At 38.3% G+C, this 52,506-nt stretch carries 41 protein-coding genes and 8 pseudogenes; 27 read left to right on the top strand and 22 right to left on the bottom strand.

Annotation, left to right across the window (positions count from 1 at the left end; genetic code table 11):
- The first annotated feature begins 474 nt into the window (after positions 1-474).
- On the top strand, positions 475-2,325 hold the full coding sequence (locus VB797_RS14175; RefSeq protein ID WP_323238329.1) for a vWA domain-containing protein: 1,851 nt from the start codon (positions 475-477) through the stop codon (positions 2,323-2,325).
- A gap of 146 nt (positions 2,326-2,471) precedes the next feature.
- Here the strand turns inward: VB797_RS14175 and VB797_RS14170 are convergent, their stop codons facing one another.
- Complete coding sequence (locus tag VB797_RS14170) at positions 2,472-3,161, bottom strand: DUF6745 domain-containing protein (RefSeq protein WP_323238328.1); 690 nt, start codon at positions 3,159-3,161, stop codon at positions 2,472-2,474.
- 8 nt (positions 3,162-3,169) lie between these two features.
- Positions 3,170-3,502, bottom strand: coding sequence for a hypothetical protein (locus tag VB797_RS14165; RefSeq protein ID WP_323238327.1), 333 nt, complete (start codon positions 3,500-3,502; stop codon positions 3,170-3,172).
- A gap of 367 nt (positions 3,503-3,869) precedes the next feature.
- Between VB797_RS14165 and VB797_RS14160 the strand changes: the two genes are divergently transcribed.
- The gene (locus tag VB797_RS14160) at positions 3,870-4,418 is read left to right on the top strand and encodes a manganese efflux pump MntP family protein (RefSeq protein ID WP_323238326.1); all 549 of its coding nucleotides are present in this window, start codon (positions 3,870-3,872) and stop codon (positions 4,416-4,418) included.
- Between the two features lie 149 nt (positions 4,419-4,567).
- On the opposite strand, the gene VB797_RS14155 is transcribed toward VB797_RS14160, so the two are convergent.
- Positions 4,568-6,499 carry a heavy metal translocating P-type ATPase gene (locus VB797_RS14155; RefSeq protein ID WP_323238325.1) on the bottom strand — a complete coding sequence of 644 codons (1,932 nt, stop codon included), beginning with the start codon at positions 6,497-6,499 and terminating at the stop codon, positions 4,568-4,570.
- Positions 6,500-6,611: 112 nt separating this feature from the next.
- On the bottom strand, positions 6,612-7,010 hold the full coding sequence (locus tag VB797_RS14150; protein WP_323238324.1) for a metalloregulator ArsR/SmtB family transcription factor: 399 nt from the start codon (positions 7,008-7,010) through the stop codon (positions 6,612-6,614).
- 163 nt (positions 7,011-7,173) lie between these two features.
- On the opposite strand from VB797_RS14150, the gene VB797_RS14145 reads away from it, so the two are divergent.
- From VB797_RS14145 to VB797_RS14135, 3 genes are all read left to right on the top strand, one after another.
- Complete coding sequence (locus tag VB797_RS14145) at positions 7,174-7,851, top strand: response regulator transcription factor (protein ID WP_323238323.1); 678 nt, start codon at positions 7,174-7,176, stop codon at positions 7,849-7,851.
- 105 nt (positions 7,852-7,956) lie between these two features.
- A complete protein-coding gene (locus tag VB797_RS14140; protein ID WP_323238322.1) occupies positions 7,957-9,234 on the top strand; it encodes a HAMP domain-containing sensor histidine kinase in 1,278 nt (425 codons plus the stop codon).
- Between the two features lie 138 nt (positions 9,235-9,372).
- Positions 9,373-10,236, top strand: a complete 864-nt coding sequence (locus tag VB797_RS14135) for a polysaccharide deacetylase family protein (RefSeq protein ID WP_323238321.1) — start codon at positions 9,373-9,375, stop codon at positions 10,234-10,236.
- A 13-nt stretch (positions 10,237-10,249) separates the two neighbouring features.
- Here the strand turns inward: VB797_RS14135 and VB797_RS14130 are convergent, their stop codons facing one another.
- Entirely contained in the window at positions 10,250-10,528 is a 279-nt protein-coding gene (locus VB797_RS14130; protein WP_323238320.1) for a peptidase, read from the bottom strand.
- A gap of 176 nt (positions 10,529-10,704) precedes the next feature.
- Between VB797_RS14130 and VB797_RS14125 the strand changes: the two genes are divergently transcribed.
- From VB797_RS14125 to VB797_RS14095, 7 genes and pseudogenes are all read left to right on the top strand, one after another.
- Positions 10,705-11,163, top strand: a complete 459-nt coding sequence (locus VB797_RS14125) for a DUF4363 domain-containing protein (protein WP_323238319.1) — start codon at positions 10,705-10,707, stop codon at positions 11,161-11,163.
- Between the two features lie 618 nt (positions 11,164-11,781).
- Positions 11,782-14,037, top strand: coding sequence for a heavy metal translocating P-type ATPase (locus VB797_RS14120; RefSeq protein ID WP_323238318.1), 2,256 nt, complete (start codon positions 11,782-11,784; stop codon positions 14,035-14,037).
- Positions 14,038-14,125: 88 nt separating this feature from the next.
- Positions 14,126-14,647 carry a cupredoxin domain-containing protein gene (locus tag VB797_RS14115; protein WP_323238317.1) on the top strand — a complete coding sequence of 174 codons (522 nt, stop codon included), beginning with the start codon at positions 14,126-14,128 and terminating at the stop codon, positions 14,645-14,647.
- Positions 14,648-14,786: 139 nt separating this feature from the next.
- Positions 14,787-15,275, top strand: a pseudogene (nifH, locus tag VB797_RS14110) (nitrogenase reductase); the annotation flags it as partial.
- A 135-nt stretch (positions 15,276-15,410) separates the two neighbouring features.
- Positions 15,411-15,659 (top strand): annotated as a pseudogene (locus VB797_RS14105) (nitrogenase); the annotation flags it as partial.
- Between the two features lie 92 nt (positions 15,660-15,751).
- Positions 15,752-17,149: a site-specific integrase gene (locus VB797_RS14100; protein ID WP_323238316.1), complete on the top strand. Its 1,398-nt coding sequence runs from the start codon at positions 15,752-15,754 to the stop codon at positions 17,147-17,149.
- A 254-nt stretch (positions 17,150-17,403) separates the two neighbouring features.
- Positions 17,404-18,081, top strand: a pseudogene (locus tag VB797_RS14095) (nitrogenase component 1); the annotation flags it as partial.
- Between the two features lie 326 nt (positions 18,082-18,407).
- Here VB797_RS14095 and VB797_RS14090 read toward each other — a convergent pair.
- On the bottom strand, positions 18,408-19,811 hold the full coding sequence (locus VB797_RS14090) for a site-specific integrase (RefSeq protein WP_323238315.1): 1,404 nt from the start codon (positions 19,809-19,811) through the stop codon (positions 18,408-18,410).
- Positions 19,812-19,947: 136 nt separating this feature from the next.
- On the opposite strand from VB797_RS14090, the pseudogene VB797_RS14085 reads away from it, so the two are divergent.
- Positions 19,948-20,495, top strand: a pseudogene (locus VB797_RS14085) (nitrogenase component 1); the annotation flags it as partial.
- Between the two features lie 1,012 nt (positions 20,496-21,507).
- Here VB797_RS14085 and VB797_RS14080 read toward each other — a convergent pair.
- Together VB797_RS14080 and VB797_RS14075 are read right to left on the bottom strand one after the other, a co-directional pair.
- Positions 21,508-21,780, bottom strand: a complete 273-nt coding sequence (locus tag VB797_RS14080; RefSeq protein WP_323238314.1) for a hypothetical protein — start codon at positions 21,778-21,780, stop codon at positions 21,508-21,510.
- A 126-nt stretch (positions 21,781-21,906) separates the two neighbouring features.
- The gene (locus tag VB797_RS14075; RefSeq protein ID WP_323238313.1) at positions 21,907-22,362 is read right to left on the bottom strand and encodes a hypothetical protein; all 456 of its coding nucleotides are present in this window, start codon (positions 22,360-22,362) and stop codon (positions 21,907-21,909) included.
- Between the two features lie 357 nt (positions 22,363-22,719).
- Here VB797_RS14075 and fusA point away from each other — a divergent pair, with 357 nt between their 5' ends.
- The 3 genes from fusA to VB797_RS14060 all read left to right on the top strand — a co-directional run bounded on the left by fusA (position 22,720) and on the right by VB797_RS14060 (position 26,468).
- Positions 22,720-24,810, top strand: coding sequence for an elongation factor G (gene fusA / locus VB797_RS14070; RefSeq protein WP_323238312.1), 2,091 nt, complete (start codon positions 22,720-22,722; stop codon positions 24,808-24,810).
- 406 nt (positions 24,811-25,216) lie between these two features.
- A complete protein-coding gene (locus VB797_RS14065; protein ID WP_323238311.1) occupies positions 25,217-25,684 on the top strand; it encodes a helix-turn-helix domain-containing protein in 468 nt (155 codons plus the stop codon).
- A gap of 154 nt (positions 25,685-25,838) precedes the next feature.
- Positions 25,839-26,468 carry a 2-phosphoglycerate kinase gene (locus tag VB797_RS14060; protein ID WP_323238310.1) on the top strand — a complete coding sequence of 210 codons (630 nt, stop codon included), beginning with the start codon at positions 25,839-25,841 and terminating at the stop codon, positions 26,466-26,468.
- On the opposite strand, the gene VB797_RS14055 is transcribed toward VB797_RS14060, so the two are convergent.
- Both VB797_RS14055 and VB797_RS14050 read right to left on the bottom strand, forming a co-directional pair.
- Positions 26,450-26,977 carry a dihydrofolate reductase family protein gene (locus tag VB797_RS14055; RefSeq protein WP_323238309.1) on the bottom strand — a complete coding sequence of 176 codons (528 nt, stop codon included), beginning with the start codon at positions 26,975-26,977 and terminating at the stop codon, positions 26,450-26,452. The genes VB797_RS14060 and VB797_RS14055 overlap by 19 nt on opposite strands.
- Positions 26,978-27,025: 48 nt before the next feature.
- Positions 27,026-27,604, bottom strand: coding sequence for a hypothetical protein (locus tag VB797_RS14050; RefSeq protein WP_323238308.1), 579 nt, complete (start codon positions 27,602-27,604; stop codon positions 27,026-27,028).
- A gap of 113 nt (positions 27,605-27,717) precedes the next feature.
- Here VB797_RS14050 and VB797_RS14045 point away from each other — a divergent pair, with 113 nt between their 5' ends.
- Both VB797_RS14045 and VB797_RS14040 read left to right on the top strand, forming a co-directional pair.
- On the top strand, positions 27,718-28,320 hold the full coding sequence (locus VB797_RS14045) for a hypothetical protein (RefSeq protein ID WP_323238307.1): 603 nt from the start codon (positions 27,718-27,720) through the stop codon (positions 28,318-28,320).
- A gap of 63 nt (positions 28,321-28,383) precedes the next feature.
- Positions 28,384-29,136, top strand: a complete 753-nt coding sequence (locus tag VB797_RS14040) for a superoxide dismutase (RefSeq protein WP_323238306.1) — start codon at positions 28,384-28,386, stop codon at positions 29,134-29,136.
- Positions 29,137-29,323: 187 nt separating this feature from the next.
- On the opposite strand, the gene VB797_RS14035 is transcribed toward VB797_RS14040, so the two are convergent.
- The 5 genes and pseudogenes from VB797_RS14035 to VB797_RS14015 all read right to left on the bottom strand — a co-directional run bounded on the left by VB797_RS14035 (position 29,324) and on the right by VB797_RS14015 (position 34,192).
- Positions 29,324-29,803, bottom strand: a complete 480-nt coding sequence (locus VB797_RS14035; RefSeq protein WP_323238305.1) for a hypothetical protein — start codon at positions 29,801-29,803, stop codon at positions 29,324-29,326.
- Positions 29,804-29,880: 77 nt separating this feature from the next.
- The gene (gene blaOXA / locus VB797_RS14030) at positions 29,881-30,822 is read right to left on the bottom strand and encodes a class D beta-lactamase (protein WP_323238304.1); all 942 of its coding nucleotides are present in this window, start codon (positions 30,820-30,822) and stop codon (positions 29,881-29,883) included.
- 10 nt (positions 30,823-30,832) lie between these two features.
- Positions 30,833-31,643: pseudogene (locus VB797_RS14025) on the bottom strand (dienelactone hydrolase family protein).
- A 261-nt stretch (positions 31,644-31,904) separates the two neighbouring features.
- Complete coding sequence (locus VB797_RS14020) at positions 31,905-32,300, bottom strand: DUF2780 domain-containing protein (RefSeq protein ID WP_323238303.1); 396 nt, start codon at positions 32,298-32,300, stop codon at positions 31,905-31,907.
- A 617-nt stretch (positions 32,301-32,917) separates the two neighbouring features.
- Complete coding sequence (locus tag VB797_RS14015; protein ID WP_323238302.1) at positions 32,918-34,192, bottom strand: site-specific integrase; 1,275 nt, start codon at positions 34,190-34,192, stop codon at positions 32,918-32,920.
- Positions 34,193-34,372: 180 nt separating this feature from the next.
- Between VB797_RS14015 and VB797_RS34970 the strand changes: the two are divergent.
- The 7 genes and pseudogenes from VB797_RS34970 to VB797_RS13980 all read left to right on the top strand — a co-directional run.
- A pseudogene (locus tag VB797_RS34970) lies at positions 34,373-34,537 on the top strand (nitrogenase molybdenum-iron protein alpha chain); the annotation flags it as partial.
- A gap of 112 nt (positions 34,538-34,649) precedes the next feature.
- The gene (nifK, locus tag VB797_RS14005) at positions 34,650-35,942 is read left to right on the top strand and encodes a nitrogenase molybdenum-iron protein subunit beta (protein WP_323238300.1); all 1,293 of its coding nucleotides are present in this window, start codon (positions 34,650-34,652) and stop codon (positions 35,940-35,942) included.
- Between the two features lie 482 nt (positions 35,943-36,424).
- On the top strand, positions 36,425-36,868 hold the full coding sequence (locus VB797_RS14000) for a hypothetical protein (RefSeq protein WP_323238299.1): 444 nt from the start codon (positions 36,425-36,427) through the stop codon (positions 36,866-36,868).
- A pseudogene (locus VB797_RS13995) lies at positions 36,841-38,589 on the top strand (DEAD/DEAH box helicase); the annotation flags it as partial. The gene VB797_RS14000 and the pseudogene VB797_RS13995, both read left to right, overlap by 28 nt.
- 299 nt (positions 38,590-38,888) lie before the next feature.
- Entirely contained in the window at positions 38,889-39,677 is a 789-nt protein-coding gene (locus VB797_RS13990; RefSeq protein ID WP_323238298.1) for a ParA family protein, read from the top strand.
- Between the two features lie 14 nt (positions 39,678-39,691).
- A complete protein-coding gene (locus VB797_RS13985) occupies positions 39,692-40,804 on the top strand; it encodes a ParB/RepB/Spo0J family partition protein (protein WP_323238297.1) in 1,113 nt (370 codons plus the stop codon).
- Positions 40,805-41,007: 203 nt separating this feature from the next.
- A complete protein-coding gene (locus tag VB797_RS13980; RefSeq protein ID WP_323238296.1) occupies positions 41,008-41,223 on the top strand; it encodes a CHAT domain-containing protein in 216 nt (71 codons plus the stop codon).
- Between the two features lie 100 nt (positions 41,224-41,323).
- On the opposite strand, the gene VB797_RS13975 is transcribed toward VB797_RS13980, so the two are convergent.
- From VB797_RS13975 to VB797_RS13945, 7 genes and pseudogenes are all read right to left on the bottom strand, one after another.
- Positions 41,324-41,752, bottom strand: a complete 429-nt coding sequence (locus tag VB797_RS13975) for a type II toxin-antitoxin system VapC family toxin (protein WP_323238295.1) — start codon at positions 41,750-41,752, stop codon at positions 41,324-41,326.
- Positions 41,749-42,057, bottom strand: coding sequence for a type II toxin-antitoxin system HicB family antitoxin (locus VB797_RS13970; protein WP_323238294.1), 309 nt, complete (start codon positions 42,055-42,057; stop codon positions 41,749-41,751). Before VB797_RS13970 ends, VB797_RS13975 begins: the two co-directional genes overlap by 4 nt.
- 405 nt (positions 42,058-42,462) lie before the next feature.
- On the bottom strand, positions 42,463-42,882 hold the full coding sequence (locus VB797_RS13965) for a type II toxin-antitoxin system VapC family toxin (RefSeq protein WP_323238293.1): 420 nt from the start codon (positions 42,880-42,882) through the stop codon (positions 42,463-42,465).
- Positions 42,883-42,893: 11 nt separating this feature from the next.
- Positions 42,894-43,181, bottom strand: coding sequence for a helix-turn-helix domain-containing protein (locus tag VB797_RS13960; RefSeq protein ID WP_323238292.1), 288 nt, complete (start codon positions 43,179-43,181; stop codon positions 42,894-42,896).
- 875 nt (positions 43,182-44,056) lie between these two features.
- On the bottom strand, positions 44,057-44,404 hold the full coding sequence (locus tag VB797_RS13955; protein ID WP_323238291.1) for a CHAT domain-containing protein: 348 nt from the start codon (positions 44,402-44,404) through the stop codon (positions 44,057-44,059).
- A gap of 24 nt (positions 44,405-44,428) precedes the next feature.
- A complete protein-coding gene (locus tag VB797_RS13950) occupies positions 44,429-44,845 on the bottom strand; it encodes a tetratricopeptide repeat protein (RefSeq protein WP_323238347.1) in 417 nt (138 codons plus the stop codon).
- A gap of 96 nt (positions 44,846-44,941) precedes the next feature.
- Positions 44,942-45,232: pseudogene (locus VB797_RS13945) on the bottom strand (helicase-related protein); the annotation flags it as partial.
- Between the two features lie 204 nt (positions 45,233-45,436).
- Here VB797_RS13945 and VB797_RS13940 point away from each other — a divergent pair.
- Both VB797_RS13940 and VB797_RS13935 read left to right on the top strand, forming a co-directional pair.
- Complete coding sequence (locus VB797_RS13940) at positions 45,437-48,853, top strand: caspase family protein (protein ID WP_323238290.1); 3,417 nt, start codon at positions 45,437-45,439, stop codon at positions 48,851-48,853.
- A 396-nt stretch (positions 48,854-49,249) separates the two neighbouring features.
- Positions 49,250-52,506: caspase family protein (locus VB797_RS13935; protein ID WP_323238289.1), on the top strand; the 3,257-nt coding region annotated here is incomplete at its 3' end.

Here is a 52,506-nt window from a genome sequence, read left to right as displayed (position 1 = left end):
GCCTAGTCACACACCCTACAAGAAAAAATGTGCCAGTTGCGTAACTCCTAAAAGTATCTCTTTTTGAACAAAAATAATTTTTATAGATAGTTTTTTGATAAAATATTTAGATAATGCTTAATCAATTTATTTTGCCTTATTATATTATAAATTAAATCTTATAGCATAAATTCATTCAATGTAAAAATCATGTCATAACTATGGAAATTTTACTGTCAGACCCCCGTACTTTAATTGTTATATTTCCGATTATTTTAGGATGGGTATTGGTATATATATTACTTAAAGAAATAGATAAAGATATTTATTGAGTTGTAAATAATTTAAATATTAACAAATAATTTAGGTCTTACTGTTATGTAAGAGAACTTAGCACTTTTTACGTATAAACACTGATAAACGATAGATAGATTCTATGAAAACTTTGGGTACCCTAAATAGGAGATTTATTAATAGTTAAAATAAGTTACCGTCATGATAAACATAAGTTACGAATTTGACCCAGCTATCCTACCCGCAGGAAACTCACTAAACGTTAACCTGTTGCTGCGCTTTCGTGCTACTGAAGCATCTGAATCTCCCCGACGTAACCTCAATCTTTCCTTGGTAATTGACCGTTCGGGTTCTATGGCAGGTTCCCCCTTACATCATGCACTTAAAGCTGCTGAATCTGTAGTAGATCAACTCGAAAAAAATGATGTTCTTTCAGTAGTTGTTTACGACGATCGCGTGGATACCGTCATCGCACCCCAGCCCGTAAATGATAAGTCTGCATTAAAAAAAGCGATCGGCAGAGTTAGAGCCGGAGGTATTACTAATTTATCTGGTGGATGGCTCAAAGGTTGCGAATATGTCAAAAATCAACTCGATACCCAAAAAATTAACCGCGTTCTTCTCCTGACCGATGGTCATGCAAATATGGGTATTCAAGACCCCAAAATACTGACGACAACAGCAGGACAAAAGGCTGAAGAAGGTATCAATACAACTACATTAGGTTTTGGTCAAGGTTTTAATGAAGATTTATTAATTGGAATGGCAAGAGCTGCTAATGGCAACTTTTATTTTATTCAAAGTATTGACGAAGCAAGTGAAGTTTTTAGCATTGAGTTAGATAGTCTCAGAGCAGTTGTAGGTCAAAATCTTACAGTCACATTAGAGTTAGCTGATGGTGTAAATCTGGTTGATACCTTAAGTCTTGCTAAAGTCGATCGCAATAATAGCGGTCAAACTGTGATTAGCTTGGGGGAACTTTACGAAGGTGAAGACAAGCTTTTAGGCTTGAGTCTCGATATTGCTTCTGCTCCAATAGGTGACTTACCCATAATGAAGCTGCATTACACTGCTGATGTGGTGCAAAATGACGTGATTCAAAGCGTTTCAGGTACATTAGACGCGATCGCGAAAGTTGGTACGGTGGAGGAATCGGCTTTTGCTTCTTCAAGTGATGTCATGCTTGACTTGAGCCGCTTAACTATTGCTAAAGTCAAAGAAACTGCTCTCGATTTAGCAGAGCATGGTAAACATACCCAAGCCGAACAAGCTCTGCGATCGCTCGTCGAAAACTTGCGAAATAAAGGCTTAAACGAGAATTTTGAAATTGCTGAAGAGATAGACCAACTCGAATATTTTGCCCAGCAGATTGCTCAAAAAGCTTTAGGAAATGCCGGACGTAAAGAATTGCGAGACCAGACTTATCAAGCAATGACCCGCAACCGTAGCGATTTAGTTGGTCGTGGTGTAACTGCTGGTGCCGAAGTATACGCCATGCCCACAGTCACTGAAGCCGGTTCTGGTGTTGAACTATACTGCGTCCGCGAAGCAGGTAAACTGCGAGTAAAAGTCAAATCAGATGGTTATGATTCAACTAAAAATATTCAATTTCCCCGCTCAATTCGTGCTGAAGGAGCGAGCTATATTGTTGAAGGATTAGAACTTTCATCTAATGGTAGTTTCTACCGCATCCGTGGTAAAATAAACCGCTTTGCTAAACCCGGTGAAGCCGATAATTTTGTTGCTCCCACCAGATCGAAGTCAGTTAGTAATGGTAAAGCCTCCAAAGCACCTGATACCGCTGCTGACCTTCCGACCACCGACAGTGCAAATAATGGAGTTCTCGTTCAGTGCATTCAAGACGGTAAAAAGTTACGTGCTAGGGTGGTTTCTGATGGATATGAACCCGATTGGAATATGCGTTTTCCTCGCTCAGTTCGTGAAGAAGGAATGCTTTACGTTGTTGACGAAATAAAAACAGCCCCTGATGGCAAATCTTACATCGCTTGTGGTGAAATCAAGCGTTTTGTGCAACCTGTGACCACCAATTGATTTTGTAGAGACGTAGCACTGCTACGTCTCCAACAGTATGAAATCGTCAAAGCAATTTCTCTCGATCTCTTTCCTTTGCGCTCTCCGTGTCTAGTAAGGTTTTTTTTTATCAGTAATCTTTTGCCGGGAAAAGAGTAATTAATAAATCAAGCTTCAATCAAAGGATGATAATCATCCGGATTATTAAACCCAGCCACCCAAGCAGCTGCTTGATGACAACTCCGCATATAAGGAGGAACCCGCAATACATGAGTATGTCCTGTAGATGGACAAATCACCTTCAAAATCATCAGAGCTTCATCATCTTCAAAAGGAATGTAGACAAGTTGACGTTCTCCCCCCGCATCTTGATCGCGATCGCGTATCAATCCTCCTACTTGCTGCAAAAATGTCTCGTACCCCAAACGCTCAATTAGTACGCGACGCAATTCGATATTTTCTACATTCAGAATATCCTGTCCCGTGATAGAATCCGACTCAAAGGCAATACGGTCATTCACCCGCACACCCCGAAAGCGCAACACAAACCCATGTCCCGCTCCCAAACCCCTAATCCCGCTTTCAGCTAATTCAATCCAGTGGGTAACATGAAGACCTTGAGGAAGATTAGTTAAGTTCGCACAATCACTGATATCAAGAGTCTCACAGGTCAGGTTTTCCGGTAAATTGTAAAGCTGCGACGCACCGCTTAAATCTAAATGACCATTAACCCGCATACCATCCCAAGCACGATGTTCGAGGATCAGTTTTCGAGCGCGTTCGGGAGCTACGGGTTCGTTACTTTCACTCGCTAACTGCTTGACCGATCTTCTCGGTACGCGCCCATTTGACATCATAGTTCGCATTAATCTTCTACCTCCACATAAGCGTCGGGACGATATTCGCGTTGCTTCCAAACCCGGTAAACACCTTGAGGCAATTCGATCGCTCGATGCTCTTCATGAATTAATCTAGCAGCTTCTTTCACTTCCAAAAAAAGCTCGTTACCGCGTACCCATAGCTGGACGGCATCTTGTTGCTGAATACGATGGCTGTGTCCCGTGACTTCACCGCTCGCCAAAGTAACACCTGTACGTTTTTGGACTCCCGATGGTAAAATTGCGATCGCACTCAGCAGAACGTCGCCATGTCTGTAAATAGTACCCTGGGATTGAGAGTTTCTGCTGCTACTGTGCATATATAGTTAGATTTAAAACGATTATTTTAGCTTTTAAATATATTGTAGTACATATATATTTAAAAAAGAATAGGGAGCAGAGGGAGAACAGAATTTTGTGTCCAAGAAATCAGAACTTTGCTTGGGCAGACCTACTTGGTATTTTTTAATAATTAGGGCTGACTATATAAAAATTACTAATATATATTAAAAGCGATTATTATTCGTTCAGTTAAATTGCCGAAACATGATGCAGTTAAAAAATAACTAAGATGACACAAATATGAAAAATATGTGAATATAAAATGATAAAACTATGATAATCAATCATATTTAAAACAGGTTATAGTTAAATATCTAGTTGTTTATTTTTTATTTTTAATAAATTATGGAAACGGTTTTAATGGGATTAGGCTTGGCTGCTGATGCTTGTGCTGTTTCTCTTAGTAGTGGGATGGCGATTAAACATATTAAAATCAATAAAGCTTTAAAAATAGCCTTGTTTTTTGGTATTTTCCAAGGATTAATGCTTTTTAGTGGCTGGTTAATTGGACTTAGTTTTAGAGAAGTGCTGTCGCAAATAGACCATTGGATTGCTTTTGGTCTGTTGTCTTTTTTGGGTGGCAAACTCATTTATGAATCGATGCAGGTCGAAAAGGATAAAACTTTTAATCCTCTTGATTCTTACCATCTTTTAGGATTAGCTATTGCTACTAGTATTGATGCATTGGCTGTAGGTATTAGCTTATCGGTGTTAAAAACTTCAATTCTATCAGCAGCGGGTTTAGTCGGTTTAATTACATTTGGCATTTGCTTTATTTCGGTTTATGTTGGGCATAGTTTTGGTGATTTCTTTAAGAATAGAATTGAAGTAATTGGTGGTTTAGTCTTAATTTTGTTAGGAATTAAAATTCTATTTGAGCATCTGGGTCAATAGTTTTTCCCAACATTTCCTTTTTATAATCCAATAAATTACTCCCTTCCTGCGAGAAGATTACCAAGAAAAAAACCTTGCGCGGAGGAAAGAAGTAAAGAGAGATAAGTAATTTTACAGAGGTATAGGAGTAATCTAAATTTTTGAACTTTTTAATCTGCTCTCAAAACCCTACCTGCATTCAAAATTGCCAGCAGCGCTACACCAACATCTGCAAACACAGCTTCCCACAAGCTTGCTACACCAAAGATACCCAACACAATAAATAAACCCTTAATGATCATTGCCAAAATGATATTTTGCCAAACAATTTTATGAGTTTTTTTACTCACCTGAATTGCTTCAGCTACCTTAGAAAGACCATCTGTCATCAGCACCACATCGGCTGTCTCAATTGCTGCATCTGAACCCAAGGCTCCCATTGCTATACCTACATCAGCCCTCGCAATTACGGGTGCGTCGTTAATTCCGTCTCCAACAAATACAACTTTCTTGTTTCCAGATTGACGCAGGTACTTTTCGATTGCTTCAACTTTCTCTTCGGGTAATAACTCTGCAAAATAATAATCTATATGCAGTTGTTGAGCAATATTTTGAGCGATCGCCATATTATCTCCCGTCAGCATCACGATTTGCTTGACACCAATTTGTTTTAACTTGTGAATCGCTTCTACTGCATCATCTTTTAAGCGATCGGCAATAATAATTCTGCCTGCATAAACCCCATCCACCGCAACATGAACTACCGTACCCTCAGCCGAGCATACATCATGTGCAATATTCTCTCGATGCAGCAAACGGTCATTACCTGCGATCGCGATTTGATTACCAATTTTTCCTCGGACTCCATGTCCGGGAATTTCCTGATAATCTGTTATATCTGATGTATCAACATCACCGAATGCGGATACAATTGATTTCGCGATCGGATGGTTAGATTGAGATTCTAGTTTTGCCGCAATTGTCAGTAAATCTGTCTTACTAAAGCCGTTTTTAGGAACAATTTGATTTACCTGAAAAACCCCTTGAGTCAAAGTTCCAGTTTTATCAAATACAACGGTTTCAACGGCGGTAAGAGTATCGAGAAATGTCGATCCTTTAACTAGTATACCTCTTTTCGCAGCACCACCAACTCCGCCGAAATAACCCAAAGGAATACTTATAACTAATCCACAGGGGCAAGAAATTACCAGCAAAACCAAGGCACGATAAACCCACTGTGCGGAAGTTGCACCAGGTATAAATAATGGCGGTAATATAGCTACTGCTAAAGATAAGAAAACTACTACAGGGGTGTAATACTTAGCAAAGCGGGTAATAAATTTTTCCGTAGGAGCTTTTTTACTGCTGGCATTTTCTACTAAATGCAGAATTTTAGAAATTGAAGATTCTGCAAATAACTTGGTGACTTTTACGGTTAAAACTCCTGATTTATTTATTGTTCCTGCTAACACAGTTTTCCCGATTTCAACGGTTCGCGGTACGGATTCACCCGTTAAAGCAGAGGTGTCTATTTGAGATGTACCATCAATAATTTCACCGTCCAAAGGAATTTTCTCACCCGGTTTGACTACAATTACATCCCCAACTTGGACGCTTTCGGGGGAAACTTGTTTAACTTCACCATTAATTTTCAAATTAGCTGAGTCTGGACGTATTTCTAATAGCGATTTGATCGATCTGCGAGAGCGACTTACTGAAAAGTCCTGAAATAACTCCCCGACTTGGAAAAACAGCATCACCGCTACAGCTTCAGGAATTTGGTGAATCGCAATCGCTCCTAATGTGGCGATCGTCATCAAGAAGTTTTCGTCAAATATTTTACCACGCAAGATATTACGTCCGGCTGTAGTTAACACCCTCCAACCACTCACCAGATAAGCTGGGATGAAAACTAAATACTCACCGATAGAAAAAGGAGTGTTGTGCAAAGGTTCATAGAAAATTAATCCCAACACAAATAAAATCATCGACACCGCAACAGGGGTAATTTCGCGCTTCAGGCTGAATTCACCATGACTATGACCGTGATTATGCTCATCATGTTCATTATCCGAAGCACAACAACCAGAATGTGATGCCATTATTTATTACCTCAATATATATGAACTATTCTACAACTGAATAACTATTCATATATTATTGAAGATTAAGTTATTTGTTCAAGGTTTACCGAATAATTTTAATCAACTCCAGCTAAACTTGCGGTTCATCGATGTGGGTAGCGACTTCGTGGTAGATATTAATAACGTGATTATCCGCCAAACTATAATAAACATTGCGTCCTTCACGACGATATTTAACCAAACGCATAGTACGCAAAATTCTGAGTTGATGGGAAACTGCGGATTCACTCATCTTTACAGATGCGGCTAAATCGCAAACACATAACTCCTGTTTTGCTAAAGCCGAAAGTAGACGTAATCGGTGTGGATCTGCAAGGGTTCCAAAAAAATCAGCCATCCGCTGGGCTTTTTCTGTGGGTATAATTTCTGGCTGAACCTGACGGACGCTATCTAGGTGAACTTCACGAGAATCGCAGCTAGGTGAATCAAGATTTAATAAAGGCTGCTTCGATTTAGTTGGTTTAGGCATATCTACGACAAAAAAACTCTATTTTTCGCTATTTAGCGATTTAGAAAGAAATAGTGATACTGATAATCATTATAGCCAAGTTTGAACAAATGTTCATTCATCAGGTGTATTGGGGAGACTTGAATTATAGTTTAAAAGGTTTAGAAAATCTCAATAAAAATCAGTGAAGATTCTATTAGTAGAGGATGACGATCGCATTGCGGAAGCACTAGCAGAAGCGCTCAGGGATAAGAATTACGTTGTTGATGTTGCTTACGATGGTCAACAAGGGTGGGATTTTGCTGAAGCTTTTGCTTATGAATTAGTGGTGCTAGATTTGATGTTACCCAAGGTGGACGGTGTAACGCTGTGTCGTCAACTGCGGCAAAAAAGTTATTCTATGCCGATTTTGATGTTAACCGCAAAAGATACCAGTACTGATAAAGTTATTGGATTAGATGCGGGAGCCGATGATTATGTAGTAAAACCTTTTGATTTGCAAGAATTAATGGCTCGCATTCGTGCTTTACTTAGACGAGTAAATACAATATTGCCTCCTATATTAGAATGGGAAAATTTGCGTCTAAATCCTAATAATTGTGAGGTGACTTATCAGGAAAAAAATCTACACTTAACACCTACAGAATATCGAATTTTAGAATTATTTTTACGTCATAGTCATCGGACATTTAACCGCAACCAAATTTTGGAAGTGTTATGGTCTTTTGAAGAACCACCAGGAGAAGAAACGGTGAAAGTTCATATTAGAAGTTTGCGACAAAAGTTAAAATTAGCTGGAGCATCTGCTGATTTTATTGAAACAGTTTATGGGTTAGGATATCATTTGAAACAAAGTATTTAAGAGAATTGGGAATTGGGAATTGGGAATGGGGAATTGGGAATGGGGAATTGGTAATGGGAAGTTTAGTAAAAATTTTTTTTAATTATCTCGGCATTATTATAATGTATGTTTCAAGCTTTACGGAGAAGGTTATTATTTTCTTGTTTAAGTGTAATCTTGGGCATTTTTAGTATATCGACTTTCGCAGTTTATCGATTTATTGCCTATAACTTATATTACCAGTTAGACCAGCAAATGTTAAATTTAGCTGATGCAGCGGCTCATAGTTTAGAACAAATTAAAACAAATAATAAATTAATTAATAGTAAGACTCCTCGCATTTTAGATAATGATGGTGATTTAGATATTCCTTGGCAGGATTTACGTGAAAATCGTCAGGGTGTAGAATGGTTTGATACCAAAGGTTTACTATTAGGTCAAGCTGGTAGTCATGTTCCGATTACACCTTTACGACTTGATTATCACACTCAACAATATGGAAAACTTCGCAGTATCACCGTGACAATTTATGCGGATCAAAGTAAGAAAAAGGTTCAAGGATATATTCGGGTAAGCAAATCAATTCAAGATTTAGAAGCAGAATTGAATCGATTACTTTGGGGATTAAGTTGCGGTGGGATAATCGCTTTGATTCTTGGTGGTATAGGTAGCTGGTACTTAACAAAACAATCTTTAAAACCAGTTGAACAAAGCTTTGAAAAATTAAAACAATTTACCGCAGATGCTTCTCATGAGTTACGTAGTCCCTTAACTGCAATTAAAACCTCAGTTGATGTCATGATCAGTCATCCAAAAAGAATTCACCCTGCGGATGTTAAAAAACTTCACTCAATTGCATCTGGGACGAATCAAATGACTCGTTTAGTTGAAGATTTGCTTTTACTAGCTCGAACAGATCGATTACCAACAAATACTGATGAGTGGGTATTAATTCCCCTAGATGAATTGTTGGAAGATTTAGTCGAATTATTGCGATCGCAAGCTGAAATCAAGGGAATCAACCTGAAAGCGGAAATTAACTCAGAAGTATTTGTTAAGGGTGATGTCGCTGGATTAAAACGCTTGTTTTCTAACTTATTAGAAAATGCTTTGCAATATACATCTCCTGGTGGAAGTGTAAGTGTTTCTTTGCTAAACTACGAGAACTTTGTTGTTGTAGATATTCAAGATACAGGAATTGGTATTACTCCTGAAGATATTCCCTTAATTTTCAACCGTTTTTGGAGAGCAGATAAAGCTAGAAGTAGACGTTCGGGTGGTTTGGGTTTAGGATTAGCTATTGCTCAAACAATTGCAAGTAACCACGGAGGAGAAATTACTGTAAGCAGTCAACTTGGTATTGGGAGTTCTTTTCAGGTCACTCTACCAACTGTTACTGATTAACTTAAAGGAACAATATTCTCTTTCCGACTTCTTTACCTTGTGAGACTATAGTTTACGTAGCTAATTTTAATTATATTTTTTGGTAATTTATCCAGCTAAATCGACAACACAAACTATATTTATTACTAAGGATTAGATATGAGAAACAATGTCTCTTTCTTGCGGAAGCCAAGATTCTGGTTTTTCTTAATGATTGTATCCGCAGTTGTTGTATCATCAATATCATTTGCATCTGCGAATGACAAGAATTTTGCACAACAAGAAAATGCTAAAACGAATGCACAAGAATCTGTAGAAAAACTAAAGCTGGCAATGTTAGATAGTTGGGAAGCACAAGCACAAGCACAAGGTTTAGTTTATAGTATTCCAAAGCAGTTCCAAGGTGCAGTTTTTAAAGCAGGTAAACTAGATAAAAACAAGAAAGTTATTGCTTTAACTTTTGATGATGGACCTTGGAATAAAAATACAGATAAAATTTTAGATATTCTCAAACAAAATAATATTAAAGCAACATTCTTTATGCTAGGGAATTCATTGAAGAATTTCCCCGCACCAGGAAAGCGAGTTGTAGCAGAAGGACACGCAATTGGCAATCATACCTGGCATCATTATTATCATAAAATGAACCAAAAAGTTGCGGGTCAGGAAATCGAAACTACCGCAGACCTAATCTATAAAGTAACTGGTATAAAGACTAATATATTTAGACCACCAGGAGGAATAATGACCAATGGTGTAGTTGATTATGCGAAAAAGCATAACTATACAGTTATTATGTGGTCGGATGACTCAACTGACTACAGTCATCTTTCTGTTCCAGGAATCATAAATCGGGTAATGAAGCAAGCAAAACCTGGTGGTATCGTATTGATGCATGATGGAGGTGGAAGTCGTTTACGAACTGTAGCAGCTTTACCACAGATTATTAGTAAACTTAAAGCCCAAGGATATAGTTTTGTAACGGTACCAGCACTTTTACAAATGCAAGCAGATCAAAAATAGTACTTGTTTTGATTTAATCGGTTCTCTGCTTCTTTTTATCAAACAAACCCGACATACTTAAACCCGTCACCAACAGTCCGATTAATCCCAATCCATTTAAAATCGGGTAAATTCCCTGGAGATGAAAAATTTCTCCCGTATGAAGACTCAGCAGAAAACCGCGAGTTAATCCGATATTTATACCCCATTCACCAACCATCGTCACAATCATTCCAGTTATAACAGTTAAAGCTACAGGTAAGGATATAATCAGAGCGATCGCACGGTGATATTTACGAAAAGCACGTTTCATGATAGCTATCTAATAAAAATAAGTTTGTCAATTAAATATTTCACATATAAACCGAAATTAATCTCAAAAAAATTGCTCGTAATACAAATACCTAAATCCGATATTACAACGATAGAGGTAAAGAATTCGGAAAGAAGACAATATTGGATTAGCTCTTTCCGAGTTTTTTACTTTCAATGTCCTATGATTTTGATGTAGATATTTTGAGTTTATTTATGTTTAACCCTAAAATTGCGTTTATTGTGACTGCAATTAGCTTTCTGACTTTAGCTGGATGCAGCAATGGTGAACAATCTGCTGTTGAAACGTCACCCGATGTCAGTCCTGCATCTCAAACAGCTACTACATCTACCGAGCAAACAGGTCAAGGTTTACTCAACGTTGTTAACAACACTAAAAGCGCTGTAGAAGCTGGTGATTTTGCCAAAGCTAAGACCGAGTTTGATAAATTTGAGGATTCCTGGAAACCCGTTGAAGATGGAATCAAAGCTAAGTCTCCAGAAAACTACAAAGCGATCGAAGAAAGCATGGATAAAATTGAGGGACAACTCAAAGCTTCTAAACCCAGTAAAGAAGAGGTTTTGCCAGAATTACAGTCGCTTGAAAAAACTATTACATCTGTTGAAAAACTATAATATCTAATCATTAAATGATTGGTAAATAATTTGTAAATATTGGCTGGATTTTATTTGTTGAATCCAGCTATTTTTTTATTGGAATATAAGCGATTGCTCTTATTTATTACTAACTTTAAAAAAAAGAATTTATTCGTTGCGATCGCTATTTAATTAATTCATAAAAAATCAAGGCATTTAAAAAGTTGAATGTTCCTCTGAAAAATTTTAAATAACTAGCAACTCTTAAAATATTAATTATATTTAAAATAAATCACTTTCTTCTCTATAAAAGCGTAAACGCACATAAATATGAAATCAGGATGAAATAGTCTTAAATCTAAAGATAGAAATTTTTTTTAACTCTGAAGAAAGATGTAAATGCTATTGATAACTTTTACAATATATTCTTATAATCAATATTTATTTATATTTATTTTTATGATTAATAAAATCCTACCGTCGCTGGTACTTAAATATTTGTAACGTTACTTGATATGTAATCTACTTTTAATTTCAAAAAATATATTTTTACTTTACTACTTGACTCTCTAGTCCACTAGAGGGTTTAGCATACGATCTATAAGAGTAAATTACTTGCAATAAAAATGTACGAAAAGCGATTCCGCTTTACTAATTATGGATACCACTACCCTTAAACTAAGAGGCATGAGTTGTGCTTCCTGTGCTAACAGCATCGAAGAAGCTATTAGTTCGGTTCCTGGAGTTAGCGAATGTAATGTTAATTTCGGTGCCGAACAAGCTACTGTTAAATACAATCCCCAAAAAACTGATATAAAGCAGATTCAAGATGCAGTTGATGCGGCTGGATACAGTGCTACTCCCCTACAAGAACAGGAAATGATTACTGGGGAAGATGACGAGGATAAAGCTGCTCGTAAAGCCGAATCCCGCGATTTGATTCGTAAGTTAATAGTGGGAGGGGTCATTAGTGCTTTGCTAATTATTGGCTCATTACCAATGATGACCGGGTTGAATTTACCCTTCATCCCAGCATGGTTGCATAACCCCTGGTTGCAGTTAGCACTAACCGCACCCGTACAGTTTTGGTGCGGTTACGGGTTCTATGTTGGGGCTTGGAAAGCGTTGAAGCGTCACGGAGCCACAATGGATACCCTGATTTGCTTGGGTACTTCGGCGGCGTTTTTCTATTCGCTGTTTGCAAGCGTATTTCCCGATTTCTTTATCAATCAAGGGTTGATGCCGGAGGTATATTATGAAACTGCTGCCGTTGTAATTACCTTGATTCTGTTAGGACAGCTTTTCGAGAATCGCGCTAAAGGACAAACTAGTGACGCAATTCGCAAGTTAATTGGTTTACAGGCTAGGGATGCTCGTGTGATTCGCAACGGTAAGGAAGTAGATGTTCCGATTCAAGATGTTGAGCTTGATGACATAATTTTAGTACGTCCGGGTGAGAAAATACCTGTAGATGGAGAAGTCGTAGAAGGTACTTCCACTATTGATGAAGCAATGGTGACGGGGGAAAGCGTAGCCGTCAAAAAGCAGCCCGGTGATGAGGTAATCGGCGCGACAATTAATAAAACTGGTAGCTTTAAGTTTAAGGCGACAAGAGTAGGAAAAGATACCGTACTGTCGCAAATTGTGCAGTTAGTTAGACAAGCGCAAGGAAGTAAAGCTCCGATTCAAAGATTAGCAGACCAGGTGACGGGGTGGTTTGTCCCGGTGGTAATTGCGATCGCCATTTTTACTTTTGTCATTTGGTTTAATTTCATGGGTAATATTAGCCTTGCTTTAATTACCACTGTGGGGGTTTTGATTATCGCTTGTCCCTGTGCTTTGGGTTTAGCAACTCCGACATCGGTAATGGTGGGTACGGGTAAAGGTGCTGAAAATGGTATTTTGATTAAAGGCGCGGAAAGTTTGGAACTCGCTCATAAAATCCAGACGATTGTTTTGGATAAAACGGGGACGTTGACAGAAGGGAAACCCACCGTTACCAACTTTGTGACAGTACGTGGAACTGCGAATCAAAATGAGTTGAAGTTGATTAGATTAGCAGCCGCACTTGAGCGCAATTCCGAACATCCTTTAGCGGAAGCTGTAGTTAGATATGCTGAGGCTCAAGGTGTTGAATTGACGGAGCCTCATAATTTTGAAGCAGTTGCTGGAAGTGGTGTTCAAGGATATGTTTCGGATAGATTTGTGCAAGTTGGTACAAAACGCTGGCTATCGGAAGAAGGAATTAATACCGATATGTTTGCCGAGCAGAAACAGAGTTGGGAATCCCTGGGACAAACTGTAATTTGGATTGCAGTGGATGGGGAAGTTGAAGGTTTGATGGGAATTGCGGATACTCTTAAAGCTACCTCCACTGAAGCAGTAAGAGTCATGCGTAAGTTAGGTTTAGAAGTAGTAATGTTGACCGGAGATAACCGTCCCACAGCAGAAGCGATCGCTAGTGAAGTTGGTATTGACCGGGTATTTGCGGAAGTTCGACCAGATCAAAAAGCGGCAGTTATCAAGTCTTTGCAAAAAGAAGGTAAAATTGTGGCAATGGTGGGAGATGGGATAAACGATGCTCCAGCCTTAGCACAAGCAGATGTGGGAATGGCAATTGGTACCGGAACAGATGTGGCGATCGCAGCAAGTGACATCACTTTAATTTCGGGAGATTTGCGATCGATTATCACGGCAATTAAGTTGAGTCGTGCGACTATGAATAATATTCGTCAGAATTTGTTTTTTGCATTTTTCTACAACGTTTTGGGTATTCCCATCGCTGCGGGAATTTTGTTTCCCATATTTGGCTGGTTATTAAACCCGATTATTGCGGGGGGTGCGATGGCTTTTAGTTCGGTTTCGGTGGTGACGAATGCTTTACGGTTACGTAATTTTAAGTTGAAGGGATGAGGGGGAGAGGTGTTTTTTTAACGCAAAGGTGCGCGGAGGTTAGCGCAAAGGTTCGCTGAGGTTAATTCATGTAGGAGGTAATTTATTTATGTTTAACAAGAAGAAGATTTTCACAAGTCTTGCTGGGGTGGGATTTTTTCTATCCGTTGCTTCAGGGACGGCTTTGGCTCAAAAATCTGTCGAAATGCCTGTTTCTCAAGAAAACGCCCAATTTCAACGCATTGAGCAACCTTTGGGGTTAAAAATTGCGGTTACTTTGGGTGGTATCGGTTTGATTGGGTTGGAGTTATGGTGGTTTCTTTTAAGTAAATCTAAAGCGGTTCAGGCTAATAGAAATAAGGATATACAGGAAATTACCATTACTGTAGATGGAGGTTACGAACCGAGTCAAGTTGTTGTGGAAGCAGGACAAAGGGTGAGACTCAACTTTTTGCGTCGAGATGCTAATAGTTGTTTGGAAAAAGTGTTAGTTCCAGATTTTCACATTGCTCAAGATTTAATTCTTAATCAAGTGACTGCGGTGGAATTTACTCCCGATAAACCGGGGGAATATCCGTTTACCTGCGGGATGAATATGTATCGGGGAATGATATTAGCGCGATCAAGTTGAAGAAAACGTTAAATATCTCCCATACATCCTTCAAGATTGGCATTACGCAAAATAGTGTCTATACAATTACTCGTGAGTTATATAAGCCTTCCCTAAAAAAAATGCTCCATTAAACTTTTAGTGGTACATAGCGGAAAGTGGCGGTTTCGCTATGCCTATTCGTGAAGGTAAAGCGCAAGAAATCTACATCGTTACCTCTGGTGAGATGATGGCAATGTATGCTGCTAACAACATCGCTCGTGGTGTTCTTAAGTACGCTCATTCCGGTGGTGTACGTTTGGGTGGCTTGATTTGTAACAGCCGTAACGTTGATAGAGAAACCGATCTTATCGAAACCTTGGCTGCACGTTTGAACACTCAAATGATTCACTTCGTACCTCGCGACAACATTGTACAGCACGCTGAATTGCGTCGTATGACTGTTAACGAGTACGCACCTGACAGCAAGCAAGCTAAAGAGTACGCTACCTTAGCTGAAAAAATCATCAACAACAAAAATCTTACCATTCCTACACCTTTGGAAATGGACGAATTAGAAGCACTTCTTGTTGAATTCGGTATCTTAGATGACGATACCAAGCACGCAGACATCATTGGTAAAAAAGCAGAAGAAGTTCCTGCTACCTAATAGTAAATGATGTAGAGCGCGGCAAAGGTAAAGGTAGAACTAGTGTTTTACCCTTTACCTTCTACAAAAGGCTTTAATCTATTACGAGTCCTGAAATCCCCAGTAGTTACCAGTAGTAAAAAAGGCAGAAAGTTTATGTCACCCGCAGACAAAAAGAACACCGTCGAAGAAAGAAAACAGCTAGTTGAGGAAGTCTTAGAAGCTTATCCTGAGAAAGCGAAGAAAAGACGTGCTAAGCACCTTAACGTTCATGAAGAAGGCAAGAGTGATTGTGGTGTTAAATCCAACGTCAAGTCTCTTCCTGGGGTAATGACCTCTCGTGGATGTTCATATGCAGGTTCCAAGGGTGTGGTCTGGGGTCCGATTAAAAATATGGTTTATCTTTAAAGTAAATATACCCTAAACTGTTTATAGAGAGCAATCTTTACTAGCTGAGATGTTCGCTATAAGCAGTTATTTTTTAGGGCATATTTAGGATGAGACAGGTGCATCAAGAGGATTTATTTAATGATTTTGAAGTTCCAGCAAGTACCGATGGAAGCTACATGGGTACGCAAAATCAAGTCAAAGCAACACGGGAATATATGGAAAAAAAGATTGAAGAACTGCTTACAGATATAAATACAAGACTAAAAGCTAGTAAAAGTAAAGTAAGTATTAAGAAAGTCGGAAACACCCTTCAGTTAAGAGCGACTCTTCCCTTAAAACCTGGAGATATTGAGAAATCGGGCAGAAATCGCAAGCAATACTTTATATCTTTAGGTATTCCCGCAAATTTGCATGGTTTAAAAACCGCTGAAGAAGAAGCAAACGAATTAGGTAAACTGATTGCAAGGAAATGTTTTGAATGGAATGAGAAGTATCTAGGTCAAAAAGGCGATCGCAAACAAGTAAAGACTTTCAAGCAGATACTAGAAACATTAGAGGATGAGTATTTTAGTACTAGAAAGAGAACAATTAAAAGCGAACACAGTTTTTGGCATTTATATAAACGATACAAACAGTATTTTGAGTTAGATTTACCAGTTACGAGTGAAGGTATTATTACAATTATTAAAAATATCACTTCTCCTAGTTCTCGTGACCAAGCAATTCGAGTTGCTAGAGTTTTTTGCAAAATTCATCGAATAGAAGTAGATTTTACAAATTTAAAGTTACCTGTAGTTCCCAATGATAGATATATACCTTCAGATATCGAAATTATAGAAGCTTTTAAAAAATACCAAATCAAAGGTAAAAATACAAAAGTCAGAAAAGATTATAGAAACTCTTGGCAATTACATCGGTTAGTATTTGGATTAATTGCGACATATGGTTTAAGACCTCGTGAGGTATTTAATCAACCAGATTTAGAATGGTATTTAAGTGATGATAATACTGATAATACCTGGAAGGTTCATAAATCAAACAAAACAGGTTATAGGGAAGTTTTGCCTTTTATCCCAGCATGGGTAGAATTATTTGAATTGAAGAATACAGAAGCTATTCATTTACTAAAATTAAAAATAGCACAGATAAACAGTTTTCACGAGCTATCACATTTAGTTCAAACTAATGCTCGTTGGTTTAGACGGATTCTAAATTTACCATTTGAACCTTACGATTTAAGACACGCTTGTGCTATTAGAGCGCATATCCAAGGTTTACCAATTAAAGCTTCAGCAGACAATTTAGGACATTCGGTAGAAATGCATACGAGAGTGTATCAACGATGGTTCTCGCTAGAAAATCGTAAGCAAGTTATGATATCTAGCATTAATAAAAAATCAAATCAGGAGTTAGAAGCTGAAGTCTTAGATTTAAAAACTGAGAATCAACAGCTTAAAATGGAATTAGAAAAATTTAGTATAATCAATCAATTAAACTGTAGTTAATGATGCATTTAACAAACTTTAAATTGTTGATTTACGTCTCATACAATCAAAATTTTTGCTGCTAATACTTGATTTAATTTTATTTAGGGTAAGTTTAGAATCAACCAAGCTTAATTAAACCAGATGAAAACTATAAAAATAGTTGATGTTTTTAATTTAAGCAGACACAATTTAAGGTAAATTTAGATTATATCGCTGCAAAAATTTGTGAAAGTACTGCCATATATAATATTTTGTAGTTAAAGAATATCACGATTAAGGACATGATTCACATCAGCCACGGTCCTGTAGGTTGCGGTTACTGGTCTTGGTCTGGTAGAAGAAACTACTACATTGGTACCACAGGTGTTGATACCTTCGGTACAATGCACTTCACTTCTGACTTCCAAGAAAGAGACATTGTTTTTGGTGGTGACAAAAAACTCGCCAAAATGATTCAGGAAATCGACGAATTGTTCCCTCTCAACCGTGGTGTTTCAATTCAATCTGAATGTCCCATCGGTTTGATTGGAGATGACATCGAAGCAGTTGCTAGAAAGTCATCTAAAGAAATCGGTAAGCCAGTTGTTCCCGTTCGTTGTGAAGGTTTCCGGGGTGTATCTCAATCTTTAGGACACCACATTGCTAACGATGCAATTCGCGACTGGATCTTCCCTAAAGCTGACGAAGCTGCTAAGGAAAATACCCTTGGTTATGAACCCGGTCCTTACGATGTAGCAATCATCGGTGACTACAACATCGGTGGTGACGCTTGGTCTAGCCGTATCCTCTTAGAAGAACTCGGCTTGCGTGTAGTTGCTCAGTGGTCTGGAGACGGGACAATCAACGAAATGATGTTGACCCCCAAGGTAAAAATGAACTTGATTCATTGCTACCGTTCGATGAACTACATCTCCCGTCACATGGAAGAAGCTTACGGTATTCCCTGGATAAGGGGATGATTATTGAAAGGTTTAATATGCAAGGGTTTTTAAAAACTAATATATAAGATGATTTACTTTTTCATTAAATAAAAACAATAAAAATACAAAAAAGTAGAGTAAATCAATAAATTAACTTAATTTTTTAGATTAATTATGCGATATTTGGAGCTAATAAGTGCTTATGTAAAAATAATTGAATGCTTTTTTTAGGGAATAGGAAAAAAGTCCGGTTTACATAAACCAGAAGTAATTATATAAAAGTGTGTATTACTACAAATCTAAATTAATTATCGCAGTAACACACATTCTTAAATATTTTCAAATATTTGATTGTTTTATTTTATCCGCAATGTTTGATTCTCTTGTAGCAATTTTTCTATCTCTACTTGTAATCGTTGATTTTCATTTTGTAAATTTCTTACTAAATCCTTACTTTCTAACGCAGAAGTCATTACTTTGCGTCTATTTTCTAAGGAAAACCACTTTTGATAGATTTCTGTATGTATTTCTACAGAATGACCTAGATTATCCGCAGCAGCTTTGATCGGAATTCCGTTCATATGAGCGCGAATTGCCCAAGCGTGACGCAAATCGTAGGGGTCAAAACCTACATTAACTCGACGAAACCAAGACGAGCAGTTAATTCTAACTGTATTAATATCTCTCCATGTTTTTTTATCTTCAACAATCTCTTTTAACATTTGCAGATATTCAATATTTTTTAAATCGAACTTTTCTAACCATTCCGGATAAAAGGGTAAAACCTCCCTACTTCCAGTTTTGGTTTCGCTATCAACTTTCCAAGTATGATTAATATTTTTTGTATTCAACCAATGTTCAATATCTGGATTTACAAATAATTCTCGTGGTCTTAAACCATAGGTAGCTAACATCCCATAGCACCACTGCCAAAGTTTCCAGCTATTTACATAAGCTTTTTTAATTGTTCTCTTGCGTGTTGCAGCATAATCTGCAAACTTATCATAAGCTGCAATAATTTTGTCATCATCAGGTAAATGTCTTTCTTGAACAATAGGTTTACCAGCATAAGCAGATAAATCGATATCTAAATCAAATATCTTTCGGAATACTTTTAACGTTTTAACTGTATTATATAAAGTGCTACTTTTCGGTTCTAATATATCTAAACGCAGTAAAATTTCATCTTTACAAACTAAAGTATCTAAACCAATATTTCTTTTCAGATAATCTTGATGACAATGAAAAGTGTGTTCACTTTTCATCGTGCGTTTTCTAGTTTGAAAATATTTTTTTTCAAACTCAGGAAGTATCTCAGCAATAGTCTTTATTTGTTCTTTAGCAGCTTTTGCTCTCTTTCCTAAATATTTATCGTTCCACTCAAAGCATTTTCTTGCTGTAAGTTTGCTTAATTCATATGCTTCTTCTTCAGCGGTTTTTAAACCATCGAAATTTGCTGGAATACCCAAGGATATCGAATATTGCTTAACACCAGTACCTTTTTTATCAATCTCTCCTGGCTTTAAAGGTAGCGTTGTTTGTAATTGAATAGAACCGTTTTTAACTACAATTCCAACTTTGATGTTAGCTTCCTTTAGCCTAGTTTTTACTTTAACAACTTCTTCGTCAAACTTTTCTTTTAAATAAGCCCGTGTTGCTTCAATCTGCTTCATGGTTCCTTTGTAGCTACCGTCCGTAGTGTGAGGAGGCTCGAAAGACTCAAAAACTTCGGAATTTTGATGTAAGTTAGTTTTTGACATTACCTTACTTTTGTATTAAATATTAACCACACAAAACCAACAGTTTCTGACGAGCATTGTTCGCAGTTGGCGAAAAATCAGTAACTACAGGCACTAGCTATCATCGCAGATTTACCTAATATTAGTCAACAACAAAATTCCCTGGATGGAATACAACTTCTTCGGACCTACCAAGATTGCTGAATCTTTAAGAGCGATCGCAGCTAAGTTTGACGAGAAAATCCAAGAAAACGCTGAGAAGGTTATTGCTAAGTACGAGCCTACAACCAAAGCAATCCTCGAAAAATACGGTCATCGTCTAAAAGGTAAGACTGTTGCTTTGATGGTTGGTGGTTTACGTCCCCGTCACGTTGTACCAGCATTCAAAGACTTGGGAATGGAATTGGTCAGCACTGGTTATGAGTTCGCTCACAGTGACGACTATAAGCGTACTACAAACTATATTGAAAACGGAACCATCGTTTACGATGACGTAACTGGTTACGAATTCGAGCAGTTTGTGAAAGGACTTAAGCCAGACATCGTTGGTGCTGGTATTAAAGAGAAGTACGTTTTCCAAAAAATGGGTCTTCCTTTCCGTCAAATGCACTCTTGGGATTACTCCGAACTTGGTAATGGAAGTAAAAGTTAGATAGAGTAAAGTTTGTGGAGATTGGAAAAATAAATAGATTATTTTTAGCCTAAATATAAATTATTTTGTTTATTAAAAAGAAGATTATTTTGCAGTCAACCAGATAGAAAGTTGATTTCATAAAGCTATTTACATAAATAAAAATTGCGTGAGATTAAAACTGTAAATTTAAAAACTTTTTGTACCGCAAATTTTTTAGACTAATCTTTTGTCTTTTGTAGGGTGTGTCACGGCACAAATATGTGAAAATGGAGATTATATATTTGATAATGCCGTAACGCACCGTAATAATATGACATTATTACAAGATTAAACTATTTACAAAATTCTACGTTTTTATAAAGAACCCACCTACGTTTGCAAATCATAGTCTTATAAATAAGACTAAGAAAGAATTAATTGTAGGTTGGGTTAGACGCACAAAAATATTTGAATATTAACAAATAATTTCCTAAAGCGTCGTAACCCAACATCTGCATAACGATACATAATCCGTTAACCATTGCTTTCACACACCAATGAGCAATAATGGAATTAACTCAACAAAGCGTAGGGAAGCCAACCATCTATAAGAATGAAGGGTAAAAACGCCAGTACTATTCCGATAAAAAAATGCTGATAATATTTTGGAATTATTTTGTAATTCAAGTTTATCATCCGTGGAGTAGATGCAGATTAAATCATATGTAGGTTGGGTTAGACGCACGAAGATATATAATTATTAACGAATAAATTAATTTTGCGTCGTAACCCAACATTTTAATGTCTTATATAAAATCAAATACAACTAATATAAACGTTAGTTTAGGCAATTTTAATCAGCTTGGAATAGTGCGCTAACAGCACCTTAATTTTGTAACATATGATGTACGGGCGATCGCACTATCGACATAAAGGCATCTCCGTACTGGGAACCAAGTTTAACAGTACTATTGGGCATAATAGTTCTCCAAATCAAAAAGCGTGTTGGGTTACGACGCAAATTAAATTATCCGTCAATAATTAAATATTGTCGTGCGTCTAACCCAACCTACAACTATTTTGAAATATAAAGTTTTGAGTTAATCATATTTCTTTATTCTTAACTACGACTACAACTGCATCAAATTTTTCACCAATTTTTGGCATCCATTCCGGATAATCTTCTGGCTTAAAATTTTGTATATCTAGCTGAATTATTTCAAGTAGTGCAGGTACACCACAATGTATATCGAGCCATATACCAAAAGGAGCGCAAGCTACAACTTCACCATTTACAAAATCTCCAATGTTTGGCAGTTCTAGATTTTTATTCGTGAAATGCTCGCAAACTAGTTTACCCCAGTTTTGATGAATCATTGTTAACAGAAAATTGACATGAAATATTGGAATGTTGGGTTACGACGCAAGTTAGATAATGCGTTAATAGTTGGATATTGTCGTGCGTCTAACACAACCTACAATTTACTACAATTTACAAAACCTTCAACTAATCTCAATCTGCTGACTATCAACTTCCAAAATCACATCCTCATCATATTCTAAATCATCAATTTTAAAAGTAATAATTTCTAGAATATCCGCAGCTTGAAAATGTTCGGGCTTTGTTTCCGGATGAGGATAATAAATTAGTCCAGTTTGCAACTCACCATTTTTGAGTCGAATCCTACAATCAAAAAAGGAAAAATCCTCCGCTGGTTCATTTTCCGCCCATTTGACATTTTTAAACGTGTATTTAGCTTGCTTAACTGAATATTGATGGGGAAAAATCGAAATATTCAAAGTCCCCGAAAAATACGGTTCTAAATCAAGTCCTTGTTTGTGAAAGAAAGGCTTTTGCATTTCAATAGTTCCATTAGGAAAACGTTTATCTCCTCCTTTTCCCGATGCAACACCATAACCTTTATTAATCTTTCCTTTAATTTGTACCCAATTACTCATATTTATATAAATCGTAAGGTTTGTAGTCGCGCTATTTTCGCTAAAATATAGCTTGGATATCAGTCAGTAAATAAGCAAAAATACTCTTCACATTAGAACGTAACTGAATAAAGAATTCACCGAGTCGTGTTTCCTCCGTGGATAATTCGGCTACCACTACTTAGAACTGTTTCACCTTGACATCGAAATAATTTATAATTACTTAACAAATGGTATATTAGCCATCGGCATGATTTGGACTTAAAATGTCCGAGACGGTCTTTCAGCCCTTGCTGACTGCAAATCGCCGATTCCCTTTTGAGTAATATTTTAAGGGTAGCCGCCAACCGTTTCTAGCACCTAGTTATATAGTTAAATATGAAAGACCTCACTCGTTATCGAAATATCGGCATCTTCGCCCACGTTGATGCAGGAAAAACAACCACAACTGAAAGAATTCTCAAACTTACTGGTAAAATCCACAAAATCGGTGAGGTTCATGAAGGTGCAGCAACAACGGACTTCATGGAGCAGGAGCAAGAGCGGGGTATTACGATTCAATCCGCTGCTACAACCTGTTTCTGGAACGAACACCAGTTGAATATCATCGACACCCCCGGACACGTTGATTTCACTATCGAGGTGTATCGTTCTTTGAAGGTTCTTGATGGCGGAATCGGCGTTTTTTGTGGCTCTGGTGGTGTGGAACCGCAGTCAGAAACTAATTGGCGCTATGCTAACGACTCCGAAGTTGCGCGGATTATTTATATCAACAAGCTCGATCGCATAGGCGCAGATTTCTACCGAGTTGTCAAGCAGGTGGAAAATGTACTTGCTGCTAAACCGTTAGTAATGGTACTGCCCATCGGGACTGAAAATGATTTCGTTGGGGTTGTCGATTTGCTGACTCGTAAAGCTTGGGTGTGGGATGATTCTGGCGACCCAATGAATTACGAAATTAAAGAACCTCCCGCCGAGATGAAAGAAGATATCGAAGCTTGGCGCGAAAAGTTGGTTGAAATGGCGGTAGAGCAAGACGATGCGTTGATGGAAAAATATCTTGAAGGTGAAGAGATATCCATTGAAGACCTGAAGCGCTGTATCCATAAAGGTACTATAGACTTAGCATTCTTCCCTACTTACTGTGGTTCTTCCTTTAAAAATAAAGGCGTACAGTTAGTACTTGATGCTGTTGTTGATTACCTACCTAACCCCAAAGAAGTCAAACCTCAGCCAGAAGTTGATCTTGAAGGTAATGAAACTGGTGAATTTGCCATAGTTGATGCAGAAGCGCCAATGCGAGCGTTAGCATTCAAAATCATGGATGACCGTTTTGGTGCTTTGACCTTTACTCGAATATATTCGGGTACCCTATCAAAAGGCGATACCGTCCTGAATACCGCCACTGGTAAAAGTGAACGTATCAGCCGTCTGGTGGAAATGCACGCTAATTCCCGCGAAGAAAGAGACTCTGCTCAAGCTGGGGATATTATTGCGATCGTTGGGATGAAGAACGTCCAAACCGGACATACTTTGTGTGACCCGAAAAATCCCGCAACGCTTGAACCTATGGTATTCCCGGACCCAGTAATTTCCATTGCGGTAGCACCTGCGAAGAAAGGAAGCTCCGAGAAGTTGGGTATGGCTTTGAGCAAGATGGTTCAAGAAGACCCCTCCTTCCAAGTTGAAACCGATCCCGATAGCGGTGAAATGATTATTAAGGGGATGGGAGAATTACACTTAGATATTAAAGTTGATATCTTGAGACGGACTCACGGTGTTGAAGTGGAAGTTGGTAAACCGCAGGTAGCATACCGCGAATCCATTACTAAGCGCATCGAAGACACCTACATCCACAAAAAGCAATCCGGTGGTTCCGGTCAATTCGGTAAGATTGAATATATTATCGAACCCGGTGAACCCGGTACAGGCTTCGAGTTCCAGTCAAAAGTAACTGGTGGTAGCGTACCCAGAGAATTTTGGCCCGCAGTTCAAAAGGGTTTTCAAAGCAGTATTGACAAAGGTGTTTTAGCTGGATTCCCCTTAGTAGATGTGAAATTTACCTTAACTGACGGTGCTTATCACCCAGTTGACTCCAGCGCGATCGCCTTTGAAATTGCCGCGAAATCTGGCTATCGTCAAACCTTACCAAAAGCGGGTCCTCAATTGCTTGAGCCAATCATGAAGATAGACGTGTTTACTCCAGATGCTCACGTTGGTGATGTAATTGGTGACTTAAACCGTCGTCGTGGAATGATTAAATCTCAAGACCCCGGTGCTACAGGAGTTCGCATTAAAGCAGAAGCTCCTTTGAGTGAGATGTTTGGTTACATTGGCGATTTACGTACCATGACTTCCGGTCGTGGTCAGTTCTCAATGGAATTCGATCACTATGCACCATGTCCTAGAAATGTGGCTGATGAAGTGATTAAGGAAGCGAAAGAACGCGAAGCTGCTGCTAAGAAGTAGGTTTTGAGATAGAACATTAGTTCTAATTTCGTAATAACTTAAATTCCCGATTGGTGGTAAGCCGATCGGGAATTTTTTTTTAATATGTAACGAGCGAGCGGGACGCTCGCACTACGATGACCCCTGACAACTTATGTGGTGGAGTACTAGTACCGCGTTGCGGAATTAAAAATTAAAAAAGCTTATGAGATAAGGGTGTTGATTTAAAATGGGTGGCTTGTTTACGCCGTGCTGTACTAGTATCTAGAAATCCCATGATATTTTTTCAACTCACGATTTAAATATACTGTTTGAGGATACCTAATATTGAAGAAATGTTAATTGCGATCGCGGTTCTATTTTCGAGCGGAAAAAATGTACCCCAAGAACTGATAAACTAAATTTTAATCGCAATAGTTTTTTTGCCGTGTATGTAAGCACTAGCCAAGCCGCAGAAATTTTAAACATCTCAACCTCTAGAATGCGTTACTTAATTGCTCAAGGTAGGGTAAAAGGGGCTTATAAGGTTGGGAGAAGTTGGATAATACCTTTATTTGAAGGAAATCCGATTATTAGTCGGGGTAGTCGCGGTCCAAAAGCCAAATGGTGCATCAGAAATCCGGCAAAAACTAAAATTCATATAAATAGGCATAGAATTCAACAAAATCTCAAACAACAAGATTTAGTCCCCGTAATTTCAGTCAAACATGGCGATCGCAATATTTACGGTTATTCGGTAAAGGTTAACGGTCCTTGTGAAATAATCTATCGACCTGAAAAACCTTTGAATTCTGGTGCTGTAGTTTGGATTGAAACTTATTCGTCGGTGGAAATTGAACGTACAAAATCTCAGATCGAAGCTAAAGAAGATAGCTTTGTGGTTAGTACTGCTTAAATTAAGTTGTTACGCATTTAATTTGTATAAGACTAGCGAGCAAGATGCTCGCACTACAATGTTTTCACGGTTATGTCCGTAGGACACGCTTCGCTAACGCATTATACAATTTAGCTGCACATCAGCTTATCACCCAAGAATACAATATCGGTTTATGAATAAATCGCTCGCTCAAATGCGGGTAATTCTGATTGGTGGCTCTTCTCATGCAGGTAAATCAACTCTTGCTGAATATACTGCTGCAAAGCTTAATTGGAATTATCTTTCTACGGACAAACTCGCTCGTCATCCCGGACGACCTTGGGTAGGAGCAAACGGGAAGGCTATTCCAGAAAACGTCGCAGAACATTATAGAAATTTGTCTACCGACGGTCTTTTTTCAGATGTATTATCGCATTATGAAAAAAATGTTTTACCGCAAGTAGAAGATATTGTTAGTTCTCAGGAATATCTTATTATAGAAGGCTCGGCATTATATCCGGGATTGGTAGCGAATTTAGTTAACGAAAATCATCTTAAAGCGATTTGGCTTACCGCTCGCGATCGCCTTTTTCAAAATCGAATTTATAATCAAAGCAATTTTAATAATCTAGGTGAGGATAAAAAGTATTTAATTCAAAAGTTTCTTGAACGTACCCTTTTGTACAATAAACGCATGATGGAGTTAGTTGAGCAGCTTGGATTTATATCTATTGATGTGGAATCTACGTTAACGGTAGACGAACTTGCGAATAAATCTATGGAATTAATGTCGGAGAAAATTACTCAGAATTTAACTCGGTAATTAAGCAGCACAACACCATTTTCATAAATCTTGCTGTTGATAAGTTCTAGAGCAGTTGGTTTAATAATTTCACCAAAAAGCGGAATACCCGAACCCATCACAAAGGGATTCACTTTCAAAATGATTTCATCAATCAAATTTTCAGTAAACAACGTTGTAGCTAAATTCGCACCACCACAAAGGTAAATATCTTTTCCTGATTCGTTTTTTAAACTTTTTATAAGTGCGATCGCATTCTCCGAAACCAATTCTACTTGCTCGTCGGGACTTTCCTTCATAGAACGTGAAAATACGTAACTTTTCGTCATCGGATAAGGATTAGTTTTACCTTCTTTTAATCCCACCTCGTAAGTTTTGCGTCCCATCAAAACGATATCAAACAACTGTAAAGACTCAATATAATCATTTACAGCTTCACCTTCTAAAAGAAAATCGTTAAATGAACCGTCTTTTCTGGCAATAAATCCATCGACGCTGCAAGCAATGTAATATTTTAGTTGTCGCATCATATTTACGCTTTTTTCGTTGCGATCGCAATTACTATATCCGTTGCGTATTTAATCTGGAAAAGCTAAACCACTCCTGGGGTCGCGAATATATAATCCTAAAGTGAGACTCCGGATTACTTCATCCCATACGGGTGTTAATTGCTCGGCTTGATCCGCCCAAAACTCGTATGTAATTAAACACTGAATATTGGAACCGATCGCAATACAGGTTCGGGAAAAAGCTTCCCGTGGTTCTTCCTGTGTGTCGATAAATTGCATCTCAATCCAAACTATACGAGCAGTTTGACGTTTGACGGTAATTACTTCACCAACTTCAAAAGGGTTCCGAGTGTCATCTGCGATTATCTGCTTCAAAGTCCGTTTGAGGGGAAACAAACTCCAATCTCTTTGGGGTAAATGGTTGTAAGATACTTCTAAACCACAATCATCATCAGGTGGTTTGCGATCGCAGAACCTGAAGGAATTTTCTTTTGGTTCAAAATGCCAATCATGAGGGACATTGAAGCGAACAGCCCCTCTACCCGCGACAAATATCTTATACTCCGGTGGAGATTCCCAATGATGATCGGGTTTGAGTTCAAGCGTTTCTTTAATCCACTTGAGATTGTCTTTCTTACGCTTTGCCATAAGTTTAGTTGCACTCGTCCACTTCGTTAATAGTACCAAATTGCCGATATTAAGGTAAATAAATCTATCTACTGCTTTACTATAAACGTAGGCTTGCACGGGAGACAGTAATTATGCCTTACAGTCAGTTTACCAATATTAGTAAAGCGAAAGAAGCTTTCGGGTTAAAAACACACGAAGGTGGACGATTTATTCCTTGCACCGAACCTATTCAAGCATCTGCAACACTAACATCGTATCTTCAAGAAAGTCTCCCTCTGGTTTCTAGTGCAAGTGAAAAAGCACGCTCGGAAGGAATTGTTTACCCAGTACTACTAGAAGTTCGACGGATATTAAATCGAGAGATCAGTTTATTTTCGGGGGAAGATTTCACAATTGATGAATCGATTGGATTAAATGGGAAATGCGATTTCCTTTTAAGTCGTTCCCCCGAAGTGCTAGAAATTGAAGCACCTGCAATCGTCATTGTGGAAGCAAAAAAAGCCGATTTAAGAACCGGGTTTGGCCAATGTATGGCAGAAATGGTTGCAGCACAAAGATTCAACGCGGCAAAAAATCGTCCTGTTCCGGTAATATATGGTTCTATTACCAGCGGTACACAATGGCGATTTTTGAAGATAGAAGAAAATATTGTCACGATTGATTTGATGGATTATCCCCTTCCACCTGTAGAAGAAATTCTGGGGATTCTAGTTTGGATGATTCAAAATGGTTGAGATTTGTTTTATTTTGTACCCTAAATCTTAGAAAATAAGAATAAATTACTTAGGGTTAGCGTTATGACTTTGAAACGTCGGCATTTTTTATATTTACTCGGAGTTAGTGCAAGTACATTTGCTTTGGAGAGTTGTGCATTAGCGGGTGAAAAATCTTCTACCTCGACTAGTACGACAATTGCCCAAAATACATCGGACGCTGTAAAGTTACCACCTCTACCTTACGATTATAAAGCGTTGGAACCCCATATAGATGCTAGAACAATGGAGTTTCATCACGACAAGCATCATGCAGCTTATGTGAAAAACTTAAATGCAGCTTTGGCAAAACATCCAGAACTCAAGCAAAAAAGCGTAGAAGAATTATTAGGTAATCTTAATAGCGTACCCGAAGATATTCGCAAAACAGTACAGAATAATGGTGGTGGTCATGTGAACCACTCAATGTTCTGGAAAATCATGAAACCCAAGGGTGGAGGGGAACCTAGCGGTGCGATCGCATCTGCAATCAAGGATAATTTTGGCAGTTTTACCAATTTTAAAAACCAGTTTAACGAAGCTGGTACAAAACGTTTTGGTAGTGGTTGGGCTTGGTTGGTTTTTAATAAAGATGGCAAATTAGAAGTGATGAGTACGGCTAACCAAGATAGTCCTTTTAGTGAAGGTAAATATCCTATCATGGGTAACGATGTCTGGGAACACGCATACTATCTTAATTACCAAAACCGTCGTAATGATTATTTAGAAGCTTGGTGGAATGTGATTAATTGGGATGAGGTTAATACAAGGTTTGAAGCAGCGAAAAAATTTGTTTAAAGTTTAATTCAAAGTATAAGTTTAATTGTAGGGTGTGTTGTCGCTCAGCGCAACGCACCTGATTAAACCGCTCGAACATCCACACTCGTAAACATAAAAGTCCACCCAGAACTGTTACAAAAAAGCACATTTACAAGAGTTTATCCAAAGAAATTTCCACAGATCCCTGTAAAAGTACAGGATATATTCATCTTCTCTCGATATATCCCTTAACAAGCTGAGAAATTGCTAAAGATTCAAGCATTAAGTAAGTATAAGCATTCGCGATCGCAAATGTTCTCAAAACCTTACGACGTGAAATCTTTTTCAGTCGCAAAGCTCCAAATAGAGACTCGAAAAAAACTGAAACAAAATACATCGGTATTAATGAAATTATCAGATCGATTGGTGTATGAGGAAAAGAACCAGGTTGAACTACTGTTTGAGGAAATGTACTCGCGAACCCGATCCCAATTGCAAGGAAAATAATTATTCCAATTAAAGTAGATACAATATTTACAGCACTTGAAACTAAACTTGCTTGAAATACATTAATTGCAAGTATTTTTCTTAAAATATAAGCTTCAATTGCAATAATTGGAATCAGCAATATTATTTGGTAGAAGACACTTTGAGTAAAAAGGGGGATACCTGCATTTGCAAGGTAGATTATTGTTGGTAATTGCATAAACACGAAGGAATACTCAGTAAACACATACAATGTAAATATTTTGTTTGATTTTGACCTTCGTAATAATACTCAATTCAAAACAATCCCAACATTTGCAGACAACGACGAGTAACTTGAATTCGAGCAGCAGCAAGTTTAATATCTGGCATATCAATATTAGTAGCGAAATAATAAACTTGATTATTCTGTTCTAAATATCCCACAAACCAGCCAATTTTAGGATTTGTACTAGTTACCCAACCCGTTTTTCCTCGCAAAGTATAATTTGGGGTTTGCTCCATAATCATAATATCTTTGAGTAAATCTAAATTGCGTTGTGAAAAGGGTAATTTTCCGTCATGAACCTTTTGTAAAAATGCTATTTGTTGCTTGGGTGTAATTTGTAAAGGTCCTTCTAACCAAAACTTATCAATATTTTCTGCTGGACCAATTTGCTGATTTCCATAACCTACTTGACCAACAAACTTTTGCATCCGCTCGTGTCCGATTTTCCGAGCTAAAACTTGATAAAACCAAACCGTTGAATTTTTAAAAGCTTGACGAAGGTTTGTATCTTGATTCCATACATCAATATCCCGTTTGATACCATCCCACGTTAAAACAGATACGTCATCGCGAATCACCCCTGTTTGTAGCGCAATTAAAGTATTTAAAATCTTGAACGTGGAAGCAGGGAAAACAGCTTTAGAATTGCGAGGAGAATTATGTTCGTAAAATTTATTATTACTCGCATCATAAATTATAATAGACCCTTCAATACCAAGCTCTTTGAAAACAGTTCCAAAATCAACCCTATTTGCTGAAAATTTTAACTTTGACTCAGATTGAAAACTAGAATTGACAAAACCTCTCCTATTAATTTCCTCTTGCGTTCTTCCCTCTGCGCTCTCTGCGTCTCTGCGGTTTGTTAATCCATAATCATCTGATTTTATAGCATTAGTAACTGAAGGTAAAAAAGTTAATAATGCAAAACCAGTTCCGCAAATTAATAGCGATAAACGAGAAAACAAAGACATAAAGTAAATTCTACAAATTATTTTCAAACAGTTCGAGAACGTGATTCCAAGCATCAATAGCAGCTTCTCTATTTATACTTGGATTCTGTGCTAAAAATGGATAATTATCTACAAAAAAACCGGCAAAAAATCCATGTCCTGCATCATATCTAAATACGCGATGAGTGATATTATGTTTCTTTAATTCTGCCTCTATTTTTTCGTTATCTTCCTGAGAAACTAATGTATCTTTGGTGCCAAAAAACGTATAAATAGTACCTTGAATCTCAGAAGTACGATTCAAAGTAGGAATTTCTTCCCCATAACTAGAAGTAGTAATTCCACCTCCATAAAACGAAGCTGTTGCTTTAATATCGGGTAAAGTTGCAGCCATATAAGCCACATGACCCCCAAAACAGAAACCTATGCAGCCAATAGAATCAACTTTAACATTAGGTAAACTTTTTAAATAAGCAATTGTAGCTTGAATATCGCTAAATATTTCTTGATACTTTACCTGTTGATAATATTCTAAACCCAGACGATAAGCTTCTGGACTATAACCAACATCTTCCGCGCTAAAGCCAAATTCAAAACCCGGAGCAGTTCGTTGAAACATCGCAGGTGCGTTAAGCGAAGCTCACCGAAGGTATCGCAATATATCCCTGTTTAGCAATAAGTTCGGTAATATCTCGAATATTGGCATTAACACCAAAAATTTCTTGAAAGACAATAACCGCACTCCTGTTACCATCACCTACTGGTTGCGCTAAATAAGCATCAATTGATAGATTTTGATTAGGAATTTGAACGTAATTAGTAGTAATTTCCATATTTCTCATTTATTTGGTTTCTAATTTTAATTGATAATTGCTAATAGGTCATCTAACGAGTAAGTAAGTCGGCACAAATAAACATAACTATGTAAAAGATTGTAAACAAGCTTCAAAACCTTGCGATTGCTACCCTTCCCTACGGGACACCTTGCGGTGAACGGGAAAGCTTCAGCTAACGTTTCACTCGCAATGACATATCTTGATTTTTTAACACCGACTTACTTAGCTGATATTGTTAGACAACCCATCATTGCTACTGCTAAACCCTTACTGCAAAGCTTTTGATAAAATACCTGCTACCTCGGCTCCACCTTTCTGCTGCACAAAATTGAGAATTATCGGAAAGAACTTAGTTACCATATTGCCATCCATTCCCAACTGCGAAAAGCCACCAGCCAAACTCATCAAACTTCCTAAAGCAGCACCTTGACCACCACCCATCATCCCAGCAGCCATACCACCCAAAGCACCCATCATTCCACCACCAGATTCGCTAGGTGCAGCACCTAAAAGCATATCAGCACCGGGAATCGCGGATGCAACCTTGGCGAATTCTCCACCACCAAGCTTATCTTGAGCAAGCTTTAAAATTAGTCCAGCCCCACCTTGAGCTTGATTTTCTTGTACCCCTAAATTGCTGATCAATTGTTGAACGAGTTCCATAATTTAACTCCTGTTAAAAGATTAGCGATTACAAAGTTCATTTACCCATCGATGGTGACTGCCGTCAAGATATGATAAATAGTTATATGTCGTGTGTTGTTGAATATTGCGTTCAGCCGAAAGGGTGCGGCGATCGCGATCATGCTTGGATGAACGATAAAAATAAATATTAAAGAAATTGGACACGATCAAATATATTGAATTAATATAGGCATTCTAAAAACAAACTTTCATGAGATATTTAGAATATAAACTTACATCTTGCACCATTCTCGTTAACCCCGAATTCTCGCCTTGAAATCAATTGATACGGCTAAGATGTTACGCATTTAATTTGTATAAGACAAGATCGCAAGATGCATGTCCTTACGGACACGCTGCGCTACCGCACTACAATATTTTCACGTTTTCACATTATATAATTTAGCCGCACATCAGCTTAATAAACAAAGTACGTTTTAACGTACTAAAAGCCTTACATAGTCTAATTTATCAATTGTAGGTTGGGTTAGGCGCATTTTTAACTTTGATGTAAAATTAATAATCTCAAATTGCGCCGTAACCCAACAGTAAATTGTGGTGTTTACCTGCAAATTTCGTAAAAATAAAGCACCCCATCAATATCTATAAACCCTTTCCATCCTCAACTTCTCCACCTCCAACCTTAACCTTGCATTCTCTTCCTTGATCACCTCAACTTCACTCCTCTTACTCAAAGCTGTATTGATCGCCAACTTCCGCATATCCAAGGAAAACCACCGCTGATAGGTTTGAGTATGCACCTGTACGCTATGTCCCAAATTATCTGCTGCTGCTTTGATGGGGATGCCGATAATATGCGCTCGAATTGCCCAAGCATGACGTAAATCGTAGGGTTTGAAATTTAATCCTATTTTGCGGAACCACCAGCTTACTCGTTGTGTTAATGCCGTTATCTCTGCATGATTGTTTTTATCTTTTTTATTAACTGCATCTATCAACATTTTTGAATATTTGGGATTTTTTAAATCAAAGTCTGCAATCCATTCTTGATATAACGGTAGTGCCTCTCTTTCCCCCGTTTTACAATCTTTATCAACCTTCCACGTCATATCTGCATTATCTGCACTCAACCACCAGTCAATATTGGGATTGATAAACAATTCTCGCGGACGCAAACCATATACTGCAAGCATTCCATATATCCAGCGCCATAGTTGCCAGCTATCTCGAACGTTTTGATTAACTTGTTTACCTCTAGCATTGAGGTAATCTGTAAATTTCAGAAATCCCGCAGATATCTCTACGTCCGTGGGTATCTTCCGGGAATTATGTTCCGGCATTTTGGAATATTTTGATAGATCGATATCGATTTTGAATGTATGACAAAATGCAGATATCGCTCTGGCTGCATTATATTTTGCCCACTGCTTATCGATTTTTTCAATTGAACTTATGAGATTTTCAGCAGTTGCTAAATCTCTAAAATTAGTAGATCTTTTAGTTCTTGTTAAATAATAGTAAAAAGTATGTTCGCTCTTTGTAGTACGTTGATGAGTTTTAAAATATTCTGTTTCAAATAATTCTAACAGTTCTCCAACTGTTTTCAAATTTGATCTTGCTTCTTTACCTAAATATTTATCATTCCACACAAATATTTGACGAGCGATTAATTTACCTAGCTCGTATGCTTCTTCCTCAGCAGTTTTTAAACCATTAAAATTAGAGGGAATATTTAAACTAATATTGTATTGCTTCTTCCCAGTTCGTCTAGTATCTTTATCTCCCGGTTTAATCGGTAAAGTTGCGCGTAATTGCAAACTACCATTCGACTCTCTAATTGTAACTTTTGTTTTCGCCGATTTTAAACGCTGGTTTACTTTTTCTAATTCCGATAATAGTTTATCTTTCATATACTAATCTTTTTAATCCTATTCCCTATTCCCTGTATTCAATAAATAAAAACCTTAATCCTAGTAATGCATCGCTATTTTTAGACTAAACCTAATCTACAAATAAATATGTAATTAAAAAACAATGTTTAATCCTGACATTGCTTGTAGAAAACATGAAATGATGTATTTTATAAAAACCATAAAAAGGATTACTCCGGTCCTTATCACGGTTATGATGGCTTCGCTATCTTCGCTCGTGACATGGATTTAGCAATCAACAATCCTTCCTGGAAATTGATTGGAACTCCTTGGAAGAAAGAAGCAAAAGCTGCTGCTACTACTACTGCTAAAGCTGCTGTTTAAGGATTAGGAATTTGGACGGGGGAAAGCTTCCCCCTATTCCTTAAACCTATCCCGGCAATACTAACTTTTATCTACTAACAACCAATCTATTCGTTAAGCTTGGAGACACATAATGCCACAGAATCCAGATAAGATTCAAGACCACGTAGAGCTATTTCACCAACCGGAATATCAAGAACTTTTCGAGGGTAAGAAAAAGTTTGAAGGTGGACACCCTGCTGAAAAAGTTAAAGAAATCGCAGAATGGACTAAATCGTGGGAATACCGCGAAAAGAACTTTGCTCGTGAAGCTTTGACCATCAACCCTGCTAAAGGTTGTCAGCCCTTGGGAGCAATCTACGCTGCTGCTGGTTTTGAAGGTACTTTACCTTTTGTACAAGGTTCTCAGGGTTGCGTTGCTTATTTCCGCACCCACTTAACCCGTCACTTCAAAGAGCCGTTCTCTGCTGTTTCTTCTTCTATGACTGAAGATGCTGCGGTATTCGGTGGTTTGAAGAACATGATCGATGGCTTGACCAATGCTTACACCCTGTACAAGCCTAAAATGATTGCCGTTTCCACTACTTGCATGGCTGAGGTCATCGGTGATGACTTGGGTTCATTTATCGGTAATGCTAAAAATGAAGGTGGCATTCCTGAAGATTTACCCGTACCTTTCGCTCATACCCCCAGCTTCGTAGGTTCTCATATTACCGGCTACGATAATATGTTGAAGGGTATTCTTATCAACCTTACCGAAGGTAAGAAGAAAGATAAAACCAATGGCAAAATCAACATAATCCCCGGTTTTGATACTTACGTTGGTAACTTGCGCGAAGTTAAGCGTATTGCTAACTTGATGGGTATTGATTATACCTTGTTAGCTGACAACTCCGATTACGTTGACTCACCCAACGACGGTCAATTCCATATGTACACTAAAGGTACTAAATTGGAAGATGCCGCTGATTCAATTAATGCTGAAGGTACATTGTGTTTGCAAAGACACTCTACTACCAAAACTCGTGAATACATCGAGAAAGAGTGGAAGCAAAAGACAGATGTTGTAAGCCCTTGGGGTATTACTGGTACCGATGAGTTATTAATGAAACTCAGCGAAATGAGCGGTAAGCCCATTCCTGAAGAGTTAGAAGAAGAGCGCGGTCGTGCTGTTGATGCTATGACTGACTCTCACGCATGGCTACACGGTAAGCGTTTCGCTATCTATGGCGACCCTGACTTAGTATACGGTGTTACCAGATTCTTGATGGAATTGGGTGCTGAACCCGTACACGTATTGGTTCACAACTCCACCGAAAAGCTTGGAGACGAAATCAAAGAATTGTGTGCTACTAACGAATACGGTAAAGGTGCAACCTTCTGGCCTGGTAAAGACTTGTGGCATATGCGTTCTCTAATGTGCTGACTATCAAGCCAATTTTGAGTAGGTAACAATCAGCGTCACCCTTCGGGCGATCGCCAACTGTCCAGCAAGCGAACATGGGTACTATTTTATAGTTATAAATAAAACTTATTTATGTTTGGTTAATAATTATAAAGATGAAATTATAGTATTATATGCAATGTAGTAGCTAATATAAATAGACTTTCTCATTATAAATAGTAGTTCTGACAGACTCAGAAACCTTAGATAAAACTCTTAATTATTTGATAGAAAATATTTCTATGCTCAAATTTGTCAGACCACACTCCGGAGCCTCACTCGCAATTCATCACACGTTCCCCTTCGGATGAGACGCGAGCCTTTTTGCTGTTTCAGGCAAAACATTCTTTACATAGCTTTGCTGTTGTAACTCTTGTGCTTGCCGTTGCTCAAACTCTAATACAGTACGGCAGATTAATTGAGCTAAGGTTTCTTGTTTTTGCATGACTTTGAAGTGATTGTCAATGACTATCTTAGTTAACTGGGACAAAAGTTCTGTTAATCACGAACCATATAACGCTTTATTTCTTTGGCTAAGTTTCATTTATTACTCTTTTTGTATAGTTCAACATTTAATTGCAACCAAACGTACTGGAAAAATCATCAATATCAGTTCGGTGCATGAAGAACTGCCAATCAATGATTTTTACTGGGGTGATAAAGATTTCGATTATCCAATGGGTCACGTACAGTTATTGGGGAAAGTGAATGCAGATATGATTGCTCAAGAGTCTCCCTCAGTTTTGGGATTATCGTTTCAGAAAAAAAATGCTTTTGAAGCGATCGCAACTCACTCGGTAGATTGGTGGTTAACTGCCGAAGATTTGCCCGACCCCAATAACCGCGTGACACTCCGGGGTGATTCTATCCAGTTAAATTATTCGATAAAAAGATTACAGATTCTTTAATTTACTATTGCCTTCATTCCAGACAGCACAATCCTCTTACAACAAATACTAAAGCAGAAGAATACCAACAATGGTTGACTTGGAAAACCAAAATTACTCGCACAATTGCGGACTCTTTGTTTCATTTATGCTTTCAACTAGACTCTGCAACAGCAGATTATATAGATAATTGGCAGATACATTTTCTTGTCGCTAGTAAAAAAGATCCTTCTTTAAAGCTAACATTAGCTGACTACTGGAGCGGGAAAGATGAAGCTAAAGCAGCGATACACAAGGATTTTGGTCAAGATTTTCAAACCAATTTGCTGCTTAATCTTGGTTACGCAGCACGTATGTATCCCAATTTGTGGAAAGGTTTAGAGAACGATCGCCCTACAGGGTTACAGTTAAGTTTAGATGAAGCCTTTGATTTTCTCAAGGAAAGTGCTTGGGTATTGGAAGATTCCGGTTTTAAAGTAATTGTACCGTCATGGTATACCCCCGCAGGTCGCCGTCGCGCCAAAATTAAACTCAAAGCGTCTTCAGGTAAGAATGGAGCGAGTAAAAGTAAAACGAAAAGTTATTTTGATTTAGATTCTTTAGTGCAATATCGCTACGAATTAGCCATTGGTGAGCAAGCTGTCACACCTAAAGAGTGGGAACAATTGGTAAATGCAAAATCTCCCTTAGTAAATTTTCGCGGTCAGTGGATGGAACTCGACCGCGATAAAATGCAGCAATTACTGGAATTTTGGCAGCAAAATGCAGACGAGCAGCCAGAGATGACGTTGCTGGAATTCTTACAAAAGAGTGCAGAATCCGGGGAAGAATGGGAAATTGAGCATGATGAAGCAATGTCCGCGATGATGGCAAAGTTGCAAGATAAAAGCCAGTTAGAACCAGTTTCCGAGTTAGCGAATTTGCAAGGAACTTTACGAGAATATCAAAAACGTGGTGTATCCTGGCTGGCTTATTTGGAACGACTGGGATTAAATGGTTGTTTAGCAGACGATATGGGTTTAGGAAAATCCGTACAGGTAATTGCGCGATTAGTACAGGAGAAAGAGCAAGTAAATGAAGATAATAATTTAACTACATTATTGATTGCACCGACTTCAGTTGTGGGAAACTGGCAAAAAGAAATAGCCAAATTTGCACCGCATCTTAAAACGATGGTACATTACGGTGGCGATCGCCTTCAATCAGCAGCCGAATTTAAAGCAGCTTGCAAACAATACGACGTGATAATTAGTTCTTTTACCCTAGCCCGTAAGGATGAAAAGCTGTTCAATAGTATTGAATGGCAGCGTATAGTTTTAGATGAAGCACAAAATATTAAGAATCCTAAATCAGCACAGACAAAGGCAATTCTCAAGCTAGGAGCAAAACACCGATTAGCTTTAACGGGAACTCCTGTAGAAAACCGCTTGCTAGATTTATGGTCAATTTTTAATTTTCTCAACCCCGGTTATTTAGGTAAACAAGCGCAATTCCGTAAGTCTTTTGAAATTCCCATCCAAAAGGATAATAACAAAGTAAAAGCAACCACCCTCAAAAAGTTGGTTGAACCTTTAATTTTACGTCGGGTAAAAACCGACCGATCAATTATCAGCGATTTGCCCGATAAAGTCGAGCAGAAACTATACACTAATTTAACTAAAGAGCAAGCATCATTATATGAAGTAGTTGTTCAAGATGTAGACAAGCAACTCCAAGAAGCAACTATGATTCAACGCAAAGGGCATTTTTATTGATACGTATGGGTCCAAGTAGTGTTGGTAATAGATTTAATGGAGTGCTTTTGCAATAAAACCTCTAATTTAAAAATACTTGCTAAATTGCGATCGCTGCCTTCGTCTTTGAACTTTGTGCGTTTGCTTGATTGTGAAGGTAAGAATAAGTGTTGTTACATTACTGTTATGGTTAAAGTTAGCAATAAATTAATGATAAACAAATGCTAATACATGGCAAACTATTATTGTAGACAAATAAATATTTTTTACCAATTTTGGTGTAGTATTTTGAAATACGACGAAGGTATATGAAGCAAATAGTCCTTTCACTTTTAGCAAATGCAGGTGGTGTTGGTAAGACAACGCTTAGCGTACATATTGCCTATGAGATACTGCGTCGGGGATTTTCGGTAGCGCTGATTGATTTAGATCCGCAGCGTTCCTTGGATGTTTTTTGTGGATTAGAGCCAGTAGAGGCAGTCGATAGTTCGGCTTATATGTTATCAAAAGAGTTTAAGGGGGATTGGCAGATGGCTTCTTCTTGGGGAGAGGAGAAGATAGAAGTTTGCCAAGGGCATCCAATGCTTGCTGAAGTTGCGAATGACTTGGTGGTGAGAAAAAGGGGGGAGTACGTACTGGCAGATAGATTGAAGAAATATCCTTTGCCTCACGAGTTGGTGATATTGGATTGTCCCGCTACTTTGGGGATGCTAAATGTAAATGCTTTGGCTGCGTCAACTCATGTTTTGGTTCCTGTGCAATTGGAAATGAAATCTATTTCGGGTTCTGCTGAATTGGTTGAGTGGTGTATTTCAACAGGAGATGAGTTACAGTTGGAACCAAGACCGCCGATTTTGGGTTTTGTGCCAAGTATGTACGATGATTCGATAGCGATACATAGGCAGTATTTGCAACAGCTACCAGAAATTACAGAGCAATTGGGTTTGAAACTTTATCCTCGGATTCGTTGCTCTAACGAATTTAAAAATAGCAGCGCTCACGGGTTGCCATTACAAAAATATCGACCGGCACATAAGGCTTGTAAGGATTTTAAGCAGATAGCTGATGATCTGACAGCTTTAATTAAAGATAAATAGGAGAATAATAAAAAGTGGCTTTGCCTAAAATTGCTAATAAGTTCAATAGCGCAATCGAAAAAACTGACAAAGAACAAAAAATTACCGAATTGCAAGCGGAAGTAGAAAAGCTTCGAGCTAGTCATTCTCCCGAATTGGAAGAGGAGTTAAAAAAGCTCCGAGAGAATTTACAGCATCAATCAGGAGAACTTGAGGTAGATTTAGGGTTGATCGACCCGAATCCAAGTCAGCCCCGGCAAACAATCACACCAGAATCAATTCAAGCAAAAGCTCGACTGCTTAAAAAACATGGTCAAATAACGTCAGTAATCTTAGTTCGGCAAGATAATGGTCGTTATATGCTTCTTGATGGGCAATTGCGTTGGGAAGCAGCTAAGTTATTAAAGTGGTCAACTATTCGATCTGTTGTTGTAGCTTCTCCTAAAGACTTAGATCAATCTTCATTGCTAACATTTTTAGGTTTTGAAGACTTAAATCCCTTGGATAAAGCTGAAGCTGTTTTTAAGGAGTTAAATAAATCCACTGGATTGGAATTAGATTTAATTTCTACCGCTATGGGAACTATACTCAAGCGACTTGAACGAGATAAGAAAATAAAGGAGTTAACTAAGTTAATTAGTGTTAGTGCGGAAGAACAGCAGGAAGGATTGGAATTATTGGGAGTCATGGGTGAAGAGCAAGATATATTTTTGATATTGTTGGAGCTTGGATTAAACCCTAATTCCGTTAAATCTAATTTAATGCCAATGTTGTTTTTGCCAGAAGATTTGAAAGAAGCTATCCGACAACAAGGTTTAAAGGGCGCTCATGCACTGGCATTATCTACCTTGTCGGCAAAGATATTGAACACTACAGAAAAAAAGGCAACATTGGAGCGGACAAATTTAACTCAAAAGGTTATTCAAGAGAATCTTACGGTACCAGAGACGCGGCAAGAAATAAAGAAAATTAAAGCTAAGTACTTAAAGTCGGAAAAGAGGGAATCTCAAGAAGTAAGCGTTGCCATTGATAAGATAAACAAGTTGTCCAAGGATTCTCTAGAAACCGCATCTTCAGAACAGCTTGCTAAATTACGAACATTATTGGAAGAGAAAATAGCACAAATTGATAGTGCTTTAGAAGGTTAAGTGCAATCAATCTGAATATTGTTAAAATATGGTTTGCAGTTTCACCACGATTGGAAAATAATCTCCGATAACTTTAAACTGAAAATCGAAGGAAACAGCGTTGGTGCAATAGCGAGAAGATAAGAAACCCAGTTCTCAAAGACAACGCTGACAAATTACAAACAGAAATCTCAGAACTTCTCAACCAACAAAAGCAACTAGAAATGTATGCAGGTGGAGAACGGTTGGTAGTTTCCTTGTGGAAAGTTGACGATCAAGGTACGGCAGAGTTTATGCAAGAATTTTACAAGGAAATGTTGCAGGAAGGCAAGTCAGCCTCGGATGCTTTGAGAGCGACACAGTTGAAGATGTGGCGTTCTGACAAATGGCGCAATCCTAATTACTGGGCGGCTTTTACGTTTTTGGGTGAGTGGCGATGATTTTAGGCGTTGGGGAAATATCCAGGCAGTGAACGATGACACAAGTAATTTTATTTACCCACTTATCAGTGCTGAATTTAACTATTAATAAATATGCTCGTTAAATTGACCAATCTTGAATAGTTAGCCCTGGTACTTTCTCAAAATCTTTTAGATTTCTACTTAATAAAATACCGCCGTTAGTAAGAGTAATTGCGGCGATTCGTAAATCTAAAGTGCCAATACGAATCCCTATTTTTCTAAATTCTCGAAAGCATTCATCTGCTTTAAAATCGTATTCTAAAATATCTAAATCCGCAAACAAAGTAAAGATTTGCTTTAATTTCTCATATGCAAAGACCAACGCTTCAGGTGTACTGGCTTTACGGATTTGGGCTATGCGCCCAGCATACTGTTCCTCAAGGCTCACAACTGTTGTAAACAGCTTATCAGAAGAATTTTGTCGCGCTTTGATAATGCGATCGCATACTTGAGGATGACCGCGTTCGTATAGACTCAGATGGTCTGTATCCATTATGTAGCAAGTCATTCAAAAATTTCTTCTTCCGAAACTTGCTGACGATAAGCTGCTACTTCTGTCAAAAAATCATCAAATGTTGGGTCTGATGCAAAAATACCCATATGCTTAAGCCAAGGGTCTGTTTGTTGCTGCGATTGTTTACCCACCTCAATTGTAACTAACTCACCTGATGCCAGTTGTTTCTCTAAAGCAGCTTTGGCAAGCGCTATTGCTTCTTCCCTTGTGCCACCTTCAACTGTGCTATTAGGAATGCCAATAATAGAAGCGATAAACTTTTTATCTGTATGACTTTGAACAAAAACCTGATACTGCATAATTAATTTCTTTAAGTCAGATATATTAGTATAGTTTATCAATTCTTCGTTGCGAAACAAAAAGGCAAACGTAAATATTGTGAAACTTCTTCAAGGCTGAGAACTTCGGATAATGTAACTTGCTACATAACTTAACTCGCGTTATACCCTACTTAATAAAAAATCCTAGCATATCTCGGGGATGAGGGCGTTTTCTGATTACTAATTTTCTCTTACCGACTAGCAGCAAAAAAATAGATTTTTGCATACTCCGGAAAACCCTGAGAACTATATTAAATTGTAAATATCAGAATACAGTATAATCACGTATGAATAATCAAAATCAACCTCAACAGTTAATGTGTTGCGATGGCTTCGGCGGGCACTCATGTGCCATCGCATTATTGACATAGCTTATTTGGCGTTTCAATCAACCCAATTCACAACCCGTACTCCAGGAATTTGTTTAAAATGTCTGAGATTTCGTGTAACCAATGTGGCTCTATTAGCTAAGGAAATACTCGCAATTAATAAATCTGCTCGCCCAATTTTGCGTAGCTTTGAAACCGCACGTAAACGCTCGAATTCATCTGCTGCTCTTTGACTGATGGGAACAATTAAAAGTTCTGCTAATAATTCTTCAGTGCGAAAAAAAAGCTCTTGCGCTTTTAATAGACTTTCTCTATTTTCTGCTTTGATTAGATACTCAATCCGTCCGCGTAGCATTTCTGCTTTGGTAATTATAGTAATTCCGACCTCTGAATCTTCAACAGCATTTAACCTGGCAATAACATTTGTATTTCCAGCATAAAGATGGGTTAAAGTATCAGTGTCAAGCAAATACATTTACGTTTCAATTACTCATCAACTTCCGAACGTCCTCTCGCTTGATAGATATTTTCTCTCAATTCCGTCAGCGAAGCATCATCAGCAAAAGCACCCGCTTGTTGAAGTAAGGTAGAACGACTACCTTGGGAGCGCAACCAGTCATCAATTGCCACCTTCAAAAACCTCCATTCATTTTCGATTTTACGACCTGGAAGTTTTCCCTGTAAAGCTTGACGCTGCAAAGTTTCAATCGGCAAACGTAAATATTCTGAAACTTCTTCCAGGGTGAGAACTTCGGGTAATGTGACTTGCTCCATAACTTAACTCGCGTTATGCCTTTCTTAATACAGAATCCTAGCATATATCGGGGATGAGGGCGTTTTCTGATTATAGGATGCACCTTCAAGAATTTTACCTATTCCCTAAGAAGGATAAACATTTTTTGCATAAAACTTCGTATCCAATCCATAAAAATACTGATAAATCATCCATGTAAATGCAAAAATTATTGCATACCCTTTACTTACTCAGAAGTATGAATAATTGTTCGTATATATAGTCAATTTGATAAACCCCAATATGTAAACTTAGAAAATCCGTTATTACGTTCCGGTTTAGCATTAGCAGGATTCAACAATCGTCAAAACAAACAAAGCGATAATAATACCGAAGATGGAGTACTCACCAGGGCAAACGCATCTAAATTAGTAGAAGCTGGGTGCGGCTACGCCGCACCTGTGCAAAAAGTGTGCGGAAAGGCGCGATACTCCTATAGACTCTGGTTTCACTTGTGAAGCTGAATTAATATACGGAATATCTTTAGTATTAACTAATCCGTGCAAACCCCAATCGATTCTTTGCAAAAATTCAGCATTGCTCCCGACTTTTATCGGCTACCATAAAACCTCCACAACAAGCATCAATATCGGGTTTCATCCGCACTAAAGGCAAAATTTAGATGGGTTCTGCCTTGAAATGCACCCTAACGACAATTCGGTTACTTATGCATCACCAGTAATCTGGTAACTATATATTTATATCTCTGGGTGTTGAGGGGGTTATGCAAAAATGAAAATAATAGTAACTTGTAATTCATAAAAAATCGCCCTCACCCTCGAAGGGTGGGGCTACAAAAACAAAGTCCACCTGCGTGGACTAATTAAAATACTTACATAAAATTACCAATTACCAATTATTCCGCTTCCCCAATCAAAGTAAAACCAGCCCAATCCCTGGGATTTGGATACTTTTTCATCGTTTCCAACATAGCTTGACGTAATGCACCCGTTTTACCAGTGTTTTTACTTAAGTTAGCATGAAAATCTGTCATCAGTGATGCTGTTGACTCATCGGGAACACTCCACAGCGAACCGATCGCACTATCCGCACCAGCAGCGAGAAAAGTGCGAGACAATCCAATTACACCATCACCTGTGATTCTTCCCAAAGCTGTTTCGCAACCTGACAAAATAACTAAATCGGCTTTGACTCCGTTGAAGGGACTGCCGAATCCGGAGGGGCTTTGTAACTGTAGCCCCACCCTTCGAGGGTGAGGGCGCGGATTTTATGCATTACGTATCCGCTTAATTACATCACGGGATGTTTGAGCTAATTCTGTATTTCCATCTTTTTCAAACAATTTCGCTGCTGTTTCTAAATCTGTAATTGCATTATCTTTGTTACCTAATGCAGAATTTGTAATTCCTCTAAAGAAGTAGGCTAAAGGTAATGAGGAATCGAGTTCTATAGATTTATCTAAATCAGTTTTTGCCTGTTGATATTTTTCTAATAGATAGTTAGAAACTCCTCTACCGAAATAAGCATATTGATTGTTTGGCTGTATTCTGATTACTTCGTTGAAAGCCTTTATTGCTTCGGGGTAGTTTTTCGCTTTAAAAAGACTAAATCCTTGTGTTAAATAATTTGCTACTTTCTGCTCATCTTGGTTTAAATTTTGATTTGGATCGGATTCAACTTGCATTCTCTCTATTTGCGGCTTGATGTTAACTTCGGGCAATGTTTGAGCGTTCACTCTAGGATTAATTACCATGAAGCTGAGTAATGCGATCGCGGATATTGCTTTTAAACTAATCAAAAATACATCCCCTTCCGCAGCTTGAAAAGCATCTACTCGCTTTTTCCGTTCTACCGCTGGAGTACTGCCATCTAAATATTTATATTTAATATTTTGCTCTTCCAAGTAATCACGTATGATATGCAAGTGGTCAACGAATTGACTAAACACCAAAGCCTTGTGACGATTTTCCAGTAATTCAGCCAGCACCTCACCAAATAGCTGTAATTTAGCACTGGGAAGTGGAGCATCCGGCATTACTAACTGAGAATTACAGCAAGCACGGCGCAAGCGTTATGCGGAATTACGAAATCAAGGTGCTGCGGATAATACAGGAAAGTATGCCACGGAATTTGTATTAAAGTTACTTAAAAAAAGATTGTTTGCTTCTCCCCAAGCTTTTGCAAATACTTTGACGTAGTTGAAGAAGATTTCTGAATACTGCATAAGTTACACTCTACAATTTCTATAACAATTTAACTTAGGATATACATAATTATGACTCGTAATATTTACGCATTATTAGTAGGCATCGATAACTACGCTGCACCAGTTAGCCCTCTCCAAGGTTGTGTCAACGATGTAAAAGCCATAGAAGAATATTTGCAATCCCGTGTCAAAGCCGAAGGATGGAAATTAAACTTAAATATTCTTCAAGATCAACAAGCAACCCGTCAAGGAATTATTGATGGTTTCCGCGAGCATTTATGTCAAGCAGATAGTGATGATGTCGCTTTATTTTATTACAGCGGTCATGGTTCCCGCGAACAAGCACCCAAAGAATTTTGGGATTTGGAACCGGATAAATTGAATGAAACTCTAGTTTGTTATGACAGTCGTTCCCAAGGAGGTTGGGATTTAGCAGATAAGGAATTAGCTAAGTTAATTTCGGAAGTAGCTCATAAGAATCCCCACATTACACTGATTTTAGATTGCTGTCATTCTGGCTCGGGGACTAGAGATCCATTTCAAGAAACCGCAGTGCGTGAATTTTCTACAGATGAGCGTCAGCGTCCTTTAGAAAGCTTTATTTTTTCACGGGAAGAAATTGAGAATTTAATCGCATCAGATAAACAAACTTCTGGTTGGAGCTTACCCAGAGGAAAACATATTTTGTTTGCATCTTGTCAAAATTCCCAAACTGCTAAAGAATATCGCGCAGATGGCGAACATCGGGGGGCTTTTTGTTATTTCCTTACGGAAACTCTCAAGAAAGCTAAAGGAAATTTGACTTATCGAGATTTATTTAAGCAAACCAATGCATCAGTACGCAGTCAAATCAGCAATCAATCCCCACAGTTAGAAGCAATTGAGACAAGCGATTTAGACCAATTATTTTTGGGTGGTGCAATTAGTGAGAGTCATCCTTACTATACCGTGTCATATCACAAACAATATGGCTGGGTAATTGATGGTGGTGCGGTACATGGTGTACCTCGTGCAAAAGGTGAGGAAACTATGCATTTGGCTGTTTTCCCGCTTGAAAACCAAGGACAAGATTTACGTTTATTATCAAATAAAATCGGAGAAGCGCAAGTTACAGAAGTTTTGCCGCAATTAAGCAAAGTCACAATTAGCGGTATGGCAAATTTAGATCAACAACAAACTTTCAAAGCCGTTATCACCAGTTTACCTTTACCACCCAAAACCGTAAGCTTTGCAGGTGATACACAAGGAGTGAAACTATTACAACAAGCAATCCAAACTATCGAAAATAATCAACCTTCGCTATATCTGCGAGAAGTTGCCGACAGCGAAACAGCGTTTAAAGTATTGGCTCGTAAAGGTGAATATATCATTACTCGACCTGCTGACGGTGTACCAATAGTTGCTCCAATTCAAGATTATACTAAAGATAGCGCCATTAAAATTATTCAACGACTCGAACATATTACCCGGTGGACAAATTTAAGCGAACTTTCCAGTACAGCAAATAGTCGCATTTCTTCTCAAGCGATTGAAATGGAAATTCATCAAGACAACAAAATCTTATCAGATGGTGAAATCCACTTCAATTACTATCAAGATGACAGCGATAAGTGGAAAAAACCGACCTTTAAAGTTAAGCTCCGAAATACTAGCAATGAAACGCTTTATTGTGCTTTACTCGATTTAACCGAACAATTTTCGATTAATGCAGGCTTTTTTGAAGCTGGTAGTATCAAGCTTGAACCAAACCAAGAAGCTTGGGCTTTAGGTGGAAAAGCTATTCCTGCAAGCGTTCCCGACGATTTGTGGAATCAGGGAATTACTCAATATCAAGATATTTTGAAACTAATTATTTGTACTTCGGAATTTGATGCTCGACTTTTAGAACAGAAAAAACTCGATGTAATTCGTCAAAAATATACACCAAGCGAGCGAGGAAGTCTACGTGCTGGTACTCTCAATCGTTTAATGAATCGCTTGCAATCCCGTGATTTAGGAACTGAAGAAGCCGAAGAATACGATGATTGGGTAACTTCTCAAGTCGTAATTAGGACTACTAGACCCCTAGAAACTACAGCCGTACCTAACTCTGGAAGTGGAGTATCCCTGGGTGCAGGAGTATTATTAAAAGCTCATCCACAGTTACAAGCTGAAGCTCGCTTAACAAATATTTCCTCATCAAGTAGAGGTGCAAATAACAATCATTTACCACCATTGTTACGGGAATCCCAACCCTTCCCATTAACTAACAGTCGTTCTATCGAACCTGCTGCTAACGTTTTAGAATTAAGGGATGTCAACCTTGAAACTATCTCCACAGTCACCCGCGAAAATCCTTTAAAATTAATCGTTGACACCTCCCTAGCACCCGGAGAAAAAGTTTTACCGATTGCTTATGACGGTGAATTTTATTTTCCTTTGGGAGTTGGATATTCTCAAAATGGTAGAACTGAAATTAGATTGGAATATCTGCCCGAAGCTGTAAATACTGGGGAACGAGATTTAAAAGGTGCTTTTAAAATCTTCTTCCAAAAAGTTGCAAATGAAAAGCTAGGATTAGAATATTCCTATCCGCAATTAGCAGTAGCAAATGTCGCAGCCGATGAAAGGGTTAGTTATGAAATAGATACGGAACAAGTCAAACAAAGAGTTGCCGTTTCAGAGAAAATAGCCTTGTTTATTCACGGTATTACAGGTGAAACCAAAAGTTTACTACCCTGTATGCAGCGAGCAAAATTGGAAGCAGAAGGTCAGGAAAAATCATTAGTAGAAGAGTATGATTTGATTCTGAGCTTTGACTACGAAAATCTGCATACTTCCATCGAAGAAAACGCCTTATTATTAAAACAGCGCTTGGAAGCAGTGGGTTTGGGTGAAAATCACGGTAAACAGCTGCAAATCGTCGCACACTCGATGGGTGGTTTGATATCCCGTTGGTTTATCGAAAGGGAAGGTGGAAACCAAATCGTCAATCATTTGATTATGTTGGGTACCCCAAATGCTGGTTCACCTTGGTCTACAGTAGAAGAATGGGCATTAATGTTTGTCACATTTGGCTTAAATAGCTTACCTTCATTCGCTTTCCCTGCCAAGATGTTGAGTAACTTGCTAGGTATCATTGAAAAAATTGATATTTCCCTAGATCAAATGCAACCAGGTTCTGATTTTCTTAAATCCTTGGCTACGAGTCCAGATCCAGGTATTCCGTATTCCATTATTGCTGGTAATAACTCAATGGAGTCTATAACCAATGACACCAATAAATTGCAGCAACTAATGCAGAGAATGCGAAATAAATCAATAGACCTAGCGTTTTTCGGTCAACCCAATGATATAGCTGTAACCGTGACTAGTATCACAAGCGTGAATAGTGCGCGTGTTCCTCAACCGCAAATTCATGGGGTGAGTTGCGACCACATGAGTTACTTTAGCGATCCAGAAGGATTAACAGCCCTTGCTACCGCATTGATGGGAACTTCAACTTAAATCCGCTCGGGGTTGCAAACCCCGAGCTAATAGCTAGCATTCCTATTCATCTAACATCTTGCACCATTCTCAACAACCACCTTGGAATAAATTCCCCTCTCTTATACACGTTAGCGCAGCGTGGCGTAAGCCATAGTCGCTCTTTTGAAGACTGAGCAAGGCTTTTAGTACGTTTTAACGTACTTTGTATATGAGCCTTGAAATTGATTTCAAGGCAGTTGTGAAGGCTTAACGGGAATGGTGTTCAAAAAATAAAAACTGCATAGGTTCAAATCCTCGACATCTATAACAATGTAACGGATGAAAATAAGTAATTATGACTATTACGATTTAAAACAGAGATAAACCTAAAAAAATATTAGTTCAAAAAAATTACATTAAAGCGAGAGTCATATTGTGAATATCACCGAACAACCCAAAATATCTAACCACACAGAAACAATTTCTAAGAATGGATTTTCCCGCAACCTAGCATTTATTATCGGCATCAATAACTACCAAAACGGCATTTCTTCCCTAAAAACCGCCGTTAACGATGCCAAAAAACTAGTAGAAACTCTCCGAGAAAAGCATGGTTATCAAGTCTGGGTTTGTTTAGACGAAGTTGCAACTCTAGGTAAATTAAATCAACTTTTAGAAAAAACATTACCAGAACAAGTTACGGAAAATGACCGCTTATTATTCTATTTTGCCGGTCATGGAGTGGCGCTAAATGGCGATGATGGTCCGGCTGGTTACTTAATTCCCCAGGATGCGAAAGCCGGTGATACGAATAGTTATCTACCAATGACTAAGTTGCACGATGCCTTGAGTCAATTACCTTGTCGGCATTTTTTAGGAATACTTGATTGCTGTTTTGCAGGAGCTTTTCGTTGGTCGAGTACAAGGGATTTATTAGCGACATCAGAGGTTATTTATCAAGAACGCTATGACCGTTTTATTAGCGATGCTGCATGGCAAATTATTACGTCCTCCGCTTCCGACCAAAAAGCCTTAGATAACTTTAAATTAGATACAGAACGGGGTGAAGTAGATAATCATTCCCCCTTTGCTGCTGCGTTATTAGAAGCGTTAGCAGGTGAAGCAGATAGTTATCCACCTGCCAAAAATGGAAAACCTGCTGGAGATGGGGTAATTACTGCAACTGAGTTATATCAATATTTGCGCGATCGCGTGGAAATTCCCACAGAGAAATGTAATTTGCGGCAAACACCGAGTATATGGTGTTTAAACAAACATGATAAAGGTGAGTATATTTTTCTTTCACCTACTCACGAATTGAATTTGCCACCAGCACCACCTTTAGATGAGTCAAAAAATCCCTACCCTGGTTTAAATTCCTTTGAGGAAGAACATAGTGGATTATTTTTTGGCAGGAGCCAATTAGTTGAAAAATTACAAGATTTCGTCAAAACTAATCCTCTCACGGTTGTCCTCGGTGCTAGTGGTTCGGGTAAATCGAGTTTGGTGAAAGCCGGATTAATTCCCAAATTAAAACAAGAAACTAGCCAGAAATGGTACATATTGCCAACTATACGTCCCGGTGAAACGCCTTTCTCAGCTTTCAATAAAGCCCTGATTGACGGGGGATTATCAACAATCGAATTAGAAAATAAACAAAAAACTCTGGCTCAAAGTGTTGGAAATTGGGTAAAAAATAATCCTAATTCCAAATTATTAATATTTATTGACCAAACGGAGGAAATAATTACCCTCTGTCAAAATGAGAATGAGCGTAAAGAATTTTTCCAACAGATACTCACAGCAATTAATCACCATCGTCATCAATTACGGGTAATATTAACCCTCCGTTCCGACTTTGAATCCCAAGTTAGAGATGCGGGTTTAAAATTTGTCTGCGAAGAACTGAACTTAGGAAACACATTTTTACAAAGACGTTGGCAAAGTGGAAGATTTATTGTTCCTGCGATGACGCGATCGCAATTGCGGGAAGCAATCGAAAAACCAGCTATTTCACGGGTAATGTATTTTCAGCCGAATGATTTAGTTGAACAGTTAATCGATGAAGTTGCCGATATGCCGGGAGCATTGCCCCTCCTATCTTTTGCCTTGAGGGAGCTATTTTTAAAATATCTCAAACGCCAGCGTAACGCACAGTTTAATCAAGGTAAAAATATTGACCGCGCTCTAACCCAAGCAGATTATCAAGAATTGGGGGGAGTCATGCGATCGCTTACCCAACGAGCTGATGAGGAATATGAGGCGCTAGTTAAAGAAAATCCAGCCTATAAGCAAGTTATCCGTCATGTGATGCTGCGAATGGTGGCATTAGGTGGGGGTGAGTTAGCCCGTAGACAAGTCCCATTATTAGAACTAAAATATCCACCAGAGAAAAATAGTTTGGTGAAAAAAGTAATTGAGCGGTTTAGCATAGCTAGATTACTGGTGGAAGGACAAGATGCGAAGGGTAATCCCTACGTAGAACCTGCTCATGATGCTTTGGTGCGGGGATGGGAAAAGTTATTAGCTTGGAAGCAAAAGGAAGAAGAAAATTTACTTCTGCAACGGCGGTTAACTCCTGCGGCTCAGGAGTGGGAAATTTTAAAAAATAAGGACAAAGAACAGCCAAAAGGGATTCTAGATAAGACTGGTTCTGTTTTGGATCGGTTAGATCAACGATTCTGGTTCCCAATCGAAAACAAGCTGAATAAAGTTCCTGCTCAATTTGCCCGACTTTTACCGCGATCGCAGAATCAGCAAGAGGGTTCGAGAGAGAAACCTGTACAATTTTTATGGAATACGAATCCTTATCTCAATGTGTTGGATAAAGAACTCAATTCCGATGATAATTGGTTGAATCAGCTTGAAGCTGAGTTTGTGCAGGAAAGCGTATTGCAAAAACGCCAAAATCATAGTTGGCGGTGGCGGATTGCGATCGCAGTAATTCTGGGATTGAGTGGTTTATCTGGACTAGCGGGTATAAGTTGGGGGAATGCCGAAATCAGTCAAATTAATACCTTTGCCCAAAGTTCCGATGGGCTTTTGGGTTTAGATGGGGAAAAAGCTGTCGAATCAAGCGTAAAAGCTGGTGTCAAAATGCGAGGTAAATTCTGGGTAGATGCGAATACCCGCACTCAGGTAAAACTGGCATTATTAAATACAGTTCACAATGTTGCCGCACCTAACACCTTGGGAGGACACGCAAACTCAGTTTATGGCGTCAGTTTCAGTCCCGATGGCAAGATGCTAGCTTCTGCCAGTGCTGACAACACGGTTAAACTGTGGGATATCAGCACTGGCAAAGAAATCAAAACCCTAACTGGGCATACAAACTGGGTTTATGGCATCAGTTTCAGCCCCGATGGCAAGATACTAGCTTCTGCCAGTCTTGACAAGACGGTAAAACTGTGGGATACCAGCACGGGCAAAGAAATCAAAACCATACCTGGGCATACAGACTCGGTTTGGGGTATCAGCTTCAGTCCCGATGGTAAGATGTTAGCCTCTGCTAGTGGTGACAATAGGGTGAAACTGTGGGACATAAGCACCGGTAAAGAAATCAAAACCCTAACTGGGCATACAAACGATGTTCGAGGTGTCAGCTTCAGCCCCGATGGCAAGATGCTAGCTTCTGCCAGTTTTGACAAGACGGTGAAACTGTGGGATGTCAGCACCGGCAAAGAAATCAAAAC

The sequence above is a fragment of the Rivularia sp. UHCC 0363 genome (assembly GCF_034931125.1).
Classification (GTDB): Bacteria; Cyanobacteriota; Cyanobacteriia; order Cyanobacteriales; family Nostocaceae; genus Rivularia.
The sequence above is the reverse complement of the archived record's forward strand: the minus strand, read 5'-3'. Positions and strand labels throughout refer to the sequence as shown.

Bases quoted from the DNA above. Each gene is read 5' to 3' on its own strand.
- VB797_RS14080 (WP_323238314.1), bottom strand. From the start codon at position 21,780: ATGATTCATCAAAACTGGGGTAAACTAGTTTGCGAGCATTTCACGAAT.
- VB797_RS14060 (WP_323238310.1), top strand. From the start codon at position 25,839: ATGAATAAATCGCTCGCTCAAATGCGGGTAATTCTGATTGGTGGCTCT.
- VB797_RS13950 (WP_323238347.1), bottom strand. From the start codon at position 44,845: ATGCAAGTTGAATCCGATCCAAATCAAAATTTAAACCAAGATGAGCAG.
- nifK (WP_323238300.1), top strand. From the start codon at position 34,650: ATGCCACAGAATCCAGATAAGATTCAAGACCACGTAGAGCTATTTCAC.
- fusA (WP_323238312.1), top strand. From the start codon at position 22,720: ATGAAAGACCTCACTCGTTATCGAAATATCGGCATCTTCGCCCACGTT.
- VB797_RS13980 (WP_323238296.1), top strand. From the start codon at position 41,008: ATGTATGCAGGTGGAGAACGGTTGGTAGTTTCCTTGTGGAAAGTTGAC.
- VB797_RS13970 (WP_323238294.1), bottom strand. From the start codon at position 42,057: ATGCAGTATCAGGTTTTTGTTCAAAGTCATACAGATAAAAAGTTTATC.
- VB797_RS14170 (WP_323238328.1), bottom strand. From the start codon at position 3,161: ATGATGTCAAATGGGCGCGTACCGAGAAGATCGGTCAAGCAGTTAGCG.
- VB797_RS14020 (WP_323238303.1), bottom strand. From the start codon at position 32,300: ATGGAACTCGTTCAACAATTGATCAGCAATTTAGGGGTACAAGAAAAT.
- VB797_RS14160 (WP_323238326.1), top strand. From the start codon at position 3,870: ATGGAAACGGTTTTAATGGGATTAGGCTTGGCTGCTGATGCTTGTGCT.
- VB797_RS14000 (WP_323238299.1), top strand. From the start codon at position 36,425: ATGACTATCTTAGTTAACTGGGACAAAAGTTCTGTTAATCACGAACCA.
- VB797_RS14115 (WP_323238317.1), top strand. From the start codon at position 14,126: ATGTTTAACAAGAAGAAGATTTTCACAAGTCTTGCTGGGGTGGGATTT.
- VB797_RS14045 (WP_323238307.1), top strand. From the start codon at position 27,718: ATGCCTTACAGTCAGTTTACCAATATTAGTAAAGCGAAAGAAGCTTTC.
- VB797_RS13960 (WP_323238292.1), bottom strand. From the start codon at position 43,181: ATGGAGCAAGTCACATTACCCGAAGTTCTCACCCTGGAAGAAGTTTCA.
- VB797_RS14165 (WP_323238327.1), bottom strand. From the start codon at position 3,502: ATGCACAGTAGCAGCAGAAACTCTCAATCCCAGGGTACTATTTACAGA.
- VB797_RS14035 (WP_323238305.1), bottom strand. From the start codon at position 29,803: ATGCAATTACCAACAATAATCTACCTTGCAAATGCAGGTATCCCCCTT.
- VB797_RS13975 (WP_323238295.1), bottom strand. From the start codon at position 41,752: ATGACTTGCTACATAATGGATACAGACCATCTGAGTCTATACGAACGC.
- VB797_RS13990 (WP_323238298.1), top strand. From the start codon at position 38,889: ATGAAGCAAATAGTCCTTTCACTTTTAGCAAATGCAGGTGGTGTTGGT.
- blaOXA (WP_323238304.1), bottom strand. From the start codon at position 30,822: ATGTCTTTGTTTTCTCGTTTATCGCTATTAATTTGCGGAACTGGTTTT.
- VB797_RS14050 (WP_323238308.1), bottom strand. From the start codon at position 27,604: ATGGCAAAGCGTAAGAAAGACAATCTCAAGTGGATTAAAGAAACGCTT.
- VB797_RS14135 (WP_323238321.1), top strand. From the start codon at position 9,373: ATGAGAAACAATGTCTCTTTCTTGCGGAAGCCAAGATTCTGGTTTTTC.
- VB797_RS14175 (WP_323238329.1), top strand. From the start codon at position 475: ATGATAAACATAAGTTACGAATTTGACCCAGCTATCCTACCCGCAGGA.
- VB797_RS14120 (WP_323238318.1), top strand. From the start codon at position 11,782: ATGGATACCACTACCCTTAAACTAAGAGGCATGAGTTGTGCTTCCTGT.
- VB797_RS14155 (WP_323238325.1), bottom strand. From the start codon at position 6,499: ATGGCATCACATTCTGGTTGTTGTGCTTCGGATAATGAACATGATGAG.
- VB797_RS14140 (WP_323238322.1), top strand. From the start codon at position 7,957: ATGTTTCAAGCTTTACGGAGAAGGTTATTATTTTCTTGTTTAAGTGTA.
- VB797_RS14130 (WP_323238320.1), bottom strand. From the start codon at position 10,528: ATGAAACGTGCTTTTCGTAAATATCACCGTGCGATCGCTCTGATTATA.
- VB797_RS14055 (WP_323238309.1), bottom strand. From the start codon at position 26,977: ATGATGCGACAACTAAAATATTACATTGCTTGCAGCGTCGATGGATTT.
- VB797_RS14075 (WP_323238313.1), bottom strand. From the start codon at position 22,362: ATGAGTAATTGGGTACAAATTAAAGGAAAGATTAATAAAGGTTATGGT.
- VB797_RS14040 (WP_323238306.1), top strand. From the start codon at position 28,384: ATGACTTTGAAACGTCGGCATTTTTTATATTTACTCGGAGTTAGTGCA.
- VB797_RS13965 (WP_323238293.1), bottom strand. From the start codon at position 42,882: ATGTATTTGCTTGACACTGATACTTTAACCCATCTTTATGCTGGAAAT.
- VB797_RS14090 (WP_323238315.1), bottom strand. From the start codon at position 19,811: ATGTCAAAAACTAACTTACATCAAAATTCCGAAGTTTTTGAGTCTTTC.
- VB797_RS13940 (WP_323238290.1), top strand. From the start codon at position 45,437: ATGACTCGTAATATTTACGCATTATTAGTAGGCATCGATAACTACGCT.
- VB797_RS14150 (WP_323238324.1), bottom strand. From the start codon at position 7,010: ATGCCTAAACCAACTAAATCGAAGCAGCCTTTATTAAATCTTGATTCA.
- VB797_RS14100 (WP_323238316.1), top strand. From the start codon at position 15,752: ATGAGACAGGTGCATCAAGAGGATTTATTTAATGATTTTGAAGTTCCA.
- VB797_RS14015 (WP_323238302.1), bottom strand. From the start codon at position 34,192: ATGAAAGATAAACTATTATCGGAATTAGAAAAAGTAAACCAGCGTTTA.
- VB797_RS14125 (WP_323238319.1), top strand. From the start codon at position 10,705: ATGTCCTATGATTTTGATGTAGATATTTTGAGTTTATTTATGTTTAAC.